The 56,783-nt window shown below is 64.7% G+C and carries 51 protein-coding genes (1 of these 51 running past the window's edge); 27 read left to right on the plus strand and 24 right to left on the minus strand.

The window, feature by feature from the left end:
- Window positions 1-163 precede the first annotated feature (163 nt).
- The 5 genes from ABWV23_RS12285 to ABWV23_RS12305 all read right to left on the minus strand — a co-directional run bounded on the left by ABWV23_RS12285 (window position 164) and on the right by ABWV23_RS12305 (window position 4,035).
- Window positions 164-559: a rhodanese-like domain-containing protein gene (locus ABWV23_RS12285; RefSeq protein WP_353348113.1), complete on the minus strand. Its 396-nt coding sequence runs from the start codon at window positions 557-559 to the stop codon at window positions 164-166.
- A 3-nt stretch (window positions 560-562) separates the two neighbouring features.
- Window positions 563-1,132: a peroxidase-related enzyme gene (locus ABWV23_RS12290; protein WP_353348115.1), complete on the minus strand. Its 570-nt coding sequence runs from the start codon at window positions 1,130-1,132 to the stop codon at window positions 563-565.
- Window positions 1,133-1,237: 105 nt separating this feature from the next.
- On the minus strand, window positions 1,238-2,437 hold the full coding sequence (locus ABWV23_RS12295) for a CaiB/BaiF CoA transferase family protein (protein WP_353348117.1): 1,200 nt from the start codon (window positions 2,435-2,437) through the stop codon (window positions 1,238-1,240).
- Between the two features lie 30 nt (window positions 2,438-2,467).
- Window positions 2,468-3,226 (minus strand): CoA-transferase, encoded by a 759-nt coding sequence (locus ABWV23_RS12300; protein WP_353348119.1) that lies wholly within the window; start codon window positions 3,224-3,226, stop codon window positions 2,468-2,470.
- The gene (locus tag ABWV23_RS12305) at window positions 3,223-4,035 is read right to left on the minus strand and encodes a CoA transferase subunit A (RefSeq protein ID WP_353348121.1); all 813 of its coding nucleotides are present in this window, start codon (window positions 4,033-4,035) and stop codon (window positions 3,223-3,225) included. Before ABWV23_RS12305 ends, ABWV23_RS12300 begins: the two co-directional genes overlap by 4 nt.
- A gap of 211 nt (window positions 4,036-4,246) precedes the next feature.
- Here ABWV23_RS12305 and ABWV23_RS12310 point away from each other — a divergent pair, with 211 nt between their 5' ends.
- From ABWV23_RS12310 to glnT, 6 genes are all read left to right on the plus strand, one after another.
- Window positions 4,247-5,002: an IclR family transcriptional regulator gene (locus tag ABWV23_RS12310; protein WP_353348123.1), complete on the plus strand. Its 756-nt coding sequence runs from the start codon at window positions 4,247-4,249 to the stop codon at window positions 5,000-5,002.
- A gap of 355 nt (window positions 5,003-5,357) precedes the next feature.
- Window positions 5,358-5,996, plus strand: coding sequence for a helix-turn-helix domain-containing protein (locus ABWV23_RS12315; RefSeq protein ID WP_353348125.1), 639 nt, complete (start codon window positions 5,358-5,360; stop codon window positions 5,994-5,996).
- Between the two features lie 198 nt (window positions 5,997-6,194).
- Window positions 6,195-7,085 (plus strand): class II glutamine amidotransferase, encoded by an 891-nt coding sequence (locus ABWV23_RS12320; protein ID WP_353348127.1) that lies wholly within the window; start codon window positions 6,195-6,197, stop codon window positions 7,083-7,085.
- Window position 7,086: 1 nt separating this feature from the next.
- A complete protein-coding gene (locus tag ABWV23_RS12325; RefSeq protein WP_353348129.1) occupies window positions 7,087-7,770 on the plus strand; it encodes a GltB/FmdC/FwdC-like GXGXG domain-containing protein in 684 nt (227 codons plus the stop codon).
- 10 nt (window positions 7,771-7,780) lie between these two features.
- Complete coding sequence (locus ABWV23_RS12330; RefSeq protein ID WP_353348131.1) at window positions 7,781-9,106, plus strand: FMN-binding glutamate synthase family protein; 1,326 nt, start codon at window positions 7,781-7,783, stop codon at window positions 9,104-9,106.
- A 64-nt stretch (window positions 9,107-9,170) separates the two neighbouring features.
- Window positions 9,171-10,487 carry a type III glutamate--ammonia ligase gene (gene glnT / locus ABWV23_RS12335; RefSeq protein ID WP_353348133.1) on the plus strand — a complete coding sequence of 439 codons (1,317 nt, stop codon included), beginning with the start codon at window positions 9,171-9,173 and terminating at the stop codon, window positions 10,485-10,487.
- Window positions 10,488-10,532: 45 nt separating this feature from the next.
- Here glnT and ABWV23_RS12340 read toward each other — a convergent pair whose 3' ends face one another.
- On the minus strand, window positions 10,533-11,492 hold the full coding sequence (locus ABWV23_RS12340) for a GlxA family transcriptional regulator (protein WP_353348135.1): 960 nt from the start codon (window positions 11,490-11,492) through the stop codon (window positions 10,533-10,535).
- 120 nt (window positions 11,493-11,612) lie between these two features.
- Between ABWV23_RS12340 and ABWV23_RS12345 the strand changes: the two genes are divergently transcribed.
- The 8 genes from ABWV23_RS12345 to ABWV23_RS12380 all read left to right on the plus strand — a co-directional run bounded on the left by ABWV23_RS12345 (window position 11,613) and on the right by ABWV23_RS12380 (window position 19,987).
- Entirely contained in the window at window positions 11,613-12,863 is a 1,251-nt protein-coding gene (locus tag ABWV23_RS12345; protein ID WP_353348137.1) for a sarcosine oxidase subunit beta family protein, read from the plus strand.
- Between the two features lie 10 nt (window positions 12,864-12,873).
- Window positions 12,874-13,155: a sarcosine oxidase subunit delta gene (locus ABWV23_RS12350; protein WP_353348139.1), complete on the plus strand. Its 282-nt coding sequence runs from the start codon at window positions 12,874-12,876 to the stop codon at window positions 13,153-13,155.
- On the plus strand, window positions 13,152-16,097 hold the full coding sequence (locus ABWV23_RS12355) for a sarcosine oxidase subunit alpha family protein (protein WP_353348141.1): 2,946 nt from the start codon (window positions 13,152-13,154) through the stop codon (window positions 16,095-16,097). The genes ABWV23_RS12350 and ABWV23_RS12355 overlap by 4 nt, the downstream gene beginning before the upstream one ends.
- Window positions 16,090-16,647 (plus strand): sarcosine oxidase subunit gamma, encoded by a 558-nt coding sequence (locus ABWV23_RS12360; protein ID WP_353348143.1) that lies wholly within the window; start codon window positions 16,090-16,092, stop codon window positions 16,645-16,647. The genes ABWV23_RS12355 and ABWV23_RS12360 overlap by 8 nt, the downstream gene beginning before the upstream one ends.
- A 760-nt stretch (window positions 16,648-17,407) precedes the next feature.
- Window positions 17,408-18,523 (plus strand): MraY family glycosyltransferase, encoded by a 1,116-nt coding sequence (locus tag ABWV23_RS12365; RefSeq protein ID WP_353348145.1) that lies wholly within the window; start codon window positions 17,408-17,410, stop codon window positions 18,521-18,523.
- A 462-nt stretch (window positions 18,524-18,985) separates the two neighbouring features.
- Window positions 18,986-19,285, plus strand: a complete 300-nt coding sequence (locus ABWV23_RS12370; protein WP_353348147.1) for a hemerythrin domain-containing protein — start codon at window positions 18,986-18,988, stop codon at window positions 19,283-19,285.
- On the plus strand, window positions 19,285-19,689 hold the full coding sequence (locus tag ABWV23_RS12375; RefSeq protein ID WP_353348149.1) for a DUF488 domain-containing protein: 405 nt from the start codon (window positions 19,285-19,287) through the stop codon (window positions 19,687-19,689). Before ABWV23_RS12370 ends, ABWV23_RS12375 begins: the two co-directional genes overlap by 1 nt.
- A gap of 100 nt (window positions 19,690-19,789) precedes the next feature.
- Window positions 19,790-19,987, plus strand: a complete 198-nt coding sequence (locus ABWV23_RS12380) for a hypothetical protein (RefSeq protein ID WP_353348151.1) — start codon at window positions 19,790-19,792, stop codon at window positions 19,985-19,987.
- Between the two features lie 101 nt (window positions 19,988-20,088).
- Here ABWV23_RS12380 and ABWV23_RS12385 read toward each other — a convergent pair whose 3' ends face one another.
- The 14 genes from ABWV23_RS12385 to ABWV23_RS12450 form a co-directional block, all read right to left on the minus strand.
- Window positions 20,089-22,113 (minus strand): DEAD/DEAH box helicase, encoded by a 2,025-nt coding sequence (locus ABWV23_RS12385; RefSeq protein WP_353348153.1) that lies wholly within the window; start codon window positions 22,111-22,113, stop codon window positions 20,089-20,091.
- A gap of 165 nt (window positions 22,114-22,278) precedes the next feature.
- Window positions 22,279-23,031 carry an ABC transporter ATP-binding protein gene (locus ABWV23_RS12390; RefSeq protein WP_353348155.1) on the minus strand — a complete coding sequence of 251 codons (753 nt, stop codon included), beginning with the start codon at window positions 23,029-23,031 and terminating at the stop codon, window positions 22,279-22,281.
- Complete coding sequence (locus ABWV23_RS12395; protein WP_353348157.1) at window positions 23,028-23,891, minus strand: ABC transporter ATP-binding protein; 864 nt, start codon at window positions 23,889-23,891, stop codon at window positions 23,028-23,030. The genes ABWV23_RS12390 and ABWV23_RS12395 overlap by 4 nt, the downstream gene beginning before the upstream one ends.
- Window positions 23,891-24,802 (minus strand): nickel transporter permease, encoded by a 912-nt coding sequence (gene nikC / locus ABWV23_RS12400; RefSeq protein WP_353348159.1) that lies wholly within the window; start codon window positions 24,800-24,802, stop codon window positions 23,891-23,893. The genes ABWV23_RS12395 and nikC overlap by 1 nt, the downstream gene beginning before the upstream one ends.
- Window positions 24,799-25,857, minus strand: a complete 1,059-nt coding sequence (locus ABWV23_RS12405) for an ABC transporter permease (protein ID WP_353348161.1) — start codon at window positions 25,855-25,857, stop codon at window positions 24,799-24,801. Before ABWV23_RS12405 ends, nikC begins: the two co-directional genes overlap by 4 nt.
- Window positions 25,858-27,453: an ABC transporter substrate-binding protein gene (locus ABWV23_RS12410; RefSeq protein WP_353348163.1), complete on the minus strand. Its 1,596-nt coding sequence runs from the start codon at window positions 27,451-27,453 to the stop codon at window positions 25,858-25,860.
- A 23-nt stretch (window positions 27,454-27,476) separates the two neighbouring features.
- Complete coding sequence (locus ABWV23_RS12415; RefSeq protein ID WP_353348164.1) at window positions 27,477-28,526, minus strand: dipeptidase; 1,050 nt, start codon at window positions 28,524-28,526, stop codon at window positions 27,477-27,479.
- A gap of 208 nt (window positions 28,527-28,734) precedes the next feature.
- On the minus strand, window positions 28,735-30,120 hold the full coding sequence (locus ABWV23_RS12420) for a M20 family metallopeptidase (RefSeq protein WP_353348166.1): 1,386 nt from the start codon (window positions 30,118-30,120) through the stop codon (window positions 28,735-28,737).
- Between the two features lie 2 nt (window positions 30,121-30,122).
- The gene (locus ABWV23_RS12425; protein ID WP_353348168.1) at window positions 30,123-31,700 is read right to left on the minus strand and encodes a gamma-glutamyltransferase; all 1,578 of its coding nucleotides are present in this window, start codon (window positions 31,698-31,700) and stop codon (window positions 30,123-30,125) included.
- A 1-nt stretch (window position 31,701) separates the two neighbouring features.
- A complete protein-coding gene (locus tag ABWV23_RS12430; RefSeq protein WP_353348170.1) occupies window positions 31,702-32,706 on the minus strand; it encodes an ABC transporter ATP-binding protein in 1,005 nt (334 codons plus the stop codon).
- The gene (locus ABWV23_RS12435; protein WP_353348172.1) at window positions 32,703-33,698 is read right to left on the minus strand and encodes an ABC transporter ATP-binding protein; all 996 of its coding nucleotides are present in this window, start codon (window positions 33,696-33,698) and stop codon (window positions 32,703-32,705) included. The genes ABWV23_RS12430 and ABWV23_RS12435 overlap by 4 nt, the downstream gene beginning before the upstream one ends.
- A gap of 4 nt (window positions 33,699-33,702) precedes the next feature.
- Entirely contained in the window at window positions 33,703-34,605 is a 903-nt protein-coding gene (locus ABWV23_RS12440) for an ABC transporter permease (RefSeq protein WP_353348174.1), read from the minus strand.
- Between the two features lie 2 nt (window positions 34,606-34,607).
- Window positions 34,608-35,525 (minus strand): ABC transporter permease, encoded by a 918-nt coding sequence (locus tag ABWV23_RS12445; RefSeq protein WP_353348176.1) that lies wholly within the window; start codon window positions 35,523-35,525, stop codon window positions 34,608-34,610.
- 120 nt (window positions 35,526-35,645) lie between these two features.
- A complete protein-coding gene (locus tag ABWV23_RS12450; protein ID WP_353348178.1) occupies window positions 35,646-37,163 on the minus strand; it encodes an ABC transporter substrate-binding protein in 1,518 nt (505 codons plus the stop codon).
- Window positions 37,164-37,336: 173 nt separating this feature from the next.
- On the opposite strand from ABWV23_RS12450, the gene ABWV23_RS12455 reads away from it, so the two are divergent.
- Window positions 37,337-38,143, plus strand: coding sequence for an IclR family transcriptional regulator (locus ABWV23_RS12455; protein WP_353348180.1), 807 nt, complete (start codon window positions 37,337-37,339; stop codon window positions 38,141-38,143).
- Window positions 38,144-38,225: 82 nt separating this feature from the next.
- Here the strand turns inward: ABWV23_RS12455 and hutC are convergent, their stop codons facing one another.
- Window positions 38,226-38,939, minus strand: a complete 714-nt coding sequence (gene hutC / locus ABWV23_RS12460; protein ID WP_353348182.1) for a histidine utilization transcriptional repressor HutC — start codon at window positions 38,937-38,939, stop codon at window positions 38,226-38,228.
- Window positions 38,936-40,300, minus strand: a complete 1,365-nt coding sequence (locus tag ABWV23_RS12465) for a formimidoylglutamate deiminase (RefSeq protein ID WP_353348184.1) — start codon at window positions 40,298-40,300, stop codon at window positions 38,936-38,938. The genes hutC and ABWV23_RS12465 overlap by 4 nt, the downstream gene beginning before the upstream one ends.
- A gap of 154 nt (window positions 40,301-40,454) precedes the next feature.
- Here ABWV23_RS12465 and hutI point away from each other — a divergent pair, with 154 nt between their 5' ends.
- From hutI to ABWV23_RS12525, 12 genes are all read left to right on the plus strand, one after another.
- The gene (gene hutI, locus ABWV23_RS12470) at window positions 40,455-41,624 is read left to right on the plus strand and encodes an imidazolonepropionase (protein WP_502901654.1); all 1,170 of its coding nucleotides are present in this window, start codon (window positions 40,455-40,457) and stop codon (window positions 41,622-41,624) included.
- Window positions 41,593-43,158, plus strand: coding sequence for a histidine ammonia-lyase (gene hutH, locus ABWV23_RS12475; protein ID WP_353348188.1), 1,566 nt, complete (start codon window positions 41,593-41,595; stop codon window positions 43,156-43,158). The genes hutI and hutH overlap by 32 nt, the downstream gene beginning before the upstream one ends.
- Window positions 43,155-43,952 carry an N-formylglutamate deformylase gene (hutG, locus tag ABWV23_RS12480; protein ID WP_353348190.1) on the plus strand — a complete coding sequence of 266 codons (798 nt, stop codon included), beginning with the start codon at window positions 43,155-43,157 and terminating at the stop codon, window positions 43,950-43,952. Before hutH ends, hutG begins: the two co-directional genes overlap by 4 nt.
- On the plus strand, window positions 43,949-45,100 hold the full coding sequence (locus tag ABWV23_RS12485) for a CaiB/BaiF CoA transferase family protein (RefSeq protein ID WP_353348192.1): 1,152 nt from the start codon (window positions 43,949-43,951) through the stop codon (window positions 45,098-45,100). Before hutG ends, ABWV23_RS12485 begins: the two co-directional genes overlap by 4 nt.
- On the plus strand, window positions 45,097-46,266 hold the full coding sequence (locus ABWV23_RS12490) for an acyl-CoA dehydrogenase family protein (RefSeq protein WP_353348194.1): 1,170 nt from the start codon (window positions 45,097-45,099) through the stop codon (window positions 46,264-46,266). The genes ABWV23_RS12485 and ABWV23_RS12490 overlap by 4 nt, the downstream gene beginning before the upstream one ends.
- A gap of 10 nt (window positions 46,267-46,276) precedes the next feature.
- Entirely contained in the window at window positions 46,277-47,941 is a 1,665-nt protein-coding gene (gene hutU, locus ABWV23_RS12495) for a urocanate hydratase (RefSeq protein ID WP_353348196.1), read from the plus strand.
- A gap of 68 nt (window positions 47,942-48,009) precedes the next feature.
- Complete coding sequence (locus ABWV23_RS12500) at window positions 48,010-48,828, plus strand: transporter substrate-binding domain-containing protein (protein ID WP_353348198.1); 819 nt, start codon at window positions 48,010-48,012, stop codon at window positions 48,826-48,828.
- A 56-nt stretch (window positions 48,829-48,884) separates the two neighbouring features.
- Window positions 48,885-49,532, plus strand: coding sequence for an amino acid ABC transporter permease (locus ABWV23_RS12505; RefSeq protein WP_353348200.1), 648 nt, complete (start codon window positions 48,885-48,887; stop codon window positions 49,530-49,532).
- Window positions 49,532-50,191, plus strand: a complete 660-nt coding sequence (locus tag ABWV23_RS12510) for an amino acid ABC transporter permease (protein WP_353348202.1) — start codon at window positions 49,532-49,534, stop codon at window positions 50,189-50,191. Before ABWV23_RS12505 ends, ABWV23_RS12510 begins: the two co-directional genes overlap by 1 nt.
- A gap of 1 nt (window position 50,192) precedes the next feature.
- The gene (locus tag ABWV23_RS12515; protein ID WP_353348204.1) at window positions 50,193-50,969 is read left to right on the plus strand and encodes an amino acid ABC transporter ATP-binding protein; all 777 of its coding nucleotides are present in this window, start codon (window positions 50,193-50,195) and stop codon (window positions 50,967-50,969) included.
- 17 nt (window positions 50,970-50,986) lie between these two features.
- The gene (hisC, locus tag ABWV23_RS12520; RefSeq protein ID WP_353348206.1) at window positions 50,987-52,099 is read left to right on the plus strand and encodes a histidinol-phosphate transaminase; all 1,113 of its coding nucleotides are present in this window, start codon (window positions 50,987-50,989) and stop codon (window positions 52,097-52,099) included.
- 407 nt (window positions 52,100-52,506) lie between these two features.
- Window positions 52,507-54,654, plus strand: coding sequence for a Wzz/FepE/Etk N-terminal domain-containing protein (locus ABWV23_RS12525; RefSeq protein ID WP_353348208.1), 2,148 nt, complete (start codon window positions 52,507-52,509; stop codon window positions 54,652-54,654).
- Between the two features lie 303 nt (window positions 54,655-54,957).
- Here the strand turns inward: ABWV23_RS12525 and ABWV23_RS12530 are convergent, their stop codons facing one another.
- Window positions 54,958-56,331, minus strand: coding sequence for a polysaccharide biosynthesis/export family protein (locus ABWV23_RS12530; RefSeq protein WP_353348210.1), 1,374 nt, complete (start codon window positions 56,329-56,331; stop codon window positions 54,958-54,960).
- 50 nt (window positions 56,332-56,381) lie between these two features.
- Window positions 56,382-56,783, minus strand: the 3' portion of a protein-coding gene (locus ABWV23_RS12535) for a YjbF family lipoprotein (protein ID WP_353348212.1). The gene runs 171 nt beyond the window's last position; 402 of the gene's 573 nt are visible here — the last part of the coding sequence; its start codon lies off the right edge, out of view; it ends in the stop codon at window positions 56,382-56,384.

The following is a 56,783-nucleotide window of genomic DNA, read 5'->3' on the forward strand; positions in this document are numbered from 1 at the left end:
ATCACGCTGTACGGGATCGCGGTCTCCGACCTGTCGGCCAACGATTTCCTGTTCTGATCCGCACAGGCGGATGATCAAAAGCCCCCCGCCCGGTGCCGGGCGGGGGGCGTACCCCCATCCTACTAGGCTATATCCGTGTCACCAACCGGGGCATTGCGCCGCCTCAAGTCCTGCGCTTTTCCTTCACGGCGGTGGGGTGGCCGTCCTTTTTCCAGCCGCTGAAGCCGCCGCGCAGGTTCTGCGCGTCAAGGCCCATCTCCTGCGCGACCCGGGTGGCCAGGAGCGAGCGCCACCCCGAGGCGCAGTAGAAGACATAGATCTTGTCTTCCGCGAACCACGGCTTGTGATAGGGGCTTTCCGGGTCGATCCAGAACTCCAGCATGCCGCGGGGCGCATGCCTGGCGCCGGGGATCATGCCCTCGCGTTCCAGTTCGCGCGGATCGCGGATGTCGACCAGAACGATGCTGTCGTCCTCCAGCTTGCCCGCCATCTCTTCGGCGGTGACCGAAACGACCAGCGCGTCAGCCTCTGCGAGCATCTGCTTGTAGCCTTTCGCCATCTGTTAGCGCCCCATGCTGTAGAATTCGGGGTTGGGTTTCATGCTGGTCAGGTTGGCCAGCCGGTTCGACATGCCGAAGAAGGCGGTGATCGCGCCGATGTCCCAGATGTCCTCTTCCGAGAACCCGTGGCCCGTCAGCGTCGCGATGTCCTCCTCGCCGACCTCGTAGGCCCGGTCACAGACCTTCATGGCGAAATCCAGCATGGCCTTTTGCCGCGCGGTGATATCCGCCTTGCGATAGTTGACCGCCACCTGGTCGGCGATCAGCGGGTCCTTGGCGCGGACGCGCAGGATCGCGCCATGGGCCACCACGCAATACTGGCACTGGTTCGCGTTGGAGGTGGCGACCACGATCATCTCGCGCTCGGCCTTGGTGAGGCCCTCCTTCTTCTCCATCAGCGCGTCGTGATAGGCAAAGAAGGCGCGGCATTCGTCGGGTCGGTGCGACAGCGTCAGAAAGACATTGGGCACGAAACCGGCCTTCTCCTGCACGGCAAGAAAGCGCTCGCGCAGGTCCTCGGGCAGGTCGGCAATCTCCGGTACCGGAAAGCGGCTGATCGGGGTCTTGGTCATGGTGGTCCTTTCTCAAACTGCGGCGGTCGTCAGACGCTCCGCCTGATAGGTCTAGCTCGTGTTGCCCGCAGGGGCCTGGTGGCGCGCGTGGACAGGGTCGCCACGTCAGTCAGGCTCATCCGTCTTGTCCGGGTCCAGCCCCGGCAACACCTCGCGATACCGATCCGGGGCAAGGCCGTATTCGGCCAGCACCTCGGGGGTATGCTGGGCAAAGCGGGGCGGGGCAGCGCGATAGCTGACGGGCGTGCGCGACAGCTTGATCGGGCTGCCGGTGCCGCGATAGTCGCCGATGTCCACCACCATTTCGCGATGGCGGGTGTGGGGATCGGCGACGACCTCGTCGATGCTGCGTACCGCGCCGCAGGGGACACCGCCCCTGATCAGGGTCCCGGACAGGGTGGCGCAGTCGTGGGCCGCCATGGCGGCCTCCAGCGCCTCCTTCAACGCATCGGCGTTGGCCAGCCGGTCTGAATTGGAGGCAAAGCGCGGGTCCTCGGCGATCTCGGGGTGGTCCAGCACGGTGCAGAGTTTGGCGAACTGGCGGTTGTTGCCGACGGCCAGGAACAGCGGCGCATCCTTCGTCCGATAGGTGTCATAGGGACAGATGTTGGGATGCGCGTTGCCGGTGGGCTGCGCCACCTTGCCCGACAGGTAGTAGTTCGGCAGATGCGGATGCAGCAGCGAGACGCCGCAATCGTAAAGCGTGGTCTCGACGAACTGGCCCTTGCCGCTTTGCGCGCGCTCGTTCAGCGCCATGCAGATGCCGAGCGCTGCATTCAGCCCGGTCACCATGTCAACGACGGGCAGGCCCACGCGGGTGGGGGTGCCATCCTTCTCGCCGTTGACGCTCATGATCCCGCAGAGCGCCTGGATCGCGGCGTCATAGCCCGGCAGCCCGCCCATGGGGCCATCTGCGCCGAAGCCCGAGACGCGGCAGTGGATCAGCCGCGGGAACCGCGCCTGCAACTCCTCCGTACCCAGACCCCAGCGTTCCAGAGTGCCGGTCTTGAAGTTCTCGATGAAGACATCGGCACTGTCGAGCAGCTCCAGCAGCAGGGCGCGGCCCGCCTCCTGCGAGAGGTCCACGGCGATGCCGCGCTTATTGCGGTTGAGGCCCTGGAAATAGCTTGCCGCCCCGTCGAGAAAGGGCGGTCCCCAGCCGCGGGTCTCGTCACCTGCGGGCGGTTCCAGCTTGATCACGTCGGCGCCGTGATCGGCGAGGATCTGGCCGCAATAGGGCCCGCCAAGCACGCGGCTGGCGTCGATGACCTTGAGGTTGGAAAGGGACCCTTGAGGGGCAGTCATTGGCGTCTCCGGGGTTCGTTTCGGGGCGGTTCAGGCGGGTTGCGACAGGGCGGCGAGATCCCGGCGCCAATCGGCGGCGAAGGCGGGATAGGTCTCGGCCAGTTCGTCCAGAACGCGGCCGCGCAGCAGGGCCAGCGTGGCGGCATCGGGGGCGGGGGTTTCGGGCACGCTTCCAGGGTGATCGAAGGCAAAGCCCGTCGCCTCCCGGATCGAGGACAGGTTTTCGCCGGGGTGGGTGCTTTCCAGCGTGAAACCAGGACGCGCTTTGTCGAAGGAGAAAAGTCCCTTGCCGGTCAGCAACGCCACCGGGCCGCCGGGCCGGTAGACCTCCGGGTCCGAGACGCCGGGGGCCGAGATGAAATCGACCTTCTCGACCATGACGCGGGGGCTGTGTTCCTCGCGGAACAGGATCACCCGGGGCACGGTGAAATAGAGATAGGCCGAGCCGAAGGAACCGGGCCAGCGGACCTTGACCTGCGGGTAGTCACCGACGCCCACGAGGTTGACGTTGGCCTGCCCGTCGATCTGCCCGCCGCCGAGGAAAAAGGCGTCGATCCGCCCCTGGCCGGCGCAGTCGAAGAGTTCGCAGGATCCGTTGGTAAAGAAGTTGTGGTCGACCGATCCGAGGATGGACAGCCGGACCTCCTGCGTGCCCTCGTCCAGCGCGCGGCGCAGCATGGCGCCCGCGGCCGGCATCGGGGAAGAGGCCCCGACGGCGACGTGGCGCACGCCCTCGAGTAGCCGGGCGATGGTGACGATCAGGACCTCGCGGGGCAGGATATTGCTCATGCCGGTTCTCCCACTTGCGCGGTCTCGGCCATGTAGGCGTCGAAACCCTCCTGCGTGCGGGCGGCGGCGGCATAGCGTTTCAGCTCGTCCACGTCGGCGGGGTATTCGCCCCAGAGCCCATAGGGCCAGGCGCCGCGCGGGGCCTCGGCCACGGCGCTGACGTAGAGCGCGGGCAGAACGCCGGCAGCCGTCTTTTCGTCGGCCAGAAGGTTGCCCTCGACGATGCGATCGACGGTTACGAAGGTCTCTTGGGCGGCATAGGCCATCGGCGCCAACTCGCGCCGGCGGCCGATCCAGACATTGCCGTGGCGGTCGGCCAGGGGGGCGTGAAAGATCGCCACGTCGGGGTGGATCGCCGGGATCAGGGCCACCGGGTCCCGGCCCTCGGTCATGGGGTTGTCGATCACGACCCAGTCGGGGCGATTTGCCAGCACGTCGGTTCCGATCAGGCCGCGCAGGGGCAGGAAGGGTGACCCTTTCTGTGCCGCGATAAGCCCGGCGTGAACGGCGGGGCAGGTGGCGTCGATGACCTTGATGCGGCCCGTCTTGACGGCGTCGTTGAAGCGCGGGGCGCCCCCGGCCTCGCCAAGGCTCACGGCGCTGGTCTCGACCGAGCGGACGCAGCCCGCGCCCACCAGCATGTCGACCTGAAGTCCGCCGGTGGGCACGCAGACCAGGTCGAGATCGCGCAGGCCCGCCGCGATCATCGGACGGGTCAGCGCCATGGAGACGCCAGCGTAATCCACCGGAACGGCAATGCGCATCCCGCTGCGCAACCGGGCGACGATGGAGCCGAGATCGCTCTGCATGGGGTCCTCCTCCCTCCGCGCCCCTCCCGGCGCGTGTTCTATAATATGGAACATATACCCGGAATTAAGCATAGGAGGCGGGATAAAGGACTGTCAATCACTCAAGTGACGCCGTCTTTCCGCAGCGGTCGCCAAGGAACGTCAGGTCTTGGCAGATGTAGTTCTTTCGAAAAGTATTGAATACGGGCTGTCGTTCTATAATGTGGAACAAATGACAGACAAGGCTTTCGTAAAGGGATTGCGGCTTATCGAGGCCATGGCGGCCAGCGATGGCCCGCGCGGGGTGACCGACCTCTCCCGGCAACTGGACCTGACCAAGAGCAACGTCCACCGCCTGCTCACCACGCTTTCCACCCATGGTTACATCCGGCAGGACCCGGACAGCAGCGGCTACGAGCTCACCACGAAACTCTGGGAATTGGGCGGCAAGGTGGTCGGCCGGCTCGATCTGACCAGGGTTGCGCGCCCCGCCATGGAGCGTCTCGCGGCCCTGACCGGCGAGACGGTGCACCTGTCGCTTTTGGAAAACGAGGACGTGGTCTATCTCGACAAGATCGACAGCAGCCACCATATCCGCGCCCACACGAGCGTCGGCCAAAGGGCGCCCGCCTATACGATGGCGACCGGCAAGGCGATGCTCTCGACTCAGCCCGACGCCTATCTTGAACGCTATCGCAACCGGCTGCAGCCGTTCACGGGGCACACCGTCACCACCATGGATGCGCTCTATCGCGACATCGAGGAGGTGCGACAGAAGGGCTATGCGCAGGTTCTGCACGGACAGTGGCGCAGCGGCATCGCGGCTTGTGCCTGTGCGATCCGTGGCCCGCTGGGGGATCTTGCCGGGGCCATCGGCGTTTCGGGGCCCGATACGCGGGTGCAGCAAGCAGAGCTGGATGCCTTTGCACCCCATGTGGTGGCCGCCGCACAGGCAATCTCGCGCGCGCTCGGGTATACGGCGGATTGAAGTGGTAACGTGAACCGGGTGCAGAGCGTCGGTCGGGCTCCCGTGGATTGCATGGCCCGAAACGGTATTGCCAGGGGATCGGGTCTGGATTGAATGCCGGATCTGCGGGACACAGACGGGCCGTGTGGGCCACCAGCAGCTCAAAGTTGCTTGCGCAACCCAGCCGGATGCCCGGCGATCGGAAACAACCGTCGGCATGGACCAGGGGCCAATTTCGCAATAGACGTTGATCTTGGCAGATCGGAACGCCCGGACGCGGCATGGGTCTGTCAACTCTGGTACGCACAGAACAGGCCCGGCGCGACGGGATCGCGCGCAGGAGGATGAGCGACAGCAGAAAAGGACAGGTCGGCAGGTGGTCAAGAAAACAGATGATGCGGCGCTTCGTCAGAACCCCCATGCGGTCAAGGAGCAGCGCGAAAAGAACCTCGAGGTCGCCATCGGACGGCAGGTGCGTGACCTGCGCAAGCGGCAGCGGATGACCGGCGCCGATCTGGCCGACCGGACCGGGCTGTCGGTGGGGATGCTGTCCAAGATCGAGAACGGGCTGATCTCGCCGTCGCTCAAAACCATCTCGGCCCTGGCCCACGCGTTGCGGGTGCCGCTGGTCCAGTTGTTCTCCGGGTATGAGGAAACCCGCGGCTGCATGCATGTGAAGGCCGGCGAGGGGGCCGAAATCGACCGCGCGGGCACGCGGGCGGGCCATCAGTACAACCTGCTGGGGCACATCGGGTCGAACAATTCGGGCGTGGTGGTGGAACCCTATCTCATCACCCTGGATGCGAACTCGCATTTCCAGACCTTCCAGCATGAAGGGATCGAGTTTCTCTATATCCTCGAGGGCAGCGTCAATTACCGCCACGGGGATCAGAAGTACCTCCTCGAACCGGGGGACTCGCTGTTCTTCGATTCGGACGCGCCGCACGGGCCGGAGGAGATCGTGGGCCTTCCGCTGCGCTATCTTTCGATCATCACCTACCCGCAAGCGCGTTGATCCATACGCGGCCTGCCTAATCTTTCATCAAATTTCGCGCGAAAGGAGATGGGGCGCCTGCAAAACGGGCAGCTCGACCCGACTACGTCGGGTTTTCCATGCGGGACAGAAAGTTTCTTGAAGGGAAACTCATTTTCTCGCTAATGAAGGTGCGACGACGCAGATCGCGTCTCGGCACAGTCACAAGGAGAGCCTCTCATGTGCGGCATTGTTGGCCTGTTCCTGAAAAAGGACGACCTTCGCCCGAAGCTGGGCGATATGCTGACCGATATGCTCATCACCATGACCGATCGTGGTCCCGACAGCGCGGGCATTGCGATCTATGGCGATGAGGATGCAGGTCGCATCAAGATTACCCTGCAGTCCGATACGCCCGAGATCGCTTTTGCGGATCTCGAGGCCGGGTTGAACCGCGCTCGTGGCATCAAGGCCGGCGTGAAGGTGGTCGACACCCACGCCGTTCTGAGCTTGCCGGAAGAGAAAGAGGCCGAGGCCATCGCCTTTCTCGAGGAGCAGGGGCTTCGCATCATGGGAGCCGGCGCGTCGATGGAGATCTACAAGGAGGTCGGCCTTCCCAAGGATGTCGCGGCGCGCTTCGGTCTGCGTGACATGGGCGGAAGCCACGGCATCGGCCACACCCGCATGGCCACCGAGTCCGCCGTGACCACGATGGGCGCGCACCCGTTCTCGACCGCCGACGATCAATGCCTCGTGCACAATGGGTCGCTGTCCAACCACAACCAGATGCGGCGCAAACTGGCCAAGAAGGGCGTGTTCACCCGCTCGGAAAACGACACCGAGGTCGGCGCCGCCTATATCTCGTCGCGCATCGCGGAGGGGGCTTCGCTGCGCGAGGCGCTGGAAGGCACCATCGAGGATCTGGACGGGTTCTTTACCTTTGTCACCGGCACCAAGAACGGCTTTGGCGTCGTGCGCGACCCGATTGCCTGCAAGCCGGCGGTGATGGCCGAGACCGATGACTACGTCGCCTTTGCCTCGGAATACCGCGCCTTTGCCGACCTGCCGGGGATCGACGCCGCCCGCGTCTGGGAGCCGGAACCCGCAACCGTCTACTTCTGGGAGCGCTGAAATGCCGACACTGGATATGTCTTCCATGGAGCTGCGCCAGGTCAACGAGACCCTGCAAACCGCTGCCAAGTCGCAGGCCAACGAGGCCTTTGAAATCACCAACCCGCGCGGCAGCCATGCCGTGGCGGTCGGTCTCGACGGCCCGCTCTCGGTCACCGTGCAGGGATCGACCGGCTACTACTGCGCTGGCATGAACAAGGACGCCTCGATCCGGGTGACCGGCTCGACCGGACCCGGCGTGGCCGAGAACATGATGTCCGGCGAGGTCGTCATCGAGGGCGACGCGTCGCAATACGCCGGTGCCACCGGGCACGGCGGCCTGTTGAACATCAAGGGCAACGCCTCGTCGCGCTGCGGCATCTCGATGAAGGGGATCGACATCGTGGTGCATGGCAACATCGGCCACATGTGTGCCTTCATGGCGCAAAAGGGCAACTTGGTGGTGCTGGGCGATGCTGGCGATGCGCTGGGGGACTCGCTTTATGAGGCGCGGCTCTTCGTGCGCGGTTCGGTGAAATCGCTGGGCGCCGACTGCATCGAGAAAGAGATGCGCCCCGAGCATATCGAGATCCTGACGGACCTGCTGGCGCGGGCCGGGGCAGATGCCAAGCCCGAGGAATTCAAACGGTACGGTTCGGCCCGGCAATTGTACAATTTCAAGATCGACAACGTCGACGCCTATTGAGGAGCGGACCATGTCCAAGCCACATCAAACATTGCCGCGTCAGTCCTGGACGTTCTCGAACGACATCAATTCCGAGATCCGGCGTGCTGCCGATACCGGCATCTACGACATTCGCGGCGGCGGGGCGAAACGGCGGGTGCCGCATTTCGACGACCTGCTGTTTCTCGGCGCCTCGGTCAGCCGTTACCCGCTCGAAGGGTACCGCGAGAAATGCGACACCTCGGTGACCCTCGGGACGCGGTTCGCGAAGAAACCGATCGAGTTGAAGATCCCGATCACCATCGCCGGCATGTCCTTTGGCGCGCTGTCCGGAACCGCCAAGGAGGCCCTGGGCCGGGGCGCGACCATGGCTGGCACCTCGACCACCACCGGTGACGGCGGCATGACCGAGGAAGAGCGCGGCCATTCCGAGAAGCTGGTCTATCAATACCTGCCCAGCCGTTATGGCATGAACCCGGACGATCTGCGCCGCGCCGATGCGATCGAGGTCGTCGTCGGACAGGGCGCCAAACCGGGCGGCGGCGGGATGCTTCTGGGTCAGAAGATCACCGAACGGGTCGCCGGGATGCGCGATCTGCCGGTCGGCATCGACCAGCGCTCGGCCTGTCGTCACCCGGACTGGACCGGTCCCGATGACCTCGAGATCAAGATCCTCGAACTGCGCGAGATCACCGGCTGGGAAAAGCCGATCTACATCAAGATCGGCGGCGCGCGGCCCTATTACGATACCGCGCTGGCGGTCAAGGCCGGGGCCGACGTGGTGGTTCTGGACGGGATGCAGGGCGGCACCGCCGCGACACAGGATGTGTTCATCGAACATGTCGGACAACCGACGTTGGCCTGTATCCGGCCGGCGGTTCAGGCGCTTCAGGACCTGGGGATGCACCGCGAAGTGCAGCTGGTGGTTTCCGGCGGCATCCGCAGCGGGGCGGACGTGGCCAAGGCCCTTGCCCTTGGCGCCGACGCGGTCTCGATCGGCACCGCGGCGCTGGTCGCGCTTGGGGACAACGACCCGAAATGGGAAGACGAGTACCAAAAACTCGGCACCACCGCCGGGGCCTATGACGACTGGCACGAGGGCCGCGACCCGGCCGGGATCACCACGCAGGATCCCGAGCTGATGAAACGGCTTGACCCCATCGCCGCCGGGCGCCGCCTGCGCAATTATCTCAACGTGATGACGTTGGAATGCCAGACCATTGCGCGGGCCTGCGGCCACAACCACGTGCACAACCTCGAACCCGAGGATCTCTGCGCGCTGACCATGGAAGCGGCGGCAATGGCGCAGATCCCTCTGGCCGGCACCAACTGGTATCCGGGCAAGCCCGGCTTTTGAGACATGACGATCCAAGAGGGGCCTTCGCGCCCCTCTTTCTCCGACAGGGAACAGGAAACAGCCGATGAGCAAACTTGCCAAATTCGCCGAGGACAACGGCATCAAGTATTTCATGATCTCCTATACCGATCTGTTCGGTGGTCAGCGCGCCAAACTGGTGCCGGCGCCCGCGATCGCGGACATGGAGAAAGACGGGGCGGGGTTTGCCGGGTTCGCCACCTGGTTCGACATGACCCCGGCGCACCCCGACATGCTGGCCGTGCCGGACCCGGATGCGGTGATTCAACTGCCGTGGAAGCCCGAGGTGGCCTGGGTGCCCGCCGATTGCGTCATGGAGGGGACACCGGTTGATCAAGCCCCCCGCAACGTGCTGAAGAAGGTGGTGGCCGAGGCCGCCGAGGCCGGGCTGCGCGTCAAGACCGGCATCGAGGCCGAGTTCTTCTTGCTGACGCCCGAGGGCGACAGGATCTCGGACCCCTACGATACCGCGGAAAAGCCCTGTTACGACCAGCAGGCGGTGATGCGCCGTTTCGACGTGATCGCCGAGATCTGCGACTACATGTTGGAATTGGGCTGGGGCCCGTACCAGAACGACCACGAGGACGCGAACGGCCAGTTCGAGATGAACTGGGAATTCGATGATGCACTGGTCACCGCCGACCGGCATTCGTTCTTCAAGTTCATGGTGAAATCCGTGGCCGAAAAGCACGGGCTTCGCGCGACCTTCATGCCCAAGCCCATCGAGGGGCTGACCGGCAATGGCTGTCACGCGCATATTTCGGTCTGGGATCTGGACGGCAAGGTCAACGCCTTTGCCGGCGATGCCGGCGGCCAGGTTGGCGAGGTGGGCCTTTCCGAACAGGGTGGCTACTTCCTTGGCGGGATCATGAAACATGCCGAGGCGCTGGCCGCGATCACCAACCCGACCGTGAACAGCTACAAGCGGATCAATGCGCCGCGCACCATGTCGGGCGCCACCTGGGCGCCGAACACGGTGACCTGGACCGGCAACAACCGCACCCACATGGTCCGCGTGCCGGGTCCGGGCCGGTTCGAGCTGCGGTTGCCGGATGGCGCGGTGAATCCCTATCTGCTGCAGGCTGTGATCATTGCTGCCGGTCTCTCCGGCATCTCGACAAAGGCCGATCCGGGCAAGCGCCATGACATCGACATGTACGCGGAGGGCCACACGGTGACGGATGCGCCAAAACTGCCGCTCAACATGCTGGACGCGATCCGCGCCTATGACAAGGACGATGAACTCAAGTCCAAGTTGGGCAAGGACTTCTCGGCCTCCTACGTGAAGATGAAGCATCAGGAATGGAACGCGTTCGTTTCGCATTTCTCCCGGTGGGAAAAGGACAACACGCTCGACATCTGATCGGGTTTCTCCCCCTCCGGGGTGGGTTTCCCGCCCCGGATCTCCCTATGGCCCGGCGTTCTGCCGGGCCTTTTTTCGTCTGGACGCTGACGGCGCCTCGCCGAAGAACCGCCGGTAGGCGTCAGAGAAATGGGTCTGGCTGGAAAAGCCGGTCATCTGCGCCACTTCGGACAGCGGCAGGCGGCTGGCCCCGATCAACTCGCGCGCGGTTTCAAGCCGAATGCGGCGATAGCTTTCCATCATCGAACGCCCCAGTGCCGCGACGAATTGCCGGTGAAGCTGGCGGGTCGACAGCCCGACGAGCGTGGCGATCTGGTCCTGGCCAAGCGGGTCGGCGATATGGGATTCCATGAGGTCCAGCGCCGCCGCCACCGCCTTGGGCAACACCCCGTAGCGCGACGAGATCGAGGCCTGCTGCGGGGCGTCGGCCCCCCGGATTTCCGTCTGGATGAACCAGTCCGAGATCCGCTGCGCAAAGCGGGTGCCGTGGTCGCGGGCAATGATCGCATGCATCATGTCAAGCGGGGCCGAGCCGCCGGCACAGGTATAGCGGTCCCGGTCGATCACGAAGAGCCGCCGTTCCAGCAGCCACAGGCCGGGAAGGGTGTCGAAATCGCCGTAATGATGCCAGTGGACGGTAAAGCGGCGCCCCTCCAACAGACCCGCTTTCGCCAGGATGACCGCCCCGCCCGAGATGCCGCCAAGCGCCACGCCGGCACGGTCGGCCTGACGGAGCCAGGCAAACACCCCGGCGTCGTTGAACCGGGCGGGATCGCCGCCGGCCACCACGAACACCATGTCGAAATCCGGGGCCACGTCGTGGAAATTCCGGGCCTCGAACCGGGCGCCGATCGAGGCCGTCGCCTGCGCCCCCCCGGTCGTCAGAAGCGTCACCTCATAGGCTTTCGTCGGGGAAAACAGGTTCGCTGCACGCAACGGCTCGAGCGCGGCGGCGGTCGACAAAAGCGCGAAGCCATCGACGAGGAGAAAGGCGATTCGGCGCATGTGGGCGCGCCTCCGATACGCGTTGTTTCATGGCCTTATTACAGAAGTATGCGGCGGAATTAAAGAAGTCATGACCAGACCTTCCCGATAAGATCAGATCCAAGACGAAGGAGAGATCCGATGAAATTCTCAGGCTTCAAAGTGCTGAAAGAGGCTTTGACCGGCCACAAGGGGTGGAAACCCCTGTGGCGAAATCCCGAGCCGAAACCTGCGTATGACATCGTGATCGTGGGGGGCGGCGGCCATGGGCTGGCCACCGCCTATTACCTTGCCAGCACATTCGGGATCACCAACATCGCGGTGGTCGAGAAAAGCTGGCTCGGCTCCGGCAACATCGGGCGCAACACGACGATCATCCGGTCGAATTACCTGCTGCCGGGCAACCAGCCGTTCTACGAATTCGCGATGAAGCTCTGGGAGAACCAGGAGCAGGACCTCAACTTCAACTCGATGGTCAGCCAGCGGTCGATCATCAACCTGTTTCATTCCGACGGCCAGCGGGATGCCTTTCGGCGACGCGGCAACGCGATGCATCTCTCGGGCGCGGGCGGGACGCTGCTGTCGGACAAGGACCTGCGCGAAATGGTCCCGTTCCTGAACTTCGACAACGCGCGGTTCCCGATCAAGGGCGGGCTGATGCAGAAACGCGCCGGTACCGCGCGGCACGACGGGGTGGCCTGGGGATATGCCCGCGCGGCGGACCTGCGCGGCGTCGACCTGATCCAGAACTGCGAGGTCACCGGTTTTCGCATCGAGGATGGCGCGATGGTCGGGGTGGAAACCTCGCGCGGGTACATCGGCGCCAAGAAAGTCGGCGTCGCGGTGGCCGGCTCGTCCTCGCGGGTGATGTCGATGGCGGGCATGCGCCTGCCAATCGAAAGCCACGTGCTCCAAGCCTTCGTGTCCGAGGGGCTCAAGCCGGCCATTCCAGGGGTCATCACCTTTGGCGCGGGGCATTTCTATGTCAGCCAGTCCGACAAGGGCGGGCTGGTCTTCGGCGGCGATATCGACGGGTACAATTCCTATGCACAACGCGGCAACCTGCCGGTGGTCGAGGACGTGGTCGAGGGCGGCATGGCCCTGATGCCAATGATCGGGCGCGCGCGCCTTTTGCGCGGCTGGGGCGGGGTCATGGACATGTCGATGGACGGCTCGCCGATCATCGACCGCACCGATATCGACGGGCTCTATTTCAACGGGGGCTGGTGCTACGGCGGGTTTAAGGCGACACCGGCCTCGGGCTATGCCTTTGCGCATCTGCTTGCCACCGATACGCCGCATCCGACCGCGACCGCCTATCGCATGGACCGTTTCGCACGCGGCTACGTCATCGATGAAAAGGGCGTCGGCGCCCAACCCAACCTGCATTGAGGAGAGAGACATGCTGATCCCTCATCCGCTCCTCGGCCTGCGCGACAGCCAGGAATTCACCTATCTCGGGGATGCCGCCCTGATGTATCGCCCGGACCCGGAGGCACCGGACGCCGAGCGCGCGTTCTGCGACCATGTCTTTTTGCGCGACAACCCGGCGGGTGTGCACCGCGAGCTCTGGTTCCACGAACAGGGCGACCGGTCCTGGCTGGTGGTCACGCGCAACACCCTGACCCATGAAATCCTGGGCGCCGAACTGGCCACGGACGTCAAGCAGCGAGGCGAGAAATGACACGGTTGACCGGCGGTCTGATCGACCGCGACACCCCGCTCAACTTCACGTTCAACGGCAAGCCACTCAAGGGATATGCGGGCGATACGCTGGCATCGGCCCTGCTGGCCAACGGTGTGCAGTTCGTCGGGCGGAGCTTCAAGTATCATCGCCCGCGCGGCATCCTGTCTGCCGGGTCGGAAGAGCCCAACGCGCTTGTCGCCCTGCGGGACGGGGCCTGGGCCGAGCCGAACACGCGGGCCACGGTGGCCGAGCTGTTCGGCGGTCTCTCTGCCCGCTCGCAAAATCATATGGGGCCGCTCGAACGCGATCTCTTGGCGGTCAACGATCTGCTCTCGCCCTTCTTCGCGGCCGGGTTCTACTACAAGACATTCATGTGGCCGCGCGCCTTTTGGGAAAAGCTCTACGAACCGGCGATCCGCAAGGCGGCGGGGCTTGGGGCGCTGTCGATGCTGCCCGATCCTGATGCCTATGACAAAGGCTTCCTTCATTGCGACCTGCTGGTGATCGGCGGCGGTGCGGCGGGACTTGCGGCGGCCCTGACCGCCGGGCGTGCCGGTGCGCGCGTGATCCTTGCGGATGAGGATTTTCGCTTGGGCGGTCGGCTGTTGTCGGAAAGCGATCCGCTGGACGGCGCGCCCGCCTCTGAATGGGTGACCAGGGTTCACGACGAGTTGGACGCGCTGCCCAACGTGCGGATCCTGCCGCGCACCACGGTGTTCGGTGTCTATGACCACGGCATCTATGGCGCGGTCGAGCGGGTGAGCGATCACCTCCCCGCGCCCTCGACGAAAGTGCGCCAGACCCTGTGGCGGATCACCGCCAAGCGCGCGGTGCTGGCCGCCGGCGCGCTGGAGCGGCACATCCCCTTTGCCGACAACGACCGGCCGGGCATCATGCTGGCCGGGGCGATGCGGGCCTATGCCAACCGCTGGGCGGCGGCCCCGGTGCGTGAGGGCGGCGATCCGGTCGCGATCTTTACCAACGGCGACGACGGACACCGCACCGCGCTGGACCTGATCGCCAAGGGCGTGCCGGTGCTGGGTGTTGTCGATACGCGGACGGACGCACCCAAACTCGGGGCCTACGAGGTGTTCGCGGGGGCAACTGTCACCGGCACGCGTGGGCGCAAGGGTGTCAACGCCATCGAGATCACCCAGGGCGGCAAGGCGAGCTGGCATCAGGTCGGCGCGCTTGGCGTGTCGGGGGGATGGAATCCCAATGTCCATCTCGCCTCGCACCATCGCGGTCGGCCGGTCTGGAACGACGATATCCTGGGCTTCGTGCCCGGCGAGGACGGCCCAAAGGGTCTGATCCCCGCCGGTGCGGCCATGGGCAAGGGCAGCACCGCGATGGCGCTGGCTGACGGGCGGCGCGCGGCGGTCGCGGCGCTGTCCGACCTGGGCCTCACCGCGCCCGAGATCGCGCTGCCGGAGGCCGAGGACCATTCGCAGGCACAGGCCGCTTTCTGGCACATGCCGGGCAAGAAACGCGCCTGGGTCGATTTCCAGAACGACGTGACGGTCAAGGACATCGCACTGGCGCACAAGGAAAACATGCGCTCGGTCGAGCATCTGAAACGCTGGACCACGCTGGGCATGGCGACCGACCAGGGCAAGACCTCGAACATCTCGGCGCTGGCGGTGATGGCCGAACTGACCGGCGCGACGATCCCCGAAACCGGGACGACGATCTTTCGCCCGCCCTACACGGGGGTTTCGCTCTCGGTTCTGGGGGGGGGCGATACCGGCCCGCAGTTTCGCCCGACCCGCCTGACCCCGACCCATCATTGGGCCGAGGCGCGGGGCGCGGCCTTTGTCGAGGTCGGGCAGTGGATGCGCGCCCAGTATTTTCCGCAGCCGGGTGAAACCCATTGGCGTCAGTCTGTCGACCGCGAGGTCAAGGCGGTGCGCGCGGGCGTGGGCCTGTGCGATGTGACGACGCTGGGCAAGGTCGATGTGCAGGGTGCGGATGCGGGCGAGTTCCTTAACCGGGTCTACGCCAACATGATGGGCACGCTCAAGGTGGGGCGGGTGCGCTATGGGTTGATGCTGCGCGAGGACGGCCACCTTTACGACGATGGCACCTGCGCGCGGATGGCGGAGGATCACTATGTGGTCACCACCACCACGGCGAACGCTGGCGCGGTCTATCGCAACATGGAATTCGCGCGTCAGTGCCTGTGGCCCGAGCTGGACGTGCAGTTGATCTCGACCACCGACGCATGGGCGCAGATCGCAGTGGCGGGGCCGAATTCGCGCGAGCTTCTTGGCCGGATCGTGGATGATCAGGACCTGTCGAGCGAGGCTTTCCCCTTTATGGCCTGCGCCGATCTGACGATCTGTGGGGGGCTGCGGGCGCGGCTGTTCCGGATCTCCTTCTCCGGGGAACTGGCCTATGAGATCGCGGTGCCTGCCCGCTATGGTCATGCGCTGATGGCGCGGTTGATGGAGGCCGGCGGGGATCTGGGGGCGACGCCCTATGGAACCGAGGCCCTGGGCGTGCTGCGAATCGAAAAAGGCCACGCGGCGGGGGCCGAACTGACCGGTCAGACCACGGCGCAGATGCTGGGCCTGGGCAAGATGGTCTCGGCCAAGAAGGACTCGATCGGCGCGATCATGTCCCGGCGCGAGGGGCTGGCGCAGGAAACCCGCCGCCTGGTCGGGCTGAAGCCGGTCGATCCGGCGCGGCTGGTGCCGTCGGGCTGTCACCTCTTTGCCAGGGGCGCCGAGCAAAACCTCGAGAGCGACGAGGGTTGGGTGACCTCGGCCTGCTATTCCCCGCATGTGGGCAGCCATATCGCCCTTGGATACCTGAAAAACGGCGACACCCGCATGGGCGAGGTGATCACCGCGACCAACCCGCTGGAGGGGCAGACCTTCGAGGTCGAAGTCGTCCCGGCCCATTTCGTCGACCCGGAAGGAGTGTGTCTTCGTGACTGACCTGACACCGCTTACCGCCCTTGGCGCGGAGACCGCCCGCAATGAGACCTTCGGCTCGCTGAGCGTGACCGAGAACACCGATCTTGCGCTTGCCTCGCTGACGTTGCGCAAGGGGCAAGACGCGCCCGCACCCTTCGGCCTGACTCTTCCGCAGGCAGGCGGAGTCGTATCTGGCGACGGGGTCTCGGCCTTTTGGTCGGCCCCCGATCAATGGATGATCGAAGCGCCGGGGCAGGGCGCGACCGATTTCGCCGCACAGGTGAAATCGCAGGCGCCGGGGTGTTCCGTCACCGAACAGACCGACGGGTTCACCGAGTTCGAGATCACCTCGCAGGCGGGGGCAGCCCCCATCGAGGCGCTGATGGAAAAGCTGGTGAACATCGACCCAGCCGCCTTGCCGCCGGGCAGCGCCACGCGCACCGGGCTGCACCATATGACCGTCTTTCTGGTGCGCCGCACCGAGGATCGACTGGCCGTGGTCGGGATGCGATCCCTCGCGCTGTCACTGTGGCACGCGCTGAGCACCGCCGCGCACCGACTGGGAGGCTGAGCGGTCATTGTGACGGACAGGCTGCGCAACTCCGGCGCGGCCACCCGGGTATCTGATCGCACCTCATCCACGGCCACACCCGGGGGCGAGCAGCCATCCCCAAGGTATCACATCGGCACACGGGGCGCCAAGAGAAGGCCCGCGTCCTGGTTTGCGGACAAGCCATGTCCGGTCAGCGCATGGGTCATCCCAAATCCTTCCGCCATGCGCGGGAGGTTTCATCCTCCCATGAAAAAGCCGTCCCCGCATTATCGCAGGATCCTGCGGCCACGCCGCGGCTGACGCGTATCGTCCGCAAACCGACCATGCCGCCGAAGTGACCGCGTGAGGGGGGACGGACCCGGGGCGCGTGGAACCAAAACCCCGACTGCCCCCCGGAACAGCCCGTGATCCATATCAGGGCTGCCCGTCTTCCAGCATTGCCTGCCCCCTGACGTAGCTCTGCCGACCCTCTGTACTGACCCCGTCAGCCGGATTCCTTCGTATTCCAATATGAGACAAAAAGATTCCTGCGGCGATTTGGGTAAAGTTTGGCCCTGATAAGATTCCATTTCCATTTTGCGTATCATATTGATACCAGAAGGGTTGCTAAGGTGTCACCGAAATACTCTTTAGGGAGATCATATCGGCGCATGGTGTTCCAAATTGAGCCGAAAAGAATTTTCGTGAGGCGTCGTCTGCAACGCCCATGCCGTCTGTTGAGACGGTTTGATGTGTCCGATTTGAAATCAATGCCTTTGTGTTTTTCGGGGTATTCACCATGGATCTTCTGACCGATGCCAGTCATTTCATGGCTGCAGGCCTGCTGAGCCTGGGGGTCTCTCTCGCCATCGTTCAAACCCGGGGGCTGCACCTGGGGCGAACGGCACGCGGACACGCCGGCGAGGAAATCCAAAGCACCCATGCGCGCCCGACGCCCCGCATCGGCGGGCTCGCCTTGATGCTCGGCCTTCTTCTTTCGGTGGCGCTCTCTTCTGGCGAGGTCAGGGACCTTTTGCTGCTTGCAAATTTCGCCTGCCTGCCTGTCTTTCTCGCCGGCATGATGGAAGACCTCAACTTCGGCGCCTCCCCGCGCATCCGGTTGATGGCAGCGATGCTCAGCAGCGCGATGATGATCTTGCTGTCTGGCTATCGGATTTCCGCCGTCGGCGTGCCCGGTATCGACAATCTGGTGGCGCTCGCGCCGGTCGGGATCGCGTTCACAGTCTTCGCGACCGCTGGTGTGTCCCATGCCTACAATCTCGTTGACGGGTTGAACGGCCTTTCCATGGGTATCGCCGTGGTGTCCGCGACCGCCCTTGGCGTGATCGCCGCTTCGGTCGGCGATAGCGTCTTGGTCAGCATCGCCGCAGCCTTCATCCTTTGCGTTCTGGGCGTGTTTGTCGTGAACTATCCTTTCGGCTGGCTGTTCCTGGGCGACGGCGGGGCCTATACCATCGGGCACCTGATCGCATGGTTGGCGGTGATGCTGATGGCCCGCAACCCAGAGGTTTCGCCCTGGGCCGTTCTGCTGACGGCGTTCTGGCCGGTGATGGATACGTTCGCGGCAATCCTGCGTCGGTGGATCAACCGCACCCCGACCGACGCGCCGGACCGGATGCACTTTCACCATGTCATGATGCGGCTGATCCTGGCGAATTTTCCGGTACAGCACCGGCTGGTGGTGGCGAATTCGCTTGCGACCGCGCTGATGTTTCCCTTGTTCGTGACACCCGCCGTCCTGGCGGTCCTGACTGCGCAGAACAACCTGCTGGGGTTCCTGTCTTTCGTTGTCTGCATCATTGGCTATGTCGGCTTCCGCCTTGCCTTGGTGCGCCGTTTTCGCGCGGTAAGGCGCCGCCTGATGCGTCTCAAATCCGTGCTGGTCTCTCACTGACCTAGACCTGCGGCAGGGGCGCAGGTTCCCGCGGTGTCACCGTGACCGTGTTTCGGTCAGCGCATTTCAGCATGGTCGCGGCCGGTTGTGGTGGCGACATCGCCGATCTACTGCAGCCGCCACCGCCTCTCTCACGCTGCCAAAACGCCCGTGGCCATCAGCACCAGCATCTGCAGCCCGCAGTCGGCAAAGAAGGTGACGGCTTTGTCGACCCGCGCCTCTGTAATGGGTATTTGCAATGCCGATTGCGGGAATATAACATGATGCGAAGTTCAAATCCTTGGGGATTCGATGCCATCCGCCGAGTTGCAGGTCATGTTTGCGCGCCGGAACCGGACCGCTGCGACCGGGACGATATGGCGCAACGCATGTCATCGAACGCGCCGAGCGGGTCGCGCGCTCCATATGGCGGCCGAGGGCGCAAAACCCGGAACCTCCCCGCTCTGATCGGAGGATACTGACATGACGCAACTGACACCCCCAGAAGATCCGGCAGATCTGATCCGCTTCATCGAAGTCGAATACCACGCAAAACACCGCGCCCAGTTGCCCGAACTGGCGGCCCAGTCGGAAAAGGTGGAAATCGTCCAGGATGTTCCTGCCGGTTTGGCCAACCTATTGCGCCGGATGATCGGCGAGCTGGAGGGGCACATGAAGAAAGAGGAGTTGATCCTGTTCCCCGCCATTCGCAACGCGCCGGTGGGGTCGGATGCCCTGAAGGCGGTGGAGCTGATGGACGGCGCGGACAAGCAGGACAGCTGATGCCGACCAGACCGCCCGTCCCCGACACCCCCGCCGAGCGCATCCGCATCAAGCGGATCTATCGTGCGGCGCGGGTCTCGGATGGCAAGCGGGTCCTGGTCGACCGCCTCTGGCCGCGCGGCGTGGCCAAGGACCGCGCCCGGCTGTTCGACTGGTACAAGGACATCGCGCCAAGCGACGCGCTGCGGCATTGGTTTCATGCCAATCCCGGTCAGTGGCAGGAATTCAGCACCCGCTACCGCGCGGAACTCGCCACACGGTGCGATCTGGTCCGGGCACTTGCCGGGTATGCGCAGGATGATGTCGTCACCCTGCTCTATGCCTCGAAGGACGAGGATCACAACAACGCCATCGTGTTACGGGACTACCTGCGCCAATGGTTGGAAGGGGAGGGGCGAAGGTGATCCGCAATTTTCCTCTCGCCGCCACGCGCGGACGCGAAAGGGTCACGCAAGCCCGGCACGCCCTGCAAGGCACCGCTCGAATCACGCCCGAGGCGATGCCATGAGCGATGCGTTCAAGAGCTTTCGCTGCTGCGCCGGCTTTTCCTCGCCGCCCAGCGATGATGGCGCGACCGCGCAAGAGGGTTTCGATCCGCCAGAGGTGGAGCCGGAACAATCGCGCGATGCCGCAGGGTCGGACAAGGACGGGCGCCTTCACCTGCGCACCGCGCGCCTGAAATCGTCAGGGTTTGAGAGCTAGGGCGCTGGTAGCAATCAACGCTCCCAACCGTTCGTACAAAACACGGGTGATTTCGTACAAGACGCGGAACGCGATCGGCTTGGCGATGCCCCCGCCAAGGCTCATCCCTTGCGACGCGGCGGATGCCCCCCGCCCTTGGGCCCCGGCTCGCCGGGTTTTCCCTTGGGTTTGCCCGCCTTGCCCTTGAAACCGGGCTTTGCATCGGATTTCGCATTGGATCTCGGCGCCCCTTTGCCGCCGGCTTCTTTGCCAGGGCGGCCCCAGACCGCCTTTGCACCGGCTGGACGGGCGGGCTTGACCACGAGAGTTCCCGAAGGTCGGGGCGGCGATTTGGGGGCGGGCTTCTCCGCGCGGGGCGGTTTTGCATGCTCCGGTTTCGCAGGCCTCTCTTCTGGCCGGCGGTCTGGCCGGGGCGCGTCGCCTGCCGGCCCTTTGGGTTTGCGCGGCGGTTTGCCGGGGCCCTTGCCAAAGGATTTGTCACGATCAAAGGGTGGTTTGCCCCGGCCCTTGCCCTTGTCCCGGTCAAAGGACGGACGCGTTTGCGCGGCCTCCGGTACACCGTCCACGGCGGCGGCGGTCACGTCATCCTCCAGCACGTTGTCGGGGCCAAGCTGGTCAAAGAATCCGGCGACCGCGGACTCGGACAATTCGACGAAGCTTTCGCTGTCGGACACCCGGATCTTGCCGATCTGCGATTTGTCGAGGTTCCCAGCGCGGCACAGCAGCGGCAGCAGCCAGCGCGGTTCGGCGTTGCGGTCCCGGCCAATCGACAGCTTGATCCATGCGGAGGGGCCAAACTCCACCCGGGGCGCACGGTCTGCGGCGCGGGTGGGCGGCGCGCCCAACTCTTCCGGGGCGGAACGCCCACCGAGGTAGAGCCGCTGACAGGCGATGGCGATCTGCTCGGGGGTAAAACCCGCCAGCACGCGGTTGGCAAAGGCGGTTTCCTCGTCGGTTGCGGGATCGGTCCAGACCGGGTCGGCCAACAGGCGGGCCTCGTCCTTTTCGCGGATCTCCTCGGGGGTGGGGGCAAAGCCCCAGGTCGCCTCGATCTTCGCCCATTTGAGAAGGCGCTCCGCCTTGCGCACGGCCTTGTCGGGCACGATCAGCGCCGCGGTCCCCTTGCGCCCGGCGCGACCGGTCCGCCCGGACCGGTGCAACAGCCCTTCGGTGTTGGTCGGCAGATCCGCATGCACCACGAGTTCGAGGTTCGGCAGGTCGATCCCCCGGGCGGCAACATCCGTCGCGACACAGACCCGGGCCCGACCGTCCCGCAACGCCTGAAGCGCATGGCTGCGTTCGTCCTGGCTCAGCTCACCGGAAATCGAGACAACCGCGAATCCCCGGTTGGAGAACCGGGCGGTCAGACGCGCGACGGCGGCACGGGTATTGGCAAAGACGATGGCGGTTTGCGCATCATGCAACCGCAGCAGGTTGATGATCGCATGTTCGACATCCTTCTGGGCGACCTGGATCGCCCGGTATTCAATGTCGGTATGCTGTTTCCCGCCGGTCAGCGTGGTGATGCGAACGGCGTCGCGCTGGTAATTGGTGGCCAGGTCCGCGATCGGCTTGGAGACTGTGGCCGAGAACAACAGGGTACGCCGATCCGACGGCGCCGCGCCCAGCATGAATTCAAGATCTTCGCGAAATCCCAGGTCCAGCATTTCGTCCGCTTCGTCCAGCACCACCGCCCGCAGGGACGACAGGTCCAGCGCCCCGCGTTCGATATGGTCGCGCAACCGCCCCGGCGTGCCCACGACGATATGCGCGCCACGATCCAGCGTGCGGCGTTCGCTGCGCGGATCCATGCCGCCGATGCAGGACACGACCTGCGCCTGCGTCTTTTCGTACAGCCAGGCCAGTTCGCGTTGCACCTGCAGGGCCAGTTCCCGCGTGGGTGCCACCACCAGCGCCAGTGGCGCGGCGGCGCGCGGCAGGATGTCAGCCTCTCCCAGCAGGGTGGGCGCGATGGCGAGCCCGAATCCCACGGTCTTGCCCGACCCCGTCTGCGCCGATACCAGCAGGTCGGACTGCGCGTATTCGGCAGCGGTGACCGCCGTTTGTACATCGGTCAACGTGTCATATCCACGTGCGGCGAGCGCATCGAGAAGCGGTTTGGTCATTCGGGGGGGTTCCTGGGCGTCGGGCCGCGCGTGCGGCGCAAAAAATTTTCTATACAGATTCCACCGCGATTCGTCCATGACCTTGTCCGATCCGTGGTGGAACCACCCCGTCGCCCGTGGGGCTTGTCGAGGGCAAAGGGGCTGGCGGGTGTGCGCGTGGCCCCGTCACCGGATCGAGTTGATCGAGCTTTCCAGAAGATGCCGTGTATAGGGTTCGCGCGCCTTCTGGCGGCGCATGTCGTCCACTGCGAGAACCTCGACGAAACGGCCTTCCTGCATCACGCCGATGCGTTCGCACAGATGCCCCACGACGCCCAGATCATGCGAGACCATGACATAGGTCAGCTTGTGTTCCTGGCGAAGGTCGGTCAACAGGTTCAGGATCTCGGCCTGGACCGAGACGTCCAGCGCCGAGGTCGGTTCGTCCAGCAGCACGATGGCCGGATCGCAGGCCAGGGCGCGTGCGATGGCGACGCGTTGCCGCTGGCCGCCTGACAACTGGTGCGGATATCGGAACCGGAAACCGGGGCCGAGGCCGACGTCGTCCAGCAGCCGCCCGATGCGGGTGTCGATGTCCTGCACGCCGTGCAGGGCCATCGCCTCGGACAGAACCCGGTCGACCGTCTGGCGCGGATGCAGCGAGGCATAGGGATCCTGGAATACCATCTGGACCTTGCGGTAGAACGCCTTGCTGCGCCGTGCACCCAGGGCCTCGCCCGCCACCGTCATCTGGCCGGACCATGTCGGCACCAGCCCGGCGATGGCACGCAGGATGGTGGACTTGCCCGAGCCGCTTTCGCCAACGAGGCCGAAACTTTCACCGTCGGCCACCTGGAAGCTCACGTCGCGCACGGCATCGGAGCGGTCGGCACCATGGCCGAACCAGACGTCGAGGTTGCGGATGTCGATGGCGCTCATGTCCGGGCACTCACGGAAGGGGCCTCGCGCCAGGCGGGGTCGCGTTTCAGAACCTCCAGCCGGGCGCGGGGATGTTCCAGGTCGGGCACCGAGTTCAGCAGCCCGAGCGTGTAGGGATGCTGCGCATTGCGCAACTCGCCGGCCTTGCAGGTCTCGACGATGCGGCCGGCGTACATGATGGCGATGCGGTCGCAGAACTTGGCGACGAGGTTCAGGTCGTGGCTGATGAACATCAATCCCATGCCCCGGTCGCGCACCAGCTTGTCCATGATGTCGAGCACCTGCAGCTGCACCGAGACGTCCAGCGCCGAGGTCGGTTCATCCGCAATCAGGATCTCGGGATTTGGCAGCAGCATCATGGCGATCATGATCCGCTGTCCCATGCCGCCGGAGACCTCGTGCGGGTAGAGGTCGAGAACCCGCGCGGGATCGCGGATTGCCACCTCGTCCAGCATCTCCAGGGCGCGCTTGCGGGCCTCGCCGCGCGAGACGGGTTCATGTGCGCGCAAGGCCTCGACGAGTTGCTGGCCCACGGTCATCACCGGGTTCAGCGAGAACTTGGGGTCCTGCATGATCATCGACACGCGCCCGCCGCGCAGCTGGCGCATGCGTTTCTCGGGTGCGGTCAGGATATCCTCTCCATGAACCTCCAGCCGGTCGGCCTCGATCATGCCAGGCGGGCGGATCAGCCGCAGGACGGCGCGGCCGGTCATCGACTTGCCCGAGCCGCTTTCGCCGACGATGCCCAGACGCTCGCGGCCCAGCGTGAAGGACACGCCGCGCACCGCATCGAAGACACCGGTGCGGGTCTGGAACCGGACCCAGAGGTTTTCGACATCCAGAAGCGGTGCCTGCGTCATCAGTTACCCTCCTTGGGGTCGAGGACATCGCGCAACCCGTCTCCCAGCAGGTTGAAGGCCAGGCTGATGGCGAAGATCGCGATCCCGGGGATCGTGGCGACCCACCAGGAATCGAGGATGTACTTGCGTCCCTCCGAGATCATCGCCCCCCATTCCGGGCTGGGCGGTTGCGCGCCAAGGCCGAGGAACCCGAGGCCCGCCGCCGTCAGGATGATGCCCGCCATGTCGAGCGTCACGCGGATCACCAGCGACGAGATGCACAGGGGCCAGATATGCCGGGTGACGATGCGCAGGGGCCCGGCGCCCTGAAGCTTGATCGCGTGGATATAGTCGGAATTGCGGATGGTCAGCGTCTCGGCCCGCGCGATACGGGCATAGGGTGGCCAGGCGGTGAGCGAGATTGCCAGCACCGCGTTCTCGATCCCCGCCCCCAGCGCCGCGACGAAGGCCAGCGCCAGGATCAGTCGCGGGAAGGCAAGAAAGATGTCGGTGATCCGCATCAGCAACACGTCGATCCAGCCGCCGGCATAGCCCGCGACCGTACCGACGATCAGCCCGACGACCGGCGCCACCATGACCACCAGCGCCACGATATAAAGCGAGATCCGCGCACCGTAGAGCAGGCGCGAATAGATGTCCCGCCCGAGGCTGTCGGTGCCGAAAAGATGGTTGCCCTCACCTGGCGCCAGCAGACGTTGGCCGAGGTCCTGGGTAAAGGGATCCTGGGTGGCGAGGAGCGGCGCGAAGATCGCCGCCAGAATGAGGATGGCAAGCACCATCAGTCCCAGCATCGCCAGCGTGTTGGAACGGAAGGTCAGCCACCCCTTGTACCACGCCGCGAACCGCGCCTGACGGCGGGACGTGGGCTCTTCGCTGAGCAGCCATTGGCGCAGTCCTTGAGAGGTTGTCATTTGGCCCTCGGGTCGAAGAAGCGGTAAAGCAGGTCGGAAAAGATGTTGATCCCCACGAAGATGGTCCCGATCACGATGGTGCCGCCCAGCACCGAGTTCATGTCATTGGCCAGCAGCGAGGTGGTGATGTACTGCCCCAGGCCCGGCCAGGCAAAGATGATCTCGGTCAGCACCGACCCCTCGAGCAGGTTGGCATAGGCCAGCGCGATCACTGTCACCAGCTGGATGCGGATGTTGCGAAAGGCATGGCCCCAGATCACCTGCCATTCGCCCAGCCCCTTGACCCGCGCGGTAGTGACATATTCCGAGCCGAGCTGCTCCAGCATGAACGACCGCGTCATGCGGCTGATGTAGGCAAGGCTGTAATACCCCAGCAGCGAGGCGGGCAGGATGATATGCGAGAAGGCGTCGCGAAAAACGGCCCACTCCCCGCGCAGCGCGCTATCCACCAGCAACATGCCGGTGATCGGTTCGACGACACCCTGGTAGAAAATGCCCAATCGACCGGGACCGGCAACCCAGCCGAGGATGCCGTAGAAGATCAGCAGCCCCACGAGACCGAGCCAGAAGATCGGCATCGAATACCCGATGAGGCCCACGAAACGCGCCAGCTGGTCGATCCAGCTGCCCCGCCGGACGGCGGCCAGCACCCCCAGCGGAACGCCAAGAACGACACCGAAAATCGTCCCCAGCGTGGCCAATTCAAGTGTCGCGGGAAAGACGCGCGCGATGTCGGTCGTGACCTGTTGCCCGGTGCGGATCGACTTGCCCAAATCGCCGTGCAGGACGTCGTTCACGTAGATCCCGAATTGCACCAGCAGCGGCTGGTCCAGCCCGAGGTCGCGAAAGGTCTGATCGTATTGCGCCTGCGTCGCCCGTTCGCCGATCACCGCCAAGACCGGGTCGATCGGCATCACGCGGCCGATCATGAAGGTCACGAAAAGCAGGCCGAGGATCGTCGCCGCCACGGTCGCGGCCGTGGCCAGCGTCTTTTTCAGCCAGGGAGGGAAGGACGGCACAAGCCGTCCTTCGCCACGTGCAGGGGCATTGGCCATCTACTTGGTGATCACCCAGTAGGAGACCGCCGTCGTGGCGCCGCCGGCAACGAAGTTCTCGACGTTCGCACGCATCCCGTTCTGCTCGATCTTCTGGAACATCACGCCGAAGGGGCTGACCTTCTGATGCTCGCGCTGCAACTCAAGGTACATCTCGCGACGCGTGTCGGTGTCGTTCTCGACCACGGCGGCCAAGGTCTTTTCGCTCATCTCCGGGATGCCCCAGGCATTGCGCCAGGCCAGCAGACCGGTCGCGCCCGCCTCGTCGCTGTTGTCGGGGTTAAAGGCAAAGGTGCCCGCGTTGGTGTTCGGGTCCGGATAGTCCGGGCCCCAGGCGCCGAGATAGATGTCATGCTCACGCGCACGATAGCGGTCCAAGGTTTGCGCCCCGGTGCCCACGATCAGCTCGACATCGCAGCCGAGCTGCCCCCAGGTGTTCTGCAGCGACTGGGCGATGTCGATCCGCTCCTGCGCGTCCCGGACCGAGATCTTGATCGGCCCGCAGTCGGGAAAGCCGGACTCGGCCAGCGCGGCCTTGGCGGCGTCCATGTCGTAGGAGAACGGCTTTTCGTCCAGCGCGCCGAGGAAGGTCAGCGGCAGGAAGGCCTGGTGCACCGTGTACTGCCCCTTGAGGAACGAGTTCGACATGCCCTCGTAATCGGTCGCCAACTTGAGCGCCTCGATCACCTTCGGATCGGCCAGCATTTCCTTTTTCTGGTTGGCCGAGAAATACATCAGGCGGCCGCGCAACTCGTCGATCACCTTGACACCATCGACACCTTCGAGCCCGGCGACGTCCTCGGTCGACAGGTTGCGCGCAACGTCGATATCGCCGCGTTCCAGTTGCAGGCGTTGGGTTGCGCTTTCCTGGATATGCTGGACGATCACCCGCTCCATCGCCGGTTTCTCGCCGCCGTATTTCGGGTTCAGGTCCATCAACACGCTTTCGCTGGGCTTCCAGCTGACCACCTTGTAGGGGCCCGAGCCGGCGGTGTTGGTGCGCAGCCAAGCGTTGCCCATGTCGCCGTCGACCTCGTTGGCCATCGCGGTTTCCATGTCGACGATGCCGCCGATGGTGGCGGTCAGGCAGTTCAGGACAAAGGACAGCGCATAGGGTTTGTCCAGCGTCAGCACCAGCGTCTTGTCGTCGGTGGCGACAATCGTCTGTTCGACGTTATCCGGCGTGAAGCCGAACTGCGTCAGGATGAAGGACGGTGTCTTGTTCAACTGCACCGCGCGGCGCAGCGAAAACTCAGCATCCTTCGCCGTCACCGGGTTGCCCGAGGCAAAGACATGCCCCTCGGCCATGGTAAAGGTGATGGTCTTGCCGTCCTCGGAGATTTCCCAGCTTTCGGCCAGCTGCGGCTGATACCCGGCGTCGAGGTCGAGCGGGTCGAAGTTGACGAGCTTTTCATAGACGTTGCGGCTGACATCGGCGCCGGCGAATTCGAAGCTTTCGGCCGGATCGAAGGTCTTGATGTCGTCGATCCGGTTGGCGATCACCAGCATGTTCGGCGGCGTTTCGGCAAAGCCGGGCACGGCGGTCCCCATGGCCAGCGTGGCTGCGACCGCGGCCGCGACGAAGGTCTGTTTCATTGTCGTTCTCCCCGTTTTCGGTTTCATTCGCCCCACGTCAGGCGCAGGACCCGCAACCAGTTGCCATGGGTGATCTTGGCCAGCAGGCCATCGTCCACCCCATGCGATTGAAGCGCTTCGGTCAGGTTGGGCAGGCCGGCGCAATCCGTGATCGGATCAGGGACCAGCGCCCCGTCGAAATCCGATCCGAAACCAACGCGATCCTCGCCCAGTCTTTCGACCAGATGGTCAAAATGTCGGAGCAATATGTCAAGACCAAACTCCGCGTCCATGCATCCGTCCGGCCTCAGGAAGGCGCTTGCAAAATTGATGCCCACCATTCCATCGCTGTCGCGGATCATGTCCAGCTGCCGGTCGGTCAGGTTGCGCGCGTGGGGGCAAATGCTCCAGGCGTTCGAATGGGTGGCGACAAGCGGCGCGTCGGTGATCGCGGCGACGTCCTCGACCCCTTTCGCGTTCAGGTGCGACAGGTCCACGACGATCTTCAGCCGGCTGCATTCCCGAACCAGCGCCTTGCCCGCCTCGGTCAGGCCCGGGCCGATATCCGGATCGGAGGGGTAGCGGAAGGGCACGCCATGGCCCCAGACCGTGTCGCGGCTCCAGACCGGTCCGAGCGAGCGCAGCCCGCGCGCGTGCCAGGCATGCAGACGTTCGAAATCGCGGTCGATGGCCTCGGCGCCCTCGATATGGGCAACGGCGGCCATTTCCTCGGCGGGCAGGGCGGCCTCGACCTCGGCGGCGGTGCGGCAGAGCCGGATCGCCCCCGCACTTTCAAGATCGTCCAGCGCGGCAAAGCCGCGTTCTGTCCAGCCGACGGCCTCCTCTTCGGAAACCGGCGCGGGCAGCGGGATGTCATAGGGCGGGTGGCGCATCTCGTCGTGGCTCAGCGAATTATCGCTGGGGCTGGGAACGAAGATCGCGAACATGCCCCCGCCGAACCCGCCGCGCTGTGCGCGAGGCTTGTCGATATGGCCATCCGGCAGGCCCGAGGCCACGCCTTGGGCAGTCACCTTGCCGCGCAACAGGCGCAGCAGCAGGTCATTATGGCCGTCGAAAAAGGGAAATCTGGTCATTGGCTTTTCTGTCTGGTTGTGCCTTAGGGGGGGGGCGTCGGCTCAAGCCCGGTAGGACCGCTTCACGCGGTTCGCCCCGGCTGTCATCGGTGCCGGAAAATCGCCGCGCGGAACGGGACCTACGAACATCGGGTTGCCACCCGTGCGAAAAGCTTCGGCCAATCCGATCGTGTCCGCAAGCCGAATCCGCGCCTGCCCTCCGGAGGCCTCAGCGCGGGCAGCCACCGGCGCCGATATCCCAGAACACCCCGGCCATTAGTCGCAAAGCATCGCGGCACACCGGCTTGAGCACATGTTCGTTCGGGGCGTGCTGCGAACAGCTCCGGTAGGAATGCGGAATCCAGACGGTCGGCAGGCCAAGGATATCGGCAAAGGCGTCATTGGGCAGCGATCCGGCCAGGTTGGGCAGGACATGCGGTGGCTGACCCGCTGTCCGCTCCAGCGACGTCGCCACGAAAGTCACCCAGGGATGATCCGGATTCAGCCGCGTGGCGGGGAAAAAACCCCGGTCATGCTGCACGATCTGGACCGCCTCAAAGCCATGCGCATCCAGGTGGCGGCGCAGCGCGGGCAGGACGTCGTCAGGGTCGGTGCCCACCACGAACCGCAGCTGGCAGGTGGCCCGCGCATGGGCCGAAATCGCGTTCACCGGGGCTTCGGGCACACCGCTTTTCATCGCCAGGATCGCGAAGCTGTTCCAGCCATAGGCGCGCTCGGCCGGGGTCAGGCTTTCCTCGCCCCAATCAGGATCGATTGCCGGGCCATCGCCGCTCTCGATCGGCAGGTCGCGCAGCGCCGCGCGCACCGCGTCGGTCAGGCTGTCGGGCCGCCATTCAGGAATCCGGATCTGACCACGCGCGTCGGTGATGGTGGACAGCGCCTGTGCCAGGATCATCGCCGGATCGGCCAGAAGCCCGCCCCAGTTGCCCGAATGGTGTGCGCCCTCGCGCAGATCTACCACCAGATCGAAACTGGTGCCGCCGCGCGATCCCATGAACATGGTGGGCGTTTCGGGCTGCAGGCGCGGTCCGTCCGAGGCGATCAGGACATCGGCGCTCAGCGCGTCCTTGTGTTGCTCGAAAAAGGCGTGCAGGCCGGGCGAGCCGGTTTCCTCGCCGGTTTCGATCACCACCTTGCAGTTGAACCCCAGCTTGCCCCGCGTCTTCAACACGGCCTCGAGCCCGGCAAGGTTAATCAGGTGCTGGCCCTTGTTGTCCGCCGTGCCGCGCCCATACAGGCGGTCGCCCTCTTCGGTCAGGCGGAACGGGTGCAGCCCCTCGCGCCATTGGTCGGTTTGCGCGCGGATCACATCGCCATGCCCATAGGTGAGCACGGTGGGCAGATCGTCGCCCTCGTGCCGCTCGGCCACGAGGATCGGACCCGCGCCCGGCTCGGGATTGTCATGCAGTTGCGTTTCGAACCCGAGGCCGGCGAGCCGAGGGATCATCGCCTCGCGCAAGTAACGCACCAGTTCCGGCGCCTGCTCGGGGTTCTGGCTTTCGGTTTCATAGGCCACGAGATCGGCGAGGTCGGCCTGGAACCGGCCCTCGTCGAAATAGGTGGAAATGCGGTCAATCGCGGTTTCTCGTGTCATGCTCAATTCACCTGCGTTTCAGTGACGGCGTCGCCCCAGGGCGACATGATCTCGGTGCAGCCGCTGTTGGTCGTGCCCTTGCGCATTACGCCTGCGGGGCAGGCAAAGGCATAGGGGAAGGGGCTGCGCTTGGTGGTATGCACCGGAAGTTCGGCCTGAAGCGCGGCGAGCACCTCGGGCGGCAGCGTCTCATCCGCCACGATGGTCTTGCCGCCCGACAGGTCGATGCGCGGGTGATGAAAGGTCTCGCCGATACCCATGCCGAAATCGGTTGCGAACGACGCCATCTGCACCATGGCCGAGACGATCTTGCGCCCGCCCGAGGCCCCGAAGGCGAACCGCGTGTCACCGCTCTCGCCCAGGATGGGGCAGACATTCATCAGGCACCGTTTCCCCGGCGCCAGCGAGTTGGGCCGCCCCGGCACCGGATCAAACCACATGATGCCGTTGTTCATCAGCAAGCCGGTCGAGGGCGACACCACCCGCGATCCGAAGATCGACAGCAGGGTCTGCGTCTGCGCCACCATGTTGCCATGCCGGTCCACGACCGAGAAATGCGTGGTGCAGCCCGAATTCGGCTCGGTCTCGCCGGTGTCGCCCATGTTGGCCAGCCGGTTCGTATAGGCCTTGCGCAACCCATCGGCATAGGCGGTAAAGGCCCGGGCGTCCGGTGCATCGCTAAATGCGGCCTGTTCCACAGTGGCCATCGCATCGCGGAAGGTCGGCCCGGCGGTCAGCCCCGGCGCCACGTGGAAACGCGCGTCGCGGTAATCAAAGCTCAACGGGTCGCTGAACTGGGCGCGATAGGTGTGCAGATCCTCCTGACTCAGACAGCCGCCCTTGGCCTGGATATCCGCCACCAGCGCCGCGCCGAGGTCGCCATCGTACAATTCCCGCGCGCCGCCACGGGCGATCTGCTCCAGGCTGTCGGCCATGCGGTTCTGATCCAGCCGTTTTTCTGCCAGCGCGGTCCATCCGCTGATCGTGGGCCATTGCCCATCCTCCAGGAACAGCGCCGCCGCGTCGGGATCGGCGGACAGCGCACGGGTGGCCGAGGCGATGATCAGCGCCGCATACCAGTCCACCAGCAATCCCTCGCGGGCAAAGCCGATGGCCGGGGCGACCAGGTCGGCCCAGGGCATCTTGCCGAAACGCTCGTGCATCTGGCCCATGCCATCCACAAGACCGGGCACCGCCACCGCCGTGGCCCCCTGCACGTTGCGGTCGTCCACCACCTTTTCCCACGGGAACAGGTCGCCGGCCACGCCCTCGCCGCTCAACGGGTAATCTGCCGGATTCAGGCCCTTGGGCGCGCGCATGCCATAGTTCAGTGCCTGCACCTTGCCGGTATCGGCCCGCCACAACATCAACGCCCCGCCGCCGGTTGGCCCGCTCATCCACGGCTCCAGCACACCGATGGCGAAGGAGGTGGCAATCGCCGCGTCTACCGCATCGCCCCCGGCGGCCAGCACCTCGGCCCCGGCCTGGGCGGCGAGGCGGTGCTGAGCAGCGACAACACCATGTTCGGTTTCGATGACGGTTTTGCGGGTCTGCGCGCTACGCGACAGGTTCACGGACATTTCAGGCGGCCTTTTCGTTGTACATTGGACTTTCCGGATCGTGCAGATGGCATTCCACCAACCCCTGATCGGTTCGCACCGGGCGGGGGGCGTGGCCCTTGCAATGGTCGGTGGCCAGCGGGCAGCGCGGATGGAACCGGCAGCCAGACGGCGGGTCGATCGGGTTGGGATAGGCCATGCCAAGCTGGGTATCGGGTACGCCGAGCCCCGGTTCGGGCGTCAGCACCGATTGAAGCAGCGCCTGCGTATAGGGGTGGCGCGCGTGATCGAACAGGCCCGCCACGTCGGCCTCTTCAACGATCCGGCCCAGGTACATGACCGCAACGCGTGTCGCCAGGTGCTCGACCACGGCAAGATCGTGGCTGATGAACAGATAAGTCAGCCCAAATTCGCGTCGCAGATCGCCCAGCAGGTTCAGGATCTGGCTTTGCACCGAGACATCCAGCGCCGAGGTCGGTTCGTCGCAGATCACGATCTCGGGTTTCATGATCAGCGCCCGTGCGATCGCCACCCGCTGACGCTGGCCGCCGGACATCTGGCTGGGATAGGTGTTCATCACCCGCGCCGGCAGACCGACGATATCGAGGATCTCGCGCACCTGTTTTTCCCATTGCGCGTGGTCCCCGATGCCATGCACCCGCAGCGGCAGCGACACGATGTCGAAAATGCTCTTGCGCGGATTGAGCGAGGAATAGGGATCCTGGAAAATCGGCTGGATTCGCCGCGCAAGGCTCAGCCGGTCCTGCGCGCCGATCTCCTGTCCGTCGACCAGGACTTGGCCGCTGGTCGGCGCCTCGAGTCCTAAGAGGATCTTGGCCAGGGTGGATTTGCCGCAGCCGGATTCGCCCACGAGGCCCAGGACCTCGCCGCGCGGCAGCGACAGCGACACATCGTTGACGGCCGTCAACGGTTTCGTCTTGCCGAACAGGCCCTGCTTGACCCTGTAGGTCTTGGCGACGTTGCGCAGTTCCAGAACGGGAGAGGATTGCGGTGTTTGCCCGGTCATGCTGTGGCCTCCTCGACGTGTCGCTTGCCGTCCTCGTGGATACAGCGAAAGGCGTGCCCCGCGCTGCCGTAACGGGGGATATCGCCGCGGCAGGCATCCTCGGCATAGGGGCAGCGGGTGCGAAAGGCACAGCCCTGCACATCGCCGACCAGCGATGGCACGATGCCCGGAATCGTGCCGAGCTTGCTGCCGCGCTCGGTCTTGCCCGGCAGCGGAATGCAGCGCAGCAAACCACGTGTGTAGGGGTGCGACGGCGTGTTGAACACATCTGCCGCCGGCCCGGTTTCGACTAGCTCGCCGGCATACATCACGGCGACCTTGTCGGCCACGCGGGCGACGACGCCCAGGTCGTGGGTGATCAGGATCATCGCCATGTTCATCTCGCGCCCCAGATCGTAAAGCAGCCGCAGGATCTGGGCCTGGATGGTCACATCCAGCGCGGTGGTGGGTTCATCGGCGATGATCAGCTCGGGCTCGCACATCAGGGCCATGGCGATCATCACCCGCTGGCGCAACCCGCCTGACAACTGGTGGGGATATTGCGACAGGCGGCTTTCGGCGGCGGTGATGCCGACCTTTTCCAACAGCTCGACCGCACGGGCTCGGGCGGCCTCGCGGCCCACCGGCTTGTGAAGCAACAGCGCCTCGGTCAGCTGATCGCCGATCGTGTAGGCCGGGTTGAGCGATGTCATCGGTTCCTGGAAGATCATCGACATCCGCGCGCCGCGCAGGGTTCGCATGGTGCGCGGGTTTGCGCGGGTCAGGTCGGTCCCATCGAAGTCCATCCGATCGGCGGTGCGGCGAATGGTTTTGCCCAGCAGGCCCATCACCGCCAGCGAGGTCAGCGATTTGCCCGATCCGCTTTCGCCGACGATACAGAGGGTTTCGCCTCGGTTCAGGTCAAAGTCGATGCCGCGCACCGCATGCAGGGTGCCGCCGCCGACGGGAATGTCGATGGTCAGGTTACGGACGCTCAGCAGAGGTTTTTCCATTGTCTCAGCTCCGGTTTTCCGGGGCGGTCACGTCGCGCAGACCGTCGCCCATGAGGTTGATCGCAAGCACCAGAAGGAACAGCACCGCCCCGGGGATGAGCACCAGCCACGGCTCGAACAGCATCATGTTCTTGCCTTCCGAGACCATCAGGCCCCAGCTGGGCGTCGGCGGTTGCACCCCGAGCCCGAGGAAGGACAACGCCGCCTCGAGCAGGATGGCATGGGCCATTTCCAGCGTGACGACGACAATCAGGTTGTTGGCGATGTTCGGCATCATCTCCGACAGGATCACCCGCGGGGTCGAGGCGCCAATGGCGCGCGCGGCGGCCACGTATTCGCGTCGGCGCACCTGCAGGGTCGAGGCGCGCATGACCACGGCGAAGCGATCCCACAACAGCAGGCCCAGAACCGCGATGACCACCTGCAGCGACCCGCCCATGATGGCCACCACGGCCAGCGCCACCAGCACCACCGGCATGGCCAGCCGGACGTTGATCAGGAAGGTCACGACCATGTCGACGCGCCCGCCGAAATAGCCCGCGGCCACCCCCATGGCGGTGCCGATCACACCCGAGATCAGCGCGGCAATGGTGCCGATCATCAACGAGACGCGGGCCCCGTAGATCAGGCGCGACAGGTAATCGCGGCCCAGGTGATCGGTGCCAAGGGGGTGATCCCATGTGCCGCCCAGGAACACCGGCGGCTCCATCCTGTGCATCAGGCTTTGCGCATAGGGGTCATGCGGGGCCAGCAGCGGCGCGAAAACGGCGACGACCAGCAGGATCGCCAGCACCACGGCGCCGATCAGCAGGCCCTGATGGCCAAGGATGCGCCGGCGCAGCATCTGGCCCGGAGTCGGGCCGGTGATCTCTTGCAGCAGCGGGTCGGTGGTATCGGTGTGCGCCATGGTCAGCTACTCCGCATACGGGGGTCAAGCCAGGCGTTCAGAACGTCGGCCAGAAAGGTGAAAACGATGTAAAACATCGAAAAGACGAGGATCAGCGCCTGCACGGTGGGCAGGTCGTTGCGCGCGATGCTTTCCCAGGCCAGGTAGCCGGCGCCATGCAGCGCAAAGATCGACTCGACCACGATCGAGCCGCCCAGCATGAAGCCCATCTGCACCGCGGCAAGGCTGACCACCGGAATGATCGCATTGCGCAGCGCGTGGCGGAACAGAACGCGGCCCTCGGGGGCGCCCTTGGCCCGCGCGGTGCGGATGTAGTCCGAGGACAGCACATCCAGCATCCCGGCCCGCGTCAGGCGCATGATGGCCGGCATCGCGTAATAACCCAGCACAATCGTCGGCATGATGAAATGTAAGGGCGAGGAGGCGCCGGACGGCGGCAGCCAGCCCAGCTTGATCGCGAAGATCACGATCAGGATCAGCCCGAACCAGAAGCTGGGCATCGCCTGACCGGCCACCGACAGGAACAGCGCCACACGGTCGATGATCGAATTGGGCCGGATCGCGGCGGCCACGCCAAGCGGCACCGCCGTCAGCAGGGCAAAACTGATGCCGCAGGCCCCGAGTATCATCGTCACGCTGAGCCGTTCCGCGATCAGGGACGCGACCGGCAGGCGGAAATAGTAACTTTCGCCAAAATCCCCCTGAAGGGCCGAAAACAGCCAATCTCCATATTGCACCAGCATCGGCCGGTCGAAACCGTAGAGCCTGCGCAACGTTTCGATATCTTCGCCGCTGGCGGTTTCACCGGCCAGCGCCGCCGCCGGATCACCGGCCAGGAACAACAGGCTGAAACTGATGAACGAGACGGTAAAGGCCACCAGTACGGCAAGGCCCAATCGTTTCAGGATGAATGTCAGCACGGGGGGTACCTTTGCGTCATCGCCCGCACGCAAGCCGCGTGCGCGGAGTGGATCGGAAAGAAGGGAGCAACAGGGCAGGGGCCGCGCCATGCGACCCCTGCTCCGGCGTGTCGGTGCGGATCAGTTCCACGTCATGGTGGTAAAGCGCAGAACCTCGTCGGCGGTCGGCGTGTAATCCACCTCCTTGGTGAACACGTAGTTCGTGTTGTACGAGAACATCGGCGCCCAATAGGCCTGATCGGTGATCTGCTTGATGGCCGCGGTATAGTGTTCGATCCGGGTGTCGGGATCGGTCGCGCTGTCGGCCACGTTCAGATCTGCCAGCACCTGATCGTCACGCGCGGTGTCGAGCGAGCCGTGCTTGAAGAACTGGCTGACCATGGCCGAGGCGTCGTTGATCGAGTAGCTTCCCCAGGTTTGGAACGACAGCGGCACCTCGCCCTTCATGTTCAGTTCGCGCAGCGCGGAATACTGCAGGTACTTGAAATCGGTCTTGATGCCGACCGCGTTCAGGTAGCTCATGATCGCTTCGGCATATTCGCGGTTGCGATAGGCATAGAACTCGATCTCGAACCCGTCGGGATAGCCCGCCTCGGCCAGCAGCGCGCGGGCCTTGTCGGGATCGTAGTCATAGCTGACCGCGGCCTCTTCGACACAGCCGAACTGGCTGGGGAAGCAGGGCGTCGAGATGACCTTGGATTTCCCCTTGAGCAGGGCGCCCACCAGTTCTTCGCGGTTGATGGCATGGTTGATGGCCCGGCGCACGCGCACGTCGGTCAACGGGGTGTCGCCCGAACGGCCCGCCGCGTCGAACGCCAGGTAGCCGACGCGCATGGTGGATTCGTTCATCGCGGTGAACTGGTCCATCATGGCCAGTTTCTCGGCCTGGTCGGTGGGCACCTGCCAGATCAGGTCAAGCGAGCCGCTGAACAGCTCGGCCATCTGGGTGTTCACATCGGGAATGGTACGGATGTCGATGTTGGTGATCTCGGGTTGGCCCTTGGGGCTGTCATGGTAGTTCTCGTTCTTTTCCAGCACGAAATGCTGGCCGGGAACCACAGACACCACCTTGTAGGGACCGGTGCCCACGGGCTTGAGGCCCATGCCGCTCGGGCCGACCTCGGCGTAGTACTCGTTGGGATACATCGACACCGGCCCCGACAGGAATTCGATGGCGGCGGGGAATTTTTCCTTGAGCAGGATGCGCACGGTGTAGTCATCGACCTTCTCGGCGGACTTCATCCAGTTCACGTTGCGCTGGGTCTTGACGCCGTTTTCCTCCTTGGCGACGAAATTGACGGTATAGACCACGTCATCGGCGTTAAACGGCTCGCCATTGTGAAAGGTCACACCCTCGCGCAGCTTGAATTCCAGCGTGGTGTCGTCGATCCATTTCCACGAGGTGGCGAGGTTGCCCTTGTACTCGTTGGTGATCGGATCGCGATAGATCAGCCCGTCCCAGACCGCGCGCTGCAACACGACGCCTTCGCGCGAGGAATTGAAGTAGCTGTCGACGTTCTCCAGCTCCTTGGTGAAGGCCACGCGCAGGCTGTCATTGGCCTTTTCGGCCATGGCGGCCCCCGAGGCGGCGATCAGTGCAAGGCTGGCGATTGAGGTCTTGAGCCATGAAGTCTTCATTGGGTGTCTCCCTGTCTTGGTCGGTCGCGAGTAACGATATCCGTGGTCATTTGCAGCTTGATGGCTTGTATCATAATATGATACGCAGCATCTTAATATGATTATTAATTCTGACGTGGCTGGCTGCGTCAACCCCCCTTGATCGTTTCGAGCGGAGAGGCACCGGGAAGCGCATGAAAACAAAGCAGGATACGCTGTACGTCGGATCTCTGGCCAAAGGGCTGCAACTGCTCAGGGCGTTCGACGAGAGCCATACCGAAATGTCCCTGTCGGAACTGGCGCAGCGCAGCGGTCTGGACAAGAGCGCGACACAACGGCTGGCCAACACGCTGCATGTCGAGGGGATGCTGGACAAGGATCCCGCCACGCGGCGCTTTCGTCCGTCGCATGCCTGGCTGCAAATGGCCTATGCCTATTACTGGTCCGACCCCCTGGTCGGGCAGGCCATGCCCAAGCTGATCAGCCTGTCGCAGGACCTGGGCGAAACCGTCAACCTGGCCGAATTGTCTGGCGATCATATCGTCTACGTCAGTCGCCTGCCGTGTAAGCGCACCCAGTTCGCCGCGAGCATCATTGGTCGTCGTCTGCCGGCGCTGAGCACCTCGGCCGGGCGCGCCATGCTGGGGAGTTTTCCCCCCGAAGAACGCCGCAACGCCGTCGAGACCTGGCCGGTCATCCGGCACACCCCGGCCACCACCCTGGACCGCGCGCAGATCGGCGACAGTATCGAACGCGCCGCGCAGCAGGGCTTTGCCATATCCGAGGGGCAGATGATCCTGAAAGAGATCGGCGTCGCGACCCCGATTACCGGACATGACGGGCGGGCGTTTGCGGCGGTGCAATGCTCGGTCTCGGCCCATACCTGGACACGCGAGGCGATCGAGCGCGAGATCATCCCAAAGCTTCAGGATGCCGCCAACGCCATTTCCCCGGCGTTCCAGGCCAACCGCGGCACCGTCGCCCCCGACGGCGCGAGATAGGCAGGGAAGGTGGCGCACAGGGCGTCCACCGGTCCTTTTTCAGCCCGTCCAAACCAACTCGGGGCCCTTTCCCGGCCGCGCCTCAGGTCGTCGCCGACATCGCATAGCCCGGATGGAAGGCCAGCCGAACCGTGGTGATCGGGCCGATGTCATTCCATGTCGTGCGGTTCAGGATCAACAGCGCCTGTTCCGGTTCGGTTTCGAGAAGCCGGGCATCGTTGGCCCCGGCGTTGCAGGCCGAAAAGGTCAGGTCGGCCCGCAGATAGGGCGCGTTGCGAACCAGCCATTCATTGGCATTGAGATGGTGGAAATCCACCTCTTCGATCCCCGGCACGGCGCGGGGATTGATCCAGCGGTCTTCGAGCTGGAACGGCTGGCGGTCGCCGTAGTGGACCGCGCGCAGATGGATCAGAACCTCGCCCGCCGACAGGCCCAGTTTCTTGGCGTGCTGCGCCGGCAGCGGCCTGTGGCTTTGCGAGATCAGCCGATGGCTGTAGCGCTTGCCCGCGGCTTCGATCTGTTCGCGAACGATGGGGATCGAGATGGTCGCCTTGCGGACCGGGTTGATCGCCACGCGGGTGCCGGCGCGGCGACGACGGTCAAGCAGCCCCTCGTCGGCAAGAAGCTGCAACGCCTTGTTCACCGTGGCCCGCGCCACGCCGAATTCAGCGGCCAGCTCGGCCTCGTCGGGGATGCGGTCGCCTTGCTGCCATTCCTTTTCAAAGATCCGGCGGCGCACCATCTCGGTGATATAGGCGGCCTTGCCGCTACTCGGAATCGCGTCGCGCTCTGTCACAATCTCTCCTGCAGCTTGCCGATACAGGTCATATAATCGGATACAATGCGGTCGCGGTCCATATGCCGCCCGCCCTGCACGACATGACGTCCGGCGGCCCAGACATCACTGACCAATCCGTCACCGCCTGCGAAGATCAAGCTGTCGAGCAGGGTATCCCCCTCGCGTCCGACCATCACCGGGTTGCGGCAGGAGATCGCGCAGAGATCGGCCCAATTGCCCTTGGCGATCGCCCCGGTGTCACGGCCTGCCGCGGTCGCACCGCCGTTCAGCGCGGCCTCGTACAGAACTCGCCCGGTCGAGCGGTCGGGCGTGGCATGGATGGCGCGGGCATGTTCACGCAGCCGCTGGCTGTATTCCAGCGTGCGCAACTCCTCGAACAGAGAGATGCGGATATTGCTGTCAGAGCCAAAGCCGATCCGCCCGCCGGCCTGTTGCCATGTGACACCGTTGAAGATGCCGTCGCCCAGGCTCGATTCCGTGATCGGGCAGAGCCCGGCCAGCGCCCCGGTCGCGGCCAGATCGCGGGTCTCGTCCTCGGTCATGTGGGTCAGGTGGATCAGCGTCCAGCGCGCATCGGGCGAGAAATTCTCCAACAGCCATTCGACGGGACGACGGCCATAGGCGGCCTGCACCTCTTCGATCTCGGGAATCTGCTCGGCCAGATGTAGGTGAAGCGGACGATCCGGGCGCAGTTTTGTACAAAACGCCAACGCCTCGGGCGAGACCGCGCGCAGGGAATGCGGTGCGACGCCGATCCCGGCGTCCGCCGGCAGCCCCTTCAACGCTGTCTCTGCACCCTCGAGCAGATTCGCGAAGGCCTCGGGCGTGGTGCCGAACCGCTGTTGGCCGGGCCCGAGCGGGCGGTGATCACAACCGCCGAACTGATAATGCACCGGCAACAGTGTCAGGCCGATCCCGCTGCGCGCGGCAGCGGCGGCGATGCGCTCGGACATCTCGGCGGGGTTGGCATAGGGCGCGCCCCCCGGCTGATGATGCAGATAGTGGAATTCGACATTGGTGGCATAGCCGGCCTCCAGCATCTCCATCTGCACCAGCGCAGCGATCACCTCCACGTCGTCGGGCGTCAAGTGGTCGAGAAACCGGTACATGATCTGCCGCCATGTCCAGAAGGTATCGCGCGGCTGCGGTCCGCGCGCCTCGGACAACCCGGCCATCGCGCGTTGGAAGATATGCGAATGCACGTTCGCCACCGCCGGCAACAGCAACTCGAGTCGCTGCCCGTCCGGGGGCGCGTCCGGGGTGATTTCGGCGATGCGCCCGGCGCTATCCACTCCAACCCGTACATTTTCCGCCCAGCCATTGGGCAACAGCGCCCGTTCTGCCCAAATCACCGTCATTTTTCACGTTCTCCCGGTTCACGGCCCCGGATTCCGCTCTCGAGGGCCAAAATACGTTTAGACATTGTCTTTATTTAAGACTAGACATATTTGCGAAAGATGCAATCGGAGATGAGGCGCCATGCAGATTTTCAGCAATGCAAGAATTGCAAGAATGGACGAGAATTCCGGTGGTTACGGGATCGTCGAGGCAGGGTGCCTGGTCACCGACGGGGATCGAATCGCGTGGGTTGGACCTGAGGCGGATCTGCCCGACGCCTATTCGGCGGCCCCGCGCCATGACCTTGGCGGGCGGCTGGTCACGCCGGGTCTGATCGACTGTCATACCCATGTGGTTTTCGGTGGGGATCGGGCGCGCGAGTTCGAGATGCGGCTCGAAGGGGCCGGCTACGAAGAGATCGCGCGCGCCGGGGGTGGCATCCTGTCGACCGTGCGCGCGACGCGGGCGGCAAGTGAGGATGCGCTGGTCGCGAGCGCACTGCCCCGCGTCGATGCGCTTCTGGCCGAGGGGGTCACCACGCTTGAAATCAAGTCCGGCTACGGGCTGGAGCTGGAGGCCGAGCTGCGGATGCTGCGCGCCGCGCGCCGGATCGGGCGCGAGCGCAAGGTAACCGTCGTGACCTCGTGGCTGGCCGCCCATGCGCTGCCGCCGGAATTTGCAGAGGATCGCGCCGCCTATCTGCGCGACGTGGTGATCGCCGGGATGGAGCGTGCCCATGACGAGGGGCTGATCGACGCGGTCGACGGGTTCTGTGAGGGCATCGCCTTCAGCCCGGAAGAGATGGCGCAGATCTTTGATCGCGCGGCGGCGCTAAGCCTGCCGGTGAAACTCCACGCCGAACAGCTGTCCGATCTGGGCGGTGCGGCGATGGCGGCGCGGCATCACGCGCTGTCGGTGGACCATCTGGAATATCTCGGCGCCGACGGGATCGCGGCGATGGCGGATTCGGGCACGGTGGCGGTGTTGCTGCCGGGGGCCTTCTATACCCTGCGCGAAACCCAATATCCCCCGGTCGAGGCGCTGCGCGCGGCCGGTGTGCCGATTGCGCTGGCGACCGATTGCAACCCCGGTACCTCGCCGCTGACCTCGCTGCTGCTGACGCTGAACATGGGCGCGACCCTGTTTCGGATGACGCCCTCGGATTGCCTGAGCGGCATCACCCGCAACGCGGCCCGGGCGCTGGGTCTGTCAGATCGCGGTGTCATCGCACCGGGTCAGCGCGCCGACCTGGCCGTCTGGGATGTCGCCCACCCGGCCGAGCTGTCCTATCGGATCGGCTTCAACCCCCTTCATGCCCGCATTTACGGAGGCGAAATTGTCTGAACGCGTTCTGATACCCGGCCAGTGTACCCTGGCCGATCTTGAACAGGTCTGGCGCGAGGGGCTTGCCGTGCGCCTCGACGACAGTGCCCGCCCCGGCATCATCGAGGCCGCTGCACGCATTGCCGCCGCTGCGCAGGGCGAGGCGCCGGTCTATGGCGTCAATACGGGCTTTGGCAAACTGGCCTCAATCAAGATCCGCCCCGAGGACACCGCCACGTTGCAACGCAACCTGATCCTGTCGCATTGCTGCGGTGTTGGCGATCCGATCGAACCCGAGACCGTGCGCCTGATCATGGTGCTGAAACTCCTGTCGCTGGGGCGCGGGGCGTCGGGCGTGCGCCCCGAGGTCGTCGCGCTGATCGAGGGCATGCTGGCCAAGGGCGTGATGCCGGTGATCCCCGAACAGGGGTCGGTCGGGGCCTCGGGCGATCTTGCACCGCTGGCCCATATGACGGCGGTGATGCTGGGCGAGAGCCGGGCGTTGTTCCAGGGCGAGGAAATGCCTGGGGCGGCGGCGCTGGCGGCGGCCGGGCTGGCGCCGATCAGCCTGACCGCGAAAGAGGGTCTGGCCCTGATCAACGGCACCCAGGTCTCAACCGCCTTTGCGCTGACAGGATTGTTCGAGGCCTTTCGCCTGGCGCGCAACGCGCTGGTGACCTCGGCACTGGCCACGGATGCGATCATGGGCTCGACCGCGCCCTTCCTTGACGAGGTGCACCAGTTGCGCGGCCATCGCGGCCAGATCGTCGCGGCACAAGCGATCCGCAGGCTGATGGCCGGATCGGAGATCCGCGAAAGCCACCGCGAAGGGGACCAGCGGGTGCAGGACCCCTATTGCATCCGGTGCCAGCCACAGGTGACCGGCGCCTGTATCGACCTGCTGACGCAGGCCGCGCGCACGCTGGAGATCGAGGCCAACGCCGCGACCGACAACCCGCTGGTGCTGATCGACGAAGACCGGATCGTTTCGGGCGGGAATTTCCACGCCGAACCGGTCGCCTTTGCCGCCGATCAGATCGCGCTCGCCATTGCCGAGATCGGCGCGATCGGACAGCGACGGATCGCGCTGATGGTCGATCCCGCGCTGAGCCACGATCTGCCCGCCTTTCTCACACCGGCGCCCGGGCTCAATAGCGGGCTGATGATCGCCGAGGTCACCTCGGCCGCGCTGATGAGCGAGAACAAGCATCTTGCGACCCCCTGCTCGACCGACTCGACGCCGACCTCGGCCAACCAGGAAGATCACGTCTCGATGGCGGCGCATGGGGCGCGGCGGCTGAGACGGATGAATGCGAACCTGACCCATATCCTCGGGATCGAAGCGCTTTGTGCCAGCGCCGGGGTGGAATTCCGCGCGCCGTTGAAAACCTCTGCCCCGCTGGCGGCGGTGATCGAACGGTTGCGCCAATCGGTGCCGCCGCTGGATCAGGATCGTTTCCTGGCCCCGGACCTGGAGCAGGCGGCAGAGCTGATCCGCTCCGGCGCGCTGCTGGACGCGCTGCCTGAAACCCTTCTGGAAGAGGTGCACCCATGACCCCGGTTACTGTCAGCCAGGGCGACAGCCCTGTTGTCCTTGGGCTGCCCCATACCGGCACCTATGTCCCCGACGAGATTTTTGCCCGGCTGACCCCGCGCGGGCAGACCCTCGCCGATACGGATTGGCACGTGGAGCGGCTTTATGACGGGTTGCTTCCGGGGGCAACCACGGTGCGCGCGATGTTCCATCGTTACGTGATCGACGCCAACCGGGGGCCGGAGAACGAAAGCCTGTATCCAGGTCAGAACACCACCGGGCTTGTCCCGATGACCGATTTCGATGGCGAGCCGCTTTGGATCACGGCGCCCGACGACGCCGAGATCGCGCAGCGTCTGGCCGATTGGCATGCGCCCTATCACGCCGCGCTGACCGCCGAGATCGCGCGGGTCAAGGCGATCCACGGATTTGCGATCCTGTATGATTGCCACTCGATCCGCAGCCATATTCCGTTCCTGTTCGAGGGCACGCTGCCGGATTTCAACATCGGCACGAACCTGGGCGTCACCTGCGATCCGCGGATCGAGGCGGCGGTGGAAAAAATCTGCGCGGCCACCGGACGGACGATGGCGGTGAATGGACGGTTCAAGGGCGGCTGGACCACGCGCCACTACGGCCAGCCCGGCGAAGGCGTGCATGCGATCCAGATGGAGCTTGCGCAATCGACCCACCTGGAGGCCGAGGCGCTGCCCTTCGCTTATGATGAGGCCAAGGCCGAGGCGCTGCGCGTCCCGCTTGGCGCGATCCTGCATGCGCTGGAGGATCTGGCACCGGAGTTGGGGGCAGGGGCATGAGCAAACCACTCGACGGAATCCGGGTGCTTGACCTGACCCGGGTGCTTTCCGGCCCCTATTGTACGGCCCTTCTGGCCGATCTGGGCGCCGAGGTCATCAAACTGGAATCGCCGGCCGGCGACGAGTACCGCCATATCGGCCCCTTCAAGGAGGGTGAAAGCGCGCTGTTCACCCTGAACAACCGCGGCAAGCGGTCGATGACGCTGGACCTCAAGGCGCCCGCCGATCTGGCGCTGGCGCAGGCCATCGCGGGCCGGGTCGATGTGGTGGTGGAGAATTTCCGCCCCGGCGTGGCTGAACGGCTGGGGCTGGGGGCTGCCGCCCTGCGCGCGAAAAACCCGCGTCTGATCTATTGCTCGATCTCGGGCTTCGGCCAGGAGGGACCGTTCCGCGATCTGCCCGCCTATGACGTCGTGGTTCAGGCGATGTCCGGGCTGATGGCGGCCACCGGGGAAGAGGGCGGCGCGCCGCTCCAGACCGGGGAGGCGTTGGGCGATCTGATAGCCGGGCTGTTCGCGAGCTGGTCGATCATGGCCGCGCTGGTGCAGCGGGACCGGACCGGGCAGGGCGCGGCGCTGGATGTGGCGATGTATGACGCGCTGTTCTCTATGCTGACCACCAGCCACGCGCTGAACCTGTATGCCGGTGTCCTGCCGGAACGGGTCGGCAATCGCCATCCGCTGTCGACCCCGTTCGGCTGTTTCACGACCCGCGACGGACAGGTGGTGATCGCGGTGCTCAACAACAGGCAGTTCGCCCGGCTGGCCGAGCTGATCGGGCACCCCGAGGCGATCAACGACCCACGGTTCGCCAGCGACGAGATCCGCACCGAACATGAACCGGCCGTGCGCGCCTTGGTCGAGGGCTGGTCGAGCCAGTTGACCACAAAAGAGGCGGTCGCGGCGCTGAGTTCGGTGAACCTGCCGACCGCCCCGATCTGGGACATCGCGCAGGCCCGGACCAGCGAGCACGCCGATGCGCGCGGTCTGGTCAGCGACCTGCCGCATCCGGTTCTGGGCCACGCGCCGGTGGTAGGCCAGCCGGTGCGCTTTGATGGCGAAAAACCCCTCGCCGAGAGTTCTGCCCCGCGTCTGGGCGGCGATCTGGAGGCGATCCTTGAAGAGTTCGGATTGGAGAAGACGGAATGAGCGCGCTTGATAACCCCTGGCACATGCTCTCGGAAGAGGAAACGCTGTTCTGCGACGTGTTGGAACGGCTGTGCGCCGACAAGATCGCCCCCTTGGCGGCGCGCACCGATGCCGAGGGAACATTTGCCCATGACCAGCTCGCCACGCTCGCCGAGGCCGGGATGATGGGCGCCAACCTGCCCGAGGAATATGAGGGCAGCGGCGTGTCCGCGCCGGCGCTGTTGCGCGCGGTGTCGATCGTGGCGGCGGCCTGCGGCTCGACCGCCTCGGCGTTGACGGCGCACTACCTTGCCACCGACTCGATCCTGTTGGGCGGCACCGAGGCGCAGAAACGCGCCTGGCTGCCCAAGGCTGCGAGTGGCGCCGCGCTTGGCGCCTTTGCCCTGACCGAACCGACAGCGGGCTCTGATCCCGCCGATATGAAAACCCGCGCCCGGCGCACCGAGACGGGTTGGCATATCAAGGGCACCAAATGCTTTATCTCGAACGGCGGGGTAGCCGATTTCGTGGTTCTGTATGCCGTCACCGATCCCGACAAGGGGCATCGCGGGATCTCGGCCTTTCTGCTGCCCAAGGGCACTCCGGGGTTCGAGGCCGGCCCGCCGGAACGCACGATGGGCTTGCGCGGTGGCCATGTCTTTACCCTCAATATCGATGTCGATCTGCCCGAAGATGCCTTGCTGGGCACCGAAGGGGCCGGGTTCAAGACCGCGATGAAGGTGCTCGACAACGGTCGGATCGAAGTGGCGGCGCAGTGCCTCGGGCTGGCCGACGCGGCAATGAAGGCCGCGATTGCCTATGCCAAGGATCGCGTCATCGGCGGCGACCCCCTGACCGAACGGCAGGGCATCCGCTGGATGATTGCCGACATGGGGGTGGCATGGCGCTCGGCGCTGTTGCTGTCGCTCGATGCGGCCCGTCAGCGCGACATGGCCCATGCCACCGGCGGGCGATTCTCGCTGGCGGCGGCGATGGCCAAGCTGGCCGCCTCGGAGGCCGCCGGAAAGATCGCCGATACCGCCCTGCAACTGCACGGCGGCTATGGCTATACCGCCGATTTCCCGGTCGAACGGATCACCCGCGATCTGCGCATCATGCGCATCTACGAGGGCTCCAGCGAAGTTCAACGCATCATCATTTCCGGCCAGATGCTGGCCAGTGCATAGGGAGACACAGATGACCAATCCCCGTCATAACACCCGCGATATCTTTCCGCCGACCGGCACCGAGCTGAACGCCAAGAGCTGGCTGACCGAGGCGCCGCTGCGGATGTTGATGAACAACCTGCACCCGGACGTGGCCGAGAACCCGCATGAGCTGGTCGTCTACGGCGGCATCGGGCGCGCGGCGCGAACCTGGAAGGATTTCGACCTGATCGTCGAGGCGCTGAAAAACCTCGAGGAAACCGAAACCCTGTTGGTCCAGTCGGGCAAGCCCGTCGGCGTGTTCCGCACCCACAAGGATGCGCCGCGCGTGCTGATCGCGAACTCGAACCTGGTTCCGCATTGGGCCAACTGGGATCATTTCAACGAGCTCGATAAGAAGGGCCTGATGATGTACGGCCAGATGACCGCTGGCTCGTGGATCTATATCGGGGCGCAGGGCATCGTGCAGGGCACCTATGAGACCTTTGTCGAGGCCGGGCGTCAGCACTATGACGGCAACCTCAAGGGCAAATGGATCCTGACCGGCGGCCTGGGCGGGATGGGCGGCGCACAACCGCTGGCCGCGGTGATGGCCGGGGCCTGCTGCCTGGCGGTCGAATGCGACGAGGATCACGCCGATTTCCGCATTCGCACCCGCTATTGCGACGAGAAGACCCACGATCTCGACGAGGCGCTGGCGATGATCGACCGCTGGACCGCCGCCGGCGAGGCGAAATCCGTGGCGCTGATCGCGAACGCCGCCGATGTGTTCCCCGAGCTGCTCAAACGCGGGGTGAAACCCGATATCGTCACCGACCAGACCTCGGCGCATGATCCGGTGCACGGCTATCTTCCGCAGGGCTGGAGCGTGGCCGAATGGCGCGCCCGGCAGGAAAGCGAACCCAAGGTCGTCGAAGCGGCGGCGCGCAAATCCATGCGCGCCCATGTCGAGGCGATGGTCGGCTTTCACGACGCCGGGATCCCGACGCTCGATTACGGCAACAACATCCGCCAGATGGCATTTGAAGAGGGGCTGGAGCGGGCCTTTTCCTTCCCCGGGTTCGTGCCGGCCTGTATCCGGCCGCTGTTCTGCCGCGGGGTCGGGCCGTTCCGCTGGGCCGCGCTGTCGGGCGATCCCGAGGATATCTACAAGACCGACCAGAAGGTGAAAGAACTGATCGACGATCCGCATCTGCACAACTGGCTCGACATGGCGCGCGAACGGATCGAGTTCCAGGGCCTGCCGTCGCGGATCTGCTGGGTCGGGCTGGGACAGCGCGACAAGCTGGGTCTTGCCTTTAACGAGATGGTGCGCAATGGCGAGCTGAAAGCGCCCGTGGTGATCGGGCGTGACCACCTTGATTCAGGCTCTGTTGCCTCTCCCAACCGCGAGACGGAATCCATGCGTGACGGATCTGACGCCGTATCCGACTGGCCGCTGCTGAACGCGCTGCTTAATACGGCATCAGGTGCGACCTGGGTGTCGCTTCATCATGGCGGCGGCGTCGGAATGGGCTTTTCGCAGCATGCGGGGATGGTAATTTGCTGCGATGGCACCGAAGAGGCCGATGCGCGCATCGGTCGGGTGCTGTGGAACGACCCTGCAACCGGCGTGATGCGCCATGCCGATGCGGGCTACGAGATCGCGATCGACTGCGCCAAGGAGCACAACCTGAACCTGCCCGCGATTCTGTGAGCGAAATCCGCGCACCGTTCCGGGGACGGTGCGCGGCCTGTACCCCCGGACCCAACTAGGAGAACCGCATGACTATCAAGAACACGCTGAAGGCTGCCCTGTTCGGCCTGACCGCCCTCGGGCTTTCCACGCCGGCCTTTGCCGACCAGCTTGCCGACATCAAGGCCGCGGGCAAGATCGTGACCGCGACCGACATGCACTATGCCCCGTTCGACATGATCGTTGACGGCACCTACCAAGGGATCACCAAGGACATCTTCGACGAGGTGTCGAAGGAACTGGGCGTCGAGCCGGTCTATCAGGACATTCCGTGGACGGCAGAGCTGCCCGGCCTCGAGGTCAAGAAATTCGACATCATCATCGCCCCGGTAACGATCACGCCCGAGCGGCTGGAACGCTATGCCTTCAGCCTGCCGATCGCCGATGCGACCGTCGGCCTGATCCGCAGCGCCAACGACAGCGAGACCAAGGCGCCCGAAGACATCAAGGGCAAAGCCGTCGGCGTTCAGCAGGGCACGGCGCAAGCCGCGCAGCTTCAGGCGTTCGGCGACAAGATCGGCGGCATCACGATGAAGGAATACGGCACCACCGACGAGGCCTATGCCGACCTGGCCGCCGGGCGTCTTCAGGCGGTGGCCGGCTCGCTGCCGAACCTTGCCTATCTGGTCAACGCACGCAGCGAAACCTTTGCCCTGCTCGAGCCCGCCACCTTCGGCGAGCCGAAGTATTTTGCCTGGGCGATGCGCAAGGACGCCGAGAGCGCCTCTTTCGTCGAAGCCGTCAACACCGCGTTGCTGAAAATGACCGATGACGGCCGCATGAAGGCGATCCAGGAAAAATGGCTGGGCGTCAATCCCGACCTGCCGCGCGAAGTGCCGCAAGACTGATCCTGACTGCGGGCCGGGACCGATCCCGGCCCGCACGACCATGAACGGGGGCTGCCGTGTTTTCCTGGACCACATTTTGGGAGAGTTTCATTCCGCTGCTCTGGGCCGCGCGTTTTACCGTGCTCGTCTCGGGCCTCGGGATCGCGTTGGGGCTGGTGATCGGCGCGCTGATCTGTGCGGCGGCGCTGTCGCCGATGAAAGCCTTGCGCCTCTTTGCGGCGCTTTGGGTGAGTTTCCTGCGCGGTGTGCCGCTGCTGGTGCAATTGCTGCTCATCTACTTCCTGTTGCCGGTGATCGGCATCGACGTGCCGGCGCTGGTGGCCGCCGTCGTGACCGTCGCGATCTGCGCCAGCGCCTATATCTCGGAAATCTGGCGCGGGGCGATCAACGCGCTTCCACGTGGCCAGACCGAGGCGGCAAAGGCGATCGGCATGGCCCCACTGGCGCAATGGACGCGCATCATCCTGCCGCAGGCGGTTACCATGTCGCTGCCGGCGCTGATCAATGAGCTGATCCTGCTGGTCAAGGCCTCTTCGCTGGTCTCCGTGGTCGGCATCATGGAAATCACCCGGGCCTCGCAGGCGCAGGCGGCGACCACCTTTCGCCCGCTCGAGGTCTACCTGGCGGCGGCCTGCATCTATCTTGTGATCAACCTGTGCCTCGCCGGGGTGGGACGCTGGCTCGAACAGAGGATGGCGGTCTGATGAACGATTTGCTTGCTCACTACGGCCCGTTCCTGTTGCGCGGCTTCGGCATGACGGTGTTCTGCTGGCTGCTGGGCACGGCCGGGGGGATGGTGCTTGGCCTGGCGATCGCGTTGGTCCAGCGATACAGCATCGCGCCGGTTCGCTGGGTCCTGCGCGCCTATATCGAGGCGATCCGGGGCACGCCCTTTCTTGCCCAACTGTTCCTCCTTTACTACGGCGGGCCGATGTTCGGGCTGCGGCTTGATCCGGTGCCGGCGGGGCTCTTGGGGCTGTCTGTCTACAGCAGCCCCTATTTCGCCGAGATCTTCCGCTCGGCCTTTGGCTCGGTTCCCATTGGCCAGATCGAGGCCGCGCGCGCCATCGGCATGAGCGAGTTTTCCATCGTGCGCCGGATCCTGCTGCCGCTCGGGCTGGTGTCGGCGCTTCCGGCGATGGTCAATTTCTCCATCGTGCTGACCAAGGAAACGGTGATCCTGTCAATCATCACCGTGCCGGAACTGATGTACCAGGTCCAGCGCATGTCGGCGGAGACCTTTCGCTATGTCGAGGCCAACCTGGCCCTCGCCCTGTTCTTCTGGGGGTTCGTCGAACTGATCTCGCGCCTCGGGCGCCGGTTCGAGACCCGCATCACCAAACATCTGATCGAAAGGACGTGACATGGTCCGGGCTTCTTCCGTCGAGATCCGCAAGGTCAACAAATTCTACGGGCCGTTCCACGCGCTCAAGGACATCGACATGTCCATCGAACCGGGCAAGGTCACCTGCCTGATCGGTCCCTCGGGATCGGGTAAATCCACCCTGCTGCGTTGCGTCAATTTCCTTGAGGAATACAACTCGGGCGAAATCCTGATCGACGGCGAGCTGATCGGGTATGAAACCGCCGGCGGGAAAAAGATGTCGTCGCGCCGGTTACGCGAGATGCGCCGCACCATCGGGATGGTGTTCCAGCAGTTCAACCTCTGGCCGCATATGACCGCGCTTCAGAACGTGGCCGAAGGGTTGATCCGTGTGCGTGGTATGGCCAAGGCCGAGGCCGAGACACGCGCCGCCGACGCGTTGGAAAAGGTCGGTCTGGGTGACCGGATGGGCAATCACCCGTCGCGGCTGTCCGGCGGGCAGCAACAGCGTGTGGCGATCGCGCGGGCCATCGCGATGGAACCCCGGTTGATGCTGTTCGACGAGCCGACCTCGGCGCTCGATCCCGAGCTGGTGGGCGAGGTGCTCACCGTGATGAAGGCGCTGGCCGCCGAGGGGATGACGATGGTGGTGGTCACACATGAGATGGGCTTTGCCGCCCATGTCGCGGATCAGGTCGCCTTCATGGAGCAGGGTGAGTTGGTGGCGGTGGATGCGCCGGCCAATATCCTGCACCACCCGGAAGACCCGCGCATCCAGTCCTTTCTGCGCACCTATCACGAGCGCAACAGTTTCTGACCCGAAGGAACCTTTCGATGTCCGACCATGCCCCGCTTGCCCTGCGTCCGGAACTGGCCGCGCTTGCCCCTTACAACTCCGGCCTGACGCTGGCGGAGGTGGCCGCGCGCCCCGGCGTGACGCGGATCGCCAAGCTGGGGTCGAATGAAAACCCTTATGGCGCGGCGCCCGGGGTCAAGGCGGCCGTGGCCGAGGCCGCGGGCCAGCTGCATCTCTATCCCGATCCGTCGGGGCATGATCTGTGTGCGGCGGTGGCGGCGCTGGTTGGCGTGACGCCGGACCAGGTGGTGCTGGGCGACGGGTCAGAGGACCTGCTCAACGTGCTGGCGCGGGCGCTGCTGCAGCCGGGCGACCGGGTGATCACGCTGTACCCTTCGTTTCCGCTGCACGAGGATTACGCCCTGATGATGGGGGCCGAGGTCGAGCGGATCGGCTTGACCCCCGAGGGCGAGATCGACCTGCCGGCGCTGTTGGCCGCGGTGGCGCGTCCCGCGCGGCTGATCCTGCTGTCGAACCCGATGAACCCGGCGGGGCTGTGGCTCGATCCGGCGGCGCTGGACCAACTGATGGCGGCGCAACACCCCGAAACGCTGCTGTGCATCGACGAGGCCTATGTCGAATATACCGACTCCGCGCGCTATGTTTCGACGCTGGACCGGATGGCCGGGCATGACAAGCCGCTGTTGGTGTTGCGCACCTTTTCCAAGGCATGGGGGCTTGCGGCGCTGCGGATTGGCTATGGCGTGACCAACGATGCCGGGTTGCGGCGCGGGCTCGATCTGGTGCGCACGCCGTTCAACGCCAACCACCTCGCGCAGGTTGCCGCGCTGGCGGCGCTGGCCGACCCTGACACCATGGCAACGGCGGCGGCGCGCATCGTGGCGGAGCGGGACCGCGTGGCCGGAGCGCTGCGCGAAGCGGGGCTGCGGGTGTTGCCCTCGATGGGGAATTTCCTGTTCTTTGACGCGGGTCGGCCCTCGGTCGATCTGGCCGAGGCGCTACTCGATCATGGGGTGGTCGTGAAGCCCTGGAAACAGCCCGGTTACGAAAGCTGGCTGCGCGTTTCGATCGGGCTGCCAACAGAGAACGATCAATTCCTGCAGGCCCTGCACCAAGCGATCAGGCCGTAATCCCGGCGGCAGGTACCCGTTCCCTATTCCTTTTCTTTGCCGATCTGCAGGGTCAGGTCGACAGGTTGCTGCTCGCCGTAGCCACTAAGGCCCTTTGATCTTGAGGTTGCTGGCGTTGCGAGCGGCAAGGAGCGCACCCCGGGGCAGGGCCGGGATGCCTTTCGCCCAAGCCGGGTGGACCGTGCATCACCGGTCTTTCTGCTGGAAGCAGTCGGGGGCTCGGCGTCGCATCCCAAGACATATGTTTCATAATGGGCCTATCCGCTGGGTCGAAAAGGTTGATCCCCCATTGAAAGAAACGGTACTTTCGACGTATTCCCTTGCCCGTGGCAAGATCACAGTCTTGCCGAAAATACTTCTTTTATGAGAACTATGGAGGGATTGAGGAGTTTTCAATGGACGGCGGCATGCAACAGATCGTGAGGAACGACCGCAAGGAGCTGTCCGTGCCCTCGGAGGACAGCGATCTCGATTTGATAGAGATTCTTGCGACGCTTTGGCGCGGACGATGGGTGATCGGCGTCTGCGCTTTGATCGCTCTGTTGGTCGGGGCCTTTTATGCCTATGGGGTTGCTGTTCCCAAGTATGCGGCAACGGTTCAGGTGATGTTGAGGGGACAGGGTCAGCAGCTTGTCGATATCCAAAGCGTGGTGTCGGGCGTCTCAACCGATGCCGAGTCGATGAATACCGAACTGCAGGTGATTCAATCGCGCAAGCTGGCCGAACAGCTTGTCGATCAGCTGAACCTGACGACCGATCCCGACTTCAATCCGTTCCTGCAAGAGGCGCCGACCTTTTCGCTGTCGGGACTGGCCAAACGGGCCAAGGGGCTGGTCGGAATGGAGGTGGCTGCCTCTCCTTCGTCGAGCGAAGAGCAAATTCACAATGCGACGGTGGACCGGGTGCTGGGCAGCATTTCGGCAGCGGTCCTGCGGGGAACGCGGATCTTCGATGTCGAGGCCACAACAGTCGATGCCGGGAAATCCGTCCTCCTCGCCAATACGCTGGCCGAACTCTACATCGCCGACCAGATCGCGGTGAAGTTCGAGGCGACCGAAAGAGCCGTTGCCTGGCTATCGCAACGCGTCAGCGAGTTGGAGGCGGACCTGAAGGCCAAGGAAGAGGCCGTGAAGGAATTGCGCGCCGGTTCGGGGCTGGTCAGCGCCGAAGGGTTGGCGGCCCTGAACCAGCAGGCCAAGGATTTGCGTGCGCGACTTGAAGAGTTGCAAGGCACGTCGGCGCAGTTGCGCGAGACGCAAGCCAAACTCGAGGAATTGCGCGATGCCGGGGACGCAGACGCGATGCAGGCCGCCTTTCCTGACCCGGTCCTCAAGCAGCTTTTCCAGCGGATAAGCGAGGGTGAACCAGAGGCGCGAGAGCTTTTCGACAGCCGGTTCGACCTGTTGCTGCAACGCGAGGCAAACGGTCTTCAGCGCACGTTGGATCAAGCGGCCGCGCTGGACGATTCCTATACTGAGCTCCAACGCAGGATCGAGGCACAAAGCGCCGATCTGGTCAGGTTGCAGCAGTTGGAACGCGACGCCGGAGCGACACGGGTTCTTTACGAAACCTTCCTGACCCGGCAGAAAGAGACGACCGTCCAGCGTGGGTTGCAAGAAGCCGATGCGCGCATCCTGTCGCCCGCCGTCTATGGCCGCCATGTCGAGCCGCGCAAGTCCCTGATCATGGCCCTGACGACCGTCCTGGGGTTGGTGATCGGATCGGGCATGGTGCTGCTGCGACAGGTCCTGCACAACGGCTTCCGCACCGCGGAAGTCCTGGAACAACACACCGGGACAACCGTGTTGGGGCAAATCCCGCGGATCCCGATCAGCGCGCGCCAGGGACTTATCGACTACCTCAACGCAAAACCGACCTCGGCCGCGTCCGAGGCGGTTCGGAACCTGCGGACCTCGGTCCTTCTTTCGAACATCGATCATCCGCCCAAGGTCATCATGTCCACCTCGTCCCTCCCGGGCGAGGGCAAGACGACGCAGGCGATCGCGCTGACGCACAACCTGTCGAAAATGGGCAAGAGGGTGCTCCTGATCGAGGGCGATATCCGCCGTCGCACCTTTACCCAGTATTTCAAGGATGTGCCCAAGGGTGGCATCCTGACCGCGCTCGCGGGTGAGCAACCGCTGTCCGAGGTGGTCTTCTTCGACCAACGGCTGGGGGCGGATGTGCTCATGGGCGAGAAGAGCAACATCAACGCGGCCGACCTGTTCAGCTCGGACAAGTTCTACGAATTCATGCATCGTGCGCGCGAGGCTTACGACTTTGTCGTTGTCGACACGCCACCGGTTCTGGTAGTGCCCGATGCACGTGTGATCGGCCAGTCGGTGGATGCCATCCTGTACTCGGTGAACTGGGACAAGACCACAAAGGCCCAAGTGGACGAGGGTCTGCGCCAGTTCCGAACGGCGAATCTGCGGATCACGGGCACCGTTCTGTCGCAGATCGACCCGAAGGGCATGCGCCGCTATGGCTATGGCGGAAAATACAGCGCCTATGGCGCCTACTCGGGATATGGGAGCGGTTACTACGACGCCTGACGCGCGTGCCATGCTTGACGCGGCTTTCCACAGGTAGGTGGGCTTTGTTACCTTCGCCCCGGTGGTCGGCGGCGGTTGCGATTGGCCCAGTCTGTCCCGCATGACCCGGTCCTGGATCGGCGCGTGGCCCCTCCCTGATGACAGCCGCGAACTCCTCCTGACCAGCGCGCCCTGTCGCGACCGCTGACGTTCCGTGAGAAGGAGCAATCAGAACAATGTCGACCGTTGGAACCGCGGGGCAATGAAACAGAAATGGCCCCGCGAGGGGGCCATTCCGATCCTTCCGGCTTTGAGGGCTTTGCGTCAGTTCGTCACCGCATTTGCGATCCCGGCGGCACCGCCAAACAGGCCAAAGGTCTGTTGCAGGGCGCGGCTCCACTTGGTGATCGGTTGCTCCTCGATGAAGATGATGTCGTTCGGGCGCATCTCCATTCGGGTGGCCAAAGTGATGTTGACCGCATTCGACGCATCGAGGTGCCAGGCCGTTACCGCGCCGAACTCGCGCGGGTTGTCGGAGGCGCGCAACACATAAAGGTGACGTGGATTGCCGGTTGTGGTGGCAAAACCTCCGCCCTCATACAACACATCGGCCAGTGTCGCCTGCTGGTCATAGGGCAGAGGGAAACGGGTTTGAGTGCGCACCTCACCGGTGACGTAGACAAAGTCCCGCTTTTCGGCGCCAAGGCTCTGGCGGGCTTGGAAGTTCGCGCGTTGTTCGGACAGAATGCCGCTGCGCAGGCCGATCTCGCTCTGCAGTTCGGACATGGCCTGGCTGCGTGCCGAAGATCGCTGGCTGATGACGTCAAGCTTCTGCTTGTAGAAGGCCAGCGCCTTGTCGAGATCATAGCTGGTGTCGACATAAACCGCATCGCCGTCCAGCAACAGGCGACGTTGCAGCGCCGCGTCGGCAAAGAAATCCTCGACCGGAATCTGGTAGAGGCTGCCGTTGCGGTAGATGCGGATCGAGGTGAATTCCTCGTAGCGGGCGGTGATGCCGCCGGCGGCAGTCAGCGCGTCGCCGAGCGTCAGCGGCTGCAGCGTGATCGGGAGCAGCTTGGCGCTGCCCACGGCGCCGCCCACAGCCACCCGCTGCGAGTTGAACTCGGACACTTCGAGGCTGAAGGCCGGGTCGATCTGGTTCTTGACCAGAGTATCGAACACCTTGGCTTCGGCCTCTTCCAGGGTCAGCCCTGCAATGTCGATCTGGCCGATGTCGGGGATCGCGATGCGCCCGTCGTCGCGCACGGTATAGCCCTGGCGGCGGTTCTGCGCGGCCAGAAGACCGGTCAATTCCTCGATCGTCGAGCCGCCTGCCTTGGTGGCCAGCAGCACCACGTCGCCCACGCCGATGCGATAGGGTTCGGGCAGGATCTGCGCCGGCGGGCGCAATTCCAGGGTTCGGTGGTTCTCCTCGGGGACATACGGAGCCTCGGGGAGCGCGCCGGCAAAACGCAGCGATCCGCCACCCGCGATCTGGTAAAAGGCATCGGGCAGTTTGCGCGGACTATAGGGCGCGCGATTTGCGACCAGCACGGTTTGAGCGGTCAACGGCACCTCGCGCACCGCCACCTCGGCCCCCTGCTCCTTCACCGACGGGCTGTGATAGGTCACGCCGCAACCGGTGGTGGCCAATGTGGTGCCCAGAAGGGCCATGCGGAGCAGATTTCGGGTCAGCATTGGTAGATCCCTCGCTTCGGTCTTGTCGCGCCGCGGCGCGCGTTTTCGGTTCAGCGGACGCGCCGCTCGGTTTCCAGGTATCCGGCGGTCGGGGACACCCATTGGCGCGATTTCCACATCACACCGTCGGCCCCGCGCCAGTAATGGTTCACGATCTCCCGGCCTTCGGTCACGCAGTGTTCCTCGGTATGGGTCGTGCGCCGGTCGGTATTGCCAATGGTGACGGTTTCGGCACCGCTGTCGGTTCGCCGGCACTGGAAGGCCATGAAATAGGATTTGTACTCGCCATCCAGATAGCTGTTGATGCGCGGGCCCCAGTGGTCTGCGTCCCCATCCAGCGCGGCATGGGTCTGGGCGATGTCAGCACTCATCAGGTCATCACCCAACCCGCGGGTTGCGACCAGAACGCCCCGATCAAAGGAAAAGGTCACGAAATCCGGCGTCCGCCAGGT

It is taken from the genome of Aquicoccus sp. SU-CL01552, from assembly GCF_040365005.1.
GTDB lineage: Bacteria > Pseudomonadota > Alphaproteobacteria > Rhodobacterales > Rhodobacteraceae > Antarcticimicrobium.

What these genes read in the sequence shown, in the direction of transcription:
- ABWV23_RS12465 (WP_353348184.1), bottom strand. Translation starts at nt 40,300, where the DNA reads ATGACGGTGATTTGGGCAGAACGGGCGCTGTTGCCCAATGGCTGGGCG.
- ABWV23_RS12285 (WP_353348113.1), bottom strand. Translation starts at nt 559, where the DNA reads ATGGCGAAAGGCTACAAGCAGATGCTCGCAGAGGCTGACGCGCTGGTC.
- ABWV23_RS12330 (WP_353348131.1), top strand. Translation starts at nt 7,781, where the DNA reads ATGTCCAAGCCACATCAAACATTGCCGCGTCAGTCCTGGACGTTCTCG.
- ABWV23_RS12300 (WP_353348119.1), bottom strand. Translation starts at nt 3,226, where the DNA reads ATGAGCAATATCCTGCCCCGCGAGGTCCTGATCGTCACCATCGCCCGG.
- ABWV23_RS12290 (WP_353348115.1), bottom strand. Translation starts at nt 1,132, where the DNA reads ATGACCAAGACCCCGATCAGCCGCTTTCCGGTACCGGAGATTGCCGAC.
- ABWV23_RS12420 (WP_353348166.1), bottom strand. Translation starts at nt 30,120, where the DNA reads ATGACACGAGAAACCGCGATTGACCGCATTTCCACCTATTTCGACGAG.
- hutI (WP_502901654.1), top strand. Translation starts at nt 40,455, where the DNA reads ATGGACGAGAATTCCGGTGGTTACGGGATCGTCGAGGCAGGGTGCCTG.
- ABWV23_RS12385 (WP_353348153.1), bottom strand. Translation starts at nt 22,113, where the DNA reads ATGACCAAACCGCTTCTCGATGCGCTCGCCGCACGTGGATATGACACG.
- ABWV23_RS12510 (WP_353348202.1), top strand. Translation starts at nt 49,532, where the DNA reads ATGAACGATTTGCTTGCTCACTACGGCCCGTTCCTGTTGCGCGGCTTC.
- hisC (WP_353348206.1), top strand. Translation starts at nt 50,987, where the DNA reads ATGTCCGACCATGCCCCGCTTGCCCTGCGTCCGGAACTGGCCGCGCTT.
- ABWV23_RS12325 (WP_353348129.1), top strand. Translation starts at nt 7,087, where the DNA reads ATGCCGACACTGGATATGTCTTCCATGGAGCTGCGCCAGGTCAACGAG.
- ABWV23_RS12395 (WP_353348157.1), bottom strand. Translation starts at nt 23,891, where the DNA reads ATGACGCAGGCACCGCTTCTGGATGTCGAAAACCTCTGGGTCCGGTTC.
- ABWV23_RS12305 (WP_353348121.1), bottom strand. Translation starts at nt 4,035, where the DNA reads ATGCAGAGCGATCTCGGCTCCATCGTCGCCCGGTTGCGCAGCGGGATG.
- ABWV23_RS12375 (WP_353348149.1), top strand. Translation starts at nt 19,285, where the DNA reads ATGCCGACCAGACCGCCCGTCCCCGACACCCCCGCCGAGCGCATCCGC.
- ABWV23_RS12485 (WP_353348192.1), top strand. Translation starts at nt 43,949, where the DNA reads ATGAGCAAACCACTCGACGGAATCCGGGTGCTTGACCTGACCCGGGTG.
- ABWV23_RS12430 (WP_353348170.1), bottom strand. Translation starts at nt 32,706, where the DNA reads ATGACCGGGCAAACACCGCAATCCTCTCCCGTTCTGGAACTGCGCAAC.
- ABWV23_RS12345 (WP_353348137.1), top strand. Translation starts at nt 11,613, where the DNA reads ATGAAATTCTCAGGCTTCAAAGTGCTGAAAGAGGCTTTGACCGGCCAC.
- ABWV23_RS12425 (WP_353348168.1), bottom strand. Translation starts at nt 31,700, where the DNA reads ATGTCCGTGAACCTGTCGCGTAGCGCGCAGACCCGCAAAACCGTCATC.
- ABWV23_RS12340 (WP_353348135.1), bottom strand. Translation starts at nt 11,492, where the DNA reads ATGCGCCGAATCGCCTTTCTCCTCGTCGATGGCTTCGCGCTTTTGTCG.
- ABWV23_RS12390 (WP_353348155.1), bottom strand. Translation starts at nt 23,031, where the DNA reads ATGAGCGCCATCGACATCCGCAACCTCGACGTCTGGTTCGGCCATGGT.
- ABWV23_RS12525 (WP_353348208.1), top strand. Translation starts at nt 52,507, where the DNA reads ATGCAACAGATCGTGAGGAACGACCGCAAGGAGCTGTCCGTGCCCTCG.
- ABWV23_RS12435 (WP_353348172.1), bottom strand. Translation starts at nt 33,698, where the DNA reads ATGGAAAAACCTCTGCTGAGCGTCCGTAACCTGACCATCGACATTCCC.
- ABWV23_RS12365 (WP_353348145.1), top strand. Translation starts at nt 17,408, where the DNA reads ATGGATCTTCTGACCGATGCCAGTCATTTCATGGCTGCAGGCCTGCTG.
- ABWV23_RS12320 (WP_353348127.1), top strand. Translation starts at nt 6,195, where the DNA reads ATGTGCGGCATTGTTGGCCTGTTCCTGAAAAAGGACGACCTTCGCCCG.
- ABWV23_RS12355 (WP_353348141.1), top strand. Translation starts at nt 13,152, where the DNA reads ATGACACGGTTGACCGGCGGTCTGATCGACCGCGACACCCCGCTCAAC.
- ABWV23_RS12310 (WP_353348123.1), top strand. Translation starts at nt 4,247, where the DNA reads ATGACAGACAAGGCTTTCGTAAAGGGATTGCGGCTTATCGAGGCCATG.
- ABWV23_RS12515 (WP_353348204.1), top strand. Translation starts at nt 50,193, where the DNA reads ATGGTCCGGGCTTCTTCCGTCGAGATCCGCAAGGTCAACAAATTCTAC.
- ABWV23_RS12500 (WP_353348198.1), top strand. Translation starts at nt 48,010, where the DNA reads ATGACTATCAAGAACACGCTGAAGGCTGCCCTGTTCGGCCTGACCGCC.
- ABWV23_RS12370 (WP_353348147.1), top strand. Translation starts at nt 18,986, where the DNA reads ATGACGCAACTGACACCCCCAGAAGATCCGGCAGATCTGATCCGCTTC.
- hutU (WP_353348196.1), top strand. Translation starts at nt 46,277, where the DNA reads ATGACCAATCCCCGTCATAACACCCGCGATATCTTTCCGCCGACCGGC.
- ABWV23_RS12380 (WP_353348151.1), top strand. Translation starts at nt 19,790, where the DNA reads ATGAGCGATGCGTTCAAGAGCTTTCGCTGCTGCGCCGGCTTTTCCTCG.
- nikC (WP_353348159.1), bottom strand. Translation starts at nt 24,802, where the DNA reads ATGACAACCTCTCAAGGACTGCGCCAATGGCTGCTCAGCGAAGAGCCC.
- ABWV23_RS12415 (WP_353348164.1), bottom strand. Translation starts at nt 28,526, where the DNA reads ATGACCAGATTTCCCTTTTTCGACGGCCATAATGACCTGCTGCTGCGC.
- ABWV23_RS12455 (WP_353348180.1), top strand. Translation starts at nt 37,337, where the DNA reads ATGAAAACAAAGCAGGATACGCTGTACGTCGGATCTCTGGCCAAAGGG.
- hutG (WP_353348190.1), top strand. Translation starts at nt 43,155, where the DNA reads ATGACCCCGGTTACTGTCAGCCAGGGCGACAGCCCTGTTGTCCTTGGG.
- hutH (WP_353348188.1), top strand. Translation starts at nt 41,593, where the DNA reads ATGCCCGCATTTACGGAGGCGAAATTGTCTGAACGCGTTCTGATACCC.
- ABWV23_RS12440 (WP_353348174.1), bottom strand. Translation starts at nt 34,605, where the DNA reads ATGGCGCACACCGATACCACCGACCCGCTGCTGCAAGAGATCACCGGC.
- ABWV23_RS12410 (WP_353348163.1), bottom strand. Translation starts at nt 27,453, where the DNA reads ATGAAACAGACCTTCGTCGCGGCCGCGGTCGCAGCCACGCTGGCCATG.
- ABWV23_RS12530 (WP_353348210.1), bottom strand. Translation starts at nt 56,331, where the DNA reads ATGCTGACCCGAAATCTGCTCCGCATGGCCCTTCTGGGCACCACATTG.
- ABWV23_RS12295 (WP_353348117.1), bottom strand. Translation starts at nt 2,437, where the DNA reads ATGACTGCCCCTCAAGGGTCCCTTTCCAACCTCAAGGTCATCGACGCC.
- ABWV23_RS12405 (WP_353348161.1), bottom strand. Translation starts at nt 25,857, where the DNA reads ATGGCCAATGCCCCTGCACGTGGCGAAGGACGGCTTGTGCCGTCCTTC.
- ABWV23_RS12350 (WP_353348139.1), top strand. Translation starts at nt 12,874, where the DNA reads ATGCTGATCCCTCATCCGCTCCTCGGCCTGCGCGACAGCCAGGAATTC.
- ABWV23_RS12490 (WP_353348194.1), top strand. Translation starts at nt 45,097, where the DNA reads ATGAGCGCGCTTGATAACCCCTGGCACATGCTCTCGGAAGAGGAAACG.
- ABWV23_RS12450 (WP_353348178.1), bottom strand. Translation starts at nt 37,163, where the DNA reads ATGAAGACTTCATGGCTCAAGACCTCAATCGCCAGCCTTGCACTGATC.
- glnT (WP_353348133.1), top strand. Translation starts at nt 9,171, where the DNA reads ATGAGCAAACTTGCCAAATTCGCCGAGGACAACGGCATCAAGTATTTC.